47 protein-coding genes (2 of these 47 running past the window's edge) are annotated in these 57,671 nt (G+C 62.4%); 20 read left to right on the plus strand and 27 right to left on the minus strand.

All coding sequences use genetic code 11. The features are described 5' to 3' along the window. Positions 1–1,386, plus strand: the 3' portion of a protein-coding gene (locus BM70_RS0112730) for an aminoacyl-tRNA deacylase and HDOD domain-containing protein (protein ID WP_025856363.1). The gene continues 15 nt to the left of window position 1, outside the view; only the last 1,386 of its 1,401 coding nucleotides appear in the window; its start codon lies beyond the left edge, outside the window; its stop codon occupies positions 1,384–1,386. 90 nt (positions 1,387–1,476) lie between these two features. Here the strand turns inward: BM70_RS0112730 and BM70_RS0112735 are convergent, their stop codons facing one another. From BM70_RS0112735 to tagH, 13 genes are all read right to left on the minus strand, one after another. Then, positions 1,477–1,854, minus strand: coding sequence for a hypothetical protein (locus BM70_RS0112735; protein ID WP_025856364.1), 378 nt, complete (start codon positions 1,852–1,854; stop codon positions 1,477–1,479). A 124-nt stretch (positions 1,855–1,978) separates the two neighbouring features. Then, positions 1,979–2,902: a type VI secretion system-associated lipoprotein TagQ gene (gene tagQ / locus BM70_RS0112740; protein ID WP_025856365.1), complete on the minus strand. Its 924-nt coding sequence runs from the start codon at positions 2,900–2,902 to the stop codon at positions 1,979–1,981. Positions 2,903–2,986: 84 nt separating this feature from the next. Further along, complete coding sequence (locus BM70_RS0112745; protein WP_025856366.1) at positions 2,987–4,696, minus strand: SUMF1/EgtB/PvdO family nonheme iron enzyme; 1,710 nt, start codon at positions 4,694–4,696, stop codon at positions 2,987–2,989. Then, on the minus strand, positions 4,689–5,873 hold the full coding sequence (locus BM70_RS0112750) for an ABC transporter permease (RefSeq protein WP_025856367.1): 1,185 nt from the start codon (positions 5,871–5,873) through the stop codon (positions 4,689–4,691). Before BM70_RS0112750 ends, BM70_RS0112745 begins: the two co-directional genes overlap by 8 nt. Continuing rightward, positions 5,873–6,577 carry an ABC transporter ATP-binding protein gene (locus BM70_RS0112755; protein WP_025856368.1) on the minus strand — a complete coding sequence of 235 codons (705 nt, stop codon included), beginning with the start codon at positions 6,575–6,577 and terminating at the stop codon, positions 5,873–5,875. The genes BM70_RS0112750 and BM70_RS0112755 overlap by 1 nt, the downstream gene beginning before the upstream one ends. Then, positions 6,577–9,552, minus strand: a complete 2,976-nt coding sequence (locus BM70_RS0112760; protein ID WP_025856369.1) for a serine/threonine-protein kinase — start codon at positions 9,550–9,552, stop codon at positions 6,577–6,579. Before BM70_RS0112760 ends, BM70_RS0112755 begins: the two co-directional genes overlap by 1 nt. Further along, positions 9,549–10,268 carry a PP2C family serine/threonine-protein phosphatase gene (locus BM70_RS0112765; RefSeq protein WP_025856370.1) on the minus strand — a complete coding sequence of 240 codons (720 nt, stop codon included), beginning with the start codon at positions 10,266–10,268 and terminating at the stop codon, positions 9,549–9,551. The genes BM70_RS0112760 and BM70_RS0112765 overlap by 4 nt, the downstream gene beginning before the upstream one ends. Beyond that, positions 10,269–10,922, minus strand: a complete 654-nt coding sequence (gene tagF, locus BM70_RS0112770; RefSeq protein WP_025856371.1) for a type VI secretion system-associated protein TagF — start codon at positions 10,920–10,922, stop codon at positions 10,269–10,271. Continuing rightward, on the minus strand, positions 10,919–14,419 hold the full coding sequence (gene tssM / locus BM70_RS0112775) for a type VI secretion system membrane subunit TssM (RefSeq protein ID WP_025856372.1): 3,501 nt from the start codon (positions 14,417–14,419) through the stop codon (positions 10,919–10,921). The genes tagF and tssM overlap by 4 nt, the downstream gene beginning before the upstream one ends. Continuing rightward, positions 14,416–15,705, minus strand: a complete 1,290-nt coding sequence (locus BM70_RS0112780; RefSeq protein WP_025856373.1) for a DotU family type VI secretion system protein — start codon at positions 15,703–15,705, stop codon at positions 14,416–14,418. The genes tssM and BM70_RS0112780 overlap by 4 nt, the downstream gene beginning before the upstream one ends. Before the next feature lie 6 nt (positions 15,706–15,711). Next, positions 15,712–17,046 (minus strand): type VI secretion system baseplate subunit TssK, encoded by a 1,335-nt coding sequence (tssK, locus tag BM70_RS0112785; protein WP_025856374.1) that lies wholly within the window; start codon positions 17,044–17,046, stop codon positions 15,712–15,714. An 18-nt stretch (positions 17,047–17,064) separates the two neighbouring features. Next, entirely contained in the window at positions 17,065–17,574 is a 510-nt protein-coding gene (gene tssJ / locus BM70_RS0112790) for a type VI secretion system lipoprotein TssJ (protein WP_025856375.1), read from the minus strand. 57 nt (positions 17,575–17,631) lie between these two features. Continuing rightward, positions 17,632–18,960 (minus strand): type VI secretion system-associated FHA domain protein TagH, encoded by a 1,329-nt coding sequence (gene tagH / locus BM70_RS0112795; protein WP_025856376.1) that lies wholly within the window; start codon positions 18,958–18,960, stop codon positions 17,632–17,634. 393 nt (positions 18,961–19,353) lie between these two features. Here tagH and tssA point away from each other — a divergent pair, with 393 nt between their 5' ends. From tssA to BM70_RS0112855, 12 genes are all read left to right on the plus strand, one after another. Next, positions 19,354–20,373, plus strand: a complete 1,020-nt coding sequence (gene tssA, locus BM70_RS0112800) for a type VI secretion system protein TssA (protein WP_025856377.1) — start codon at positions 19,354–19,356, stop codon at positions 20,371–20,373. Between the two features lie 54 nt (positions 20,374–20,427). Beyond that, a complete protein-coding gene (gene tssB, locus BM70_RS0112805) occupies positions 20,428–20,934 on the plus strand; it encodes a type VI secretion system contractile sheath small subunit (RefSeq protein ID WP_010207547.1) in 507 nt (168 codons plus the stop codon). A gap of 2 nt (positions 20,935–20,936) precedes the next feature. Then, positions 20,937–22,433 (plus strand): type VI secretion system contractile sheath large subunit, encoded by a 1,497-nt coding sequence (gene tssC / locus BM70_RS0112810; protein WP_010207548.1) that lies wholly within the window; start codon positions 20,937–20,939, stop codon positions 22,431–22,433. A gap of 170 nt (positions 22,434–22,603) precedes the next feature. Beyond that, positions 22,604–23,092, plus strand: a complete 489-nt coding sequence (locus BM70_RS0112815; RefSeq protein WP_005792512.1) for a type VI secretion system tube protein Hcp — start codon at positions 22,604–22,606, stop codon at positions 23,090–23,092. A gap of 78 nt (positions 23,093–23,170) precedes the next feature. After that, positions 23,171–23,686 carry a type VI secretion system baseplate subunit TssE gene (gene tssE / locus BM70_RS0112820; protein WP_005792513.1) on the plus strand — a complete coding sequence of 172 codons (516 nt, stop codon included), beginning with the start codon at positions 23,171–23,173 and terminating at the stop codon, positions 23,684–23,686. Continuing rightward, on the plus strand, positions 23,683–25,542 hold the full coding sequence (gene tssF / locus BM70_RS0112825; protein WP_025856378.1) for a type VI secretion system baseplate subunit TssF: 1,860 nt from the start codon (positions 23,683–23,685) through the stop codon (positions 25,540–25,542). The genes tssE and tssF overlap by 4 nt, the downstream gene beginning before the upstream one ends. Next, positions 25,506–26,549: a type VI secretion system baseplate subunit TssG gene (tssG, locus tag BM70_RS0112830; protein ID WP_025856379.1), complete on the plus strand. Its 1,044-nt coding sequence runs from the start codon at positions 25,506–25,508 to the stop codon at positions 26,547–26,549. Before tssF ends, tssG begins: the two co-directional genes overlap by 37 nt. After that, positions 26,542–29,205, plus strand: a complete 2,664-nt coding sequence (gene tssH, locus BM70_RS0112835) for a type VI secretion system ATPase TssH (RefSeq protein WP_025856380.1) — start codon at positions 26,542–26,544, stop codon at positions 29,203–29,205. Before tssG ends, tssH begins: the two co-directional genes overlap by 8 nt. A 151-nt stretch (positions 29,206–29,356) precedes the next feature. Further along, positions 29,357–31,297, plus strand: a complete 1,941-nt coding sequence (locus tag BM70_RS0112840) for a type VI secretion system Vgr family protein (RefSeq protein WP_025856381.1) — start codon at positions 29,357–29,359, stop codon at positions 31,295–31,297. Between the two features lie 14 nt (positions 31,298–31,311). Then, positions 31,312–31,746 carry a DcrB-related protein gene (locus tag BM70_RS0112845; protein WP_021492582.1) on the plus strand — a complete coding sequence of 145 codons (435 nt, stop codon included), beginning with the start codon at positions 31,312–31,314 and terminating at the stop codon, positions 31,744–31,746. A 12-nt stretch (positions 31,747–31,758) separates the two neighbouring features. Next, positions 31,759–36,183 (plus strand): RHS repeat-associated core domain-containing protein, encoded by a 4,425-nt coding sequence (locus BM70_RS0112850; RefSeq protein ID WP_025856382.1) that lies wholly within the window; start codon positions 31,759–31,761, stop codon positions 36,181–36,183. Then, positions 36,180–36,647, plus strand: a complete 468-nt coding sequence (locus BM70_RS0112855) for a hypothetical protein (protein WP_025856383.1) — start codon at positions 36,180–36,182, stop codon at positions 36,645–36,647. The genes BM70_RS0112850 and BM70_RS0112855 overlap by 4 nt, the downstream gene beginning before the upstream one ends. A 270-nt stretch (positions 36,648–36,917) precedes the next feature. Here the strand turns inward: BM70_RS0112855 and BM70_RS0112860 are convergent, their stop codons facing one another. The 3 genes from BM70_RS0112860 to BM70_RS0112870 all read right to left on the minus strand — a co-directional run bounded on the left by BM70_RS0112860 (position 36,918) and on the right by BM70_RS0112870 (position 38,738). Further along, positions 36,918–37,193: an HU family DNA-binding protein gene (locus BM70_RS0112860; protein WP_003176958.1), complete on the minus strand. Its 276-nt coding sequence runs from the start codon at positions 37,191–37,193 to the stop codon at positions 36,918–36,920. 191 nt (positions 37,194–37,384) lie between these two features. Next, positions 37,385–38,533, minus strand: coding sequence for an NAD(P)/FAD-dependent oxidoreductase (locus BM70_RS0112865; protein WP_025856384.1), 1,149 nt, complete (start codon positions 38,531–38,533; stop codon positions 37,385–37,387). A 37-nt stretch (positions 38,534–38,570) separates the two neighbouring features. After that, positions 38,571–38,738, minus strand: coding sequence for a rubredoxin (locus BM70_RS0112870; RefSeq protein ID WP_015886569.1), 168 nt, complete (start codon positions 38,736–38,738; stop codon positions 38,571–38,573). A gap of 194 nt (positions 38,739–38,932) precedes the next feature. Between BM70_RS0112870 and BM70_RS0112875 the strand changes: the two genes are divergently transcribed. Both BM70_RS0112875 and ubiA read left to right on the plus strand, forming a co-directional pair. Next, on the plus strand, positions 38,933–39,496 hold the full coding sequence (locus BM70_RS0112875; protein WP_025856385.1) for a chorismate lyase: 564 nt from the start codon (positions 38,933–38,935) through the stop codon (positions 39,494–39,496). Beyond that, positions 39,496–40,386 carry a 4-hydroxybenzoate octaprenyltransferase gene (ubiA, locus tag BM70_RS0112880; protein WP_025856386.1) on the plus strand — a complete coding sequence of 297 codons (891 nt, stop codon included), beginning with the start codon at positions 39,496–39,498 and terminating at the stop codon, positions 40,384–40,386. Before BM70_RS0112875 ends, ubiA begins: the two co-directional genes overlap by 1 nt. A 184-nt stretch (positions 40,387–40,570) precedes the next feature. Here the strand turns inward: ubiA and BM70_RS0112885 are convergent, their stop codons facing one another. Next, positions 40,571–40,948, minus strand: a complete 378-nt coding sequence (locus tag BM70_RS0112885; protein WP_025856387.1) for a hypothetical protein — start codon at positions 40,946–40,948, stop codon at positions 40,571–40,573. A gap of 155 nt (positions 40,949–41,103) precedes the next feature. Between BM70_RS0112885 and phoB the strand changes: the two genes are divergently transcribed. The 3 genes from phoB (at position 41,104) to BM70_RS0112905 (ending at position 44,771) form a co-directional block, all read left to right on the plus strand. After that, on the plus strand, positions 41,104–41,793 hold the full coding sequence (gene phoB, locus BM70_RS0112890; RefSeq protein WP_003176964.1) for a phosphate regulon transcriptional regulator PhoB: 690 nt from the start codon (positions 41,104–41,106) through the stop codon (positions 41,791–41,793). 81 nt (positions 41,794–41,874) lie between these two features. Next, entirely contained in the window at positions 41,875–43,161 is a 1,287-nt protein-coding gene (phoR, locus tag BM70_RS0112895) for a phosphate regulon sensor histidine kinase PhoR (protein ID WP_256220902.1), read from the plus strand. A gap of 269 nt (positions 43,162–43,430) precedes the next feature. After that, positions 43,431–44,771, plus strand: coding sequence for a hemolysin family protein (locus BM70_RS0112905; protein WP_010207573.1), 1,341 nt, complete (start codon positions 43,431–43,433; stop codon positions 44,769–44,771). Between the two features lie 241 nt (positions 44,772–45,012). Here the strand turns inward: BM70_RS0112905 and BM70_RS0112910 are convergent, their stop codons facing one another. The 7 genes from BM70_RS0112910 to BM70_RS0112940 all read right to left on the minus strand — a co-directional run bounded on the left by BM70_RS0112910 (position 45,013) and on the right by BM70_RS0112940 (position 54,495). Beyond that, complete coding sequence (locus BM70_RS0112910; protein ID WP_025856389.1) at positions 45,013–45,924, minus strand: response regulator; 912 nt, start codon at positions 45,922–45,924, stop codon at positions 45,013–45,015. Between the two features lie 168 nt (positions 45,925–46,092). Beyond that, on the minus strand, positions 46,093–46,854 hold the full coding sequence (phoU, locus tag BM70_RS0112915; protein WP_025856390.1) for a phosphate signaling complex protein PhoU: 762 nt from the start codon (positions 46,852–46,854) through the stop codon (positions 46,093–46,095). A gap of 70 nt (positions 46,855–46,924) precedes the next feature. Then, complete coding sequence (pstB, locus tag BM70_RS0112920; RefSeq protein ID WP_025856391.1) at positions 46,925–47,758, minus strand: phosphate ABC transporter ATP-binding protein PstB; 834 nt, start codon at positions 47,756–47,758, stop codon at positions 46,925–46,927. Between the two features lie 178 nt (positions 47,759–47,936). After that, complete coding sequence (pstA, locus tag BM70_RS0112925) at positions 47,937–49,607, minus strand: phosphate ABC transporter permease PstA (RefSeq protein ID WP_025856392.1); 1,671 nt, start codon at positions 49,605–49,607, stop codon at positions 47,937–47,939. A gap of 15 nt (positions 49,608–49,622) precedes the next feature. Further along, on the minus strand, positions 49,623–51,656 hold the full coding sequence (locus tag BM70_RS0112930) for an ABC transporter permease subunit (RefSeq protein ID WP_177326554.1): 2,034 nt from the start codon (positions 51,654–51,656) through the stop codon (positions 49,623–49,625). Positions 51,657–52,040: 384 nt separating this feature from the next. Next, positions 52,041–53,027, minus strand: a complete 987-nt coding sequence (locus tag BM70_RS0112935) for a phosphate ABC transporter substrate-binding protein PstS (RefSeq protein WP_016978637.1) — start codon at positions 53,025–53,027, stop codon at positions 52,041–52,043. A gap of 178 nt (positions 53,028–53,205) precedes the next feature. Continuing rightward, positions 53,206–54,495, minus strand: coding sequence for an MFS transporter (locus tag BM70_RS0112940; RefSeq protein ID WP_025856394.1), 1,290 nt, complete (start codon positions 54,493–54,495; stop codon positions 53,206–53,208). 456 nt (positions 54,496–54,951) lie between these two features. Here BM70_RS0112940 and BM70_RS0112945 point away from each other — a divergent pair, with 456 nt between their 5' ends. Both BM70_RS0112945 and BM70_RS0112950 read left to right on the plus strand, forming a co-directional pair. Beyond that, a complete protein-coding gene (locus tag BM70_RS0112945) occupies positions 54,952–55,356 on the plus strand; it encodes an acyl-CoA thioesterase (RefSeq protein ID WP_007896491.1) in 405 nt (134 codons plus the stop codon). Between the two features lie 58 nt (positions 55,357–55,414). Further along, positions 55,415–56,314, plus strand: a complete 900-nt coding sequence (locus BM70_RS0112950) for a D-hexose-6-phosphate mutarotase (protein WP_025856395.1) — start codon at positions 55,415–55,417, stop codon at positions 56,312–56,314. Positions 56,315–56,423: 109 nt separating this feature from the next. On the opposite strand, the gene BM70_RS0112955 is transcribed toward BM70_RS0112950, so the two are convergent. From BM70_RS0112955 to BM70_RS0112965, 3 genes are all read right to left on the minus strand, one after another. Then, positions 56,424–56,960, minus strand: a complete 537-nt coding sequence (locus tag BM70_RS0112955) for a DUF3299 domain-containing protein (RefSeq protein WP_025856396.1) — start codon at positions 56,958–56,960, stop codon at positions 56,424–56,426. Positions 56,961–57,038: 78 nt separating this feature from the next. Next, a complete protein-coding gene (locus BM70_RS0112960) occupies positions 57,039–57,284 on the minus strand; it encodes a GlsB/YeaQ/YmgE family stress response membrane protein (RefSeq protein ID WP_015886585.1) in 246 nt (81 codons plus the stop codon). A 106-nt stretch (positions 57,285–57,390) separates the two neighbouring features. Next, on the minus strand, positions 57,391–57,671 hold the end of the coding sequence (locus tag BM70_RS0112965) for a 5-(carboxyamino)imidazole ribonucleotide synthase (protein ID WP_025856397.1). The gene runs 805 nt beyond the window's last position; the window shows 281 of its 1,086 coding nt (coding positions 806–1,086); the start codon falls outside the window, past its right edge — the gene reads right to left on this strand; it ends in the stop codon at positions 57,391–57,393.

A 57,671-nucleotide genomic window follows, 5' to 3' on the forward strand; every position in this document is an offset into this window, starting at 1 on the left:
CTCGCCACAGCCCCACTGACCGCCCCGCCGGTCATTCGGGCTCTGCTCGCAAAACTCGCCATCCCCTACTCGGAAGTCGTCGATCTACCGGGCCTGAATCCTGCGCGAAAGGTCCAGGCGGTGCTGCTGGAAGACGCGGTGGGCGCACTGATGGTGCTGTTCCCGCAGAACCAGTTGCTCGACCTCAACCGTCTCGCCGAACTCACCGGCCGCCGCCTCACCGCGGTATCGCCGGACCGCGTCGAGCGTATGCTGGGCAAACACGACCTGAGCCTGCTGCCGGGCCTGCCGCCCCTCACCAGTTCGCCATGCCTGTACGAAGGCAGCCTGCTCGATGAGCCGAGCTTGCTGGTGCATTCGGGTGAAGCCGGGCTGCTGCTGGAAATCGCCACCGACGCCTTCAAGACCCTGCTCACCAAGGCCAGCGCCGGCCACTTCGGCGAGCCGCTGAGCAATATCCGCCCCAACCTCGACCGACCCAATGATGACCGTGAGGAAATCACCCAGGCGATGCAGGCGTTCACGGCCCGCCGCATCCAGCAGCGCCTGGAAGCGACCATCGAGATCCCGCCGCTGGCCGACACCGCGCAGAAGATCATCAAGCTGCGCGTCGACCCCAACGCCACCATTGATGACATCACCGGCGTGGTGGAAACCGACCCGGCGCTGGCCGCACAAGTAGTGAGCTGGGCTGCATCGCCTTACTACGCGTCGCCGGGAAAAATCCGCTCCGTTGAAGACGCCATCGTGCGCGTGCTGGGCTTCGACCTGGTGATCAACCTGGCGCTGGGCCTGGCGCTGGGCAAGACCCTGAGCCTCCCCAAGGACCATCCGCATCAGTCCACGCCGTACTGGCACCAGTCGATCTACACCGCCGCCGTGATCGAGGGCCTGACCCGCGCCATGCCCCGTGCCCAGCGCCCGGAAGCCGGACTGACCTACCTGGCCGGCCTGTTGCACAATTTCGGCTACCTGTTGCTGGCCCACGTGTTCCCGCCGCACTTCTCGCTGATCTGCCGCCACCTGGAGGTCAACCCGCACCTGTGCCACAGCTATGTCGAGCAACACTTGCTGGGCATCAGCCGCGAGCAGATCGGTGCCTGGCTGATGCGCTACTGGGACATGCCGGACGAACTGTCCACCGCCCTGCGCTTCCAGCACGATCCGACCTACGATGGGCAATATGCGGAGTATCCAAACCTGGTGTGCCTGGCCGTGCGCTTGTTGCGTAGCCGGGGGATTGGCTCCGGGCCGGACGAGGCGATTCCGGATGCGCTGCTGGAGCGCCTGGGCTTGAGCCGTGACAAGGCTGATGAGGTGGTTGGCAAAGTGCTGGATGCCGAGGTGCTGTTGCGCGAATTGGCGTCACAGTTCAGCCAGGGCTGACCCACCACCTGTTACATCGCCATCGCCGGCAAGCCGGCTCCTACTGAATTTGTGTAGGAGCCGGCTTGCCGGCGATGAATCAACCCGTTTTCAACCCTTCTTTTTCTTCGGCTTCAGATACTTGGTCAACCCCTGGAACCAGATCACCAGCGCCGGGTTGCCCTTGATCTGGATCGACTTGTCCTGAATCCCCGTCATGAACGCCAATTGCTTGTTCTTCGCCTGCATCGTGGCAAAGCCGTAGGCGGCATCTTTAAACGCAATGGCAAACGCCGGCGCCGGGTGAACACCCGAGCGGCTGGTGATGCGTTGGTCTTTGACGATGAAATGACGGGCAACCTTGCCGTCGAGGGTCTGCAGTTGGAAGGCCAGGTCTTTGTCACCCAACTGCTGCTGGAAGGCGGGATTGGTGCGGCTGGCTTTGCCCATCATCAGGCCCAGCACCCACAAGAGAAGACGAAATTTCATGCACACGGCCTCGGTGTAATTATTGAGTGGCCGCAGCAGTTTAACGATTTGCAGAAAGAACGCCACCGATCTCGCGCATTAGCAGGAGATCGGCTGGCGTTTGACGCTTATAGCAGCATGTTACTTAAACGTTTGGGCAAGGTACCGGGGCCCAATCGGCCAGGTTCGGATCGCGGCAGCTGCCTTCGAGCTGTGCCTTGCCGGCGCTGGCGACCTGCTTGCTTTCAGCTTGCTTGGCCTGCACGGTCTGGATGCTCTTCTCGGTGGTGACCGCTTCTTTCGGCACGACTGGCAGAGCCGGCTTTTTCGCAACCTTGACCGGCTTCTTGCCCTTGGCCGGAGCGACCACAGGTGCGGTGTCGGCAGTAGCGACGGTGACGACGTCGTTACGCTGCACGCCCACTTGCTGCAGGTCTTTCTCGTAGGCCTGGGTGTAGTTGTTCAGGTCTTCGCTGGCCTTGCCGTTGACCGCAACGATCAGGTCATTGGATTCCTTCAAGCCCGCCACGATTTCCGCCAGGCGCTTGCGGCCTTCGGTGTCGTTGACGGTCTTGGCCTTGCGGTCGGCCACCAGCTTGGTGAATGCGCTCTGGTAGCACTGCTGCGACGCTTTGGCGTAGGCGGTGCTACGGTCAATGTCGGACGCGCTTTTGTTGAAGTCGGTGGAGTAGGACGCAATGCGCTGGTTGTCATCGCTGATCTGCTTCTGGCGCTCGGTGTAGTAACCCGCCGCGCCGCCAGCCAGGGCACCGCCCGCGGCACCGATGGCGGCGTTGCGGCCGCGCTTGTCGGAGTCGCCGGTCAGAGCGCCCAGCAGTGCACCGCCGGCCGCGCCGAGCGCCGCGCCGGTCACGACCGACTTGGTCATGTCCGAATCGGTCGCACGCAGGTGCTGCACCGGCTCGTAGCAGTTCGGGTAGTACTCGACCTTGGTGCTCGACGCGACCTTGGAGGCCGGCGACGTGGCGCAACCGGTCAGCACGGTGCTGAAACCGGCCGCGATCAGCAGCAAGTGACGCTTGGAAACCGCCTTACGGGAAAAAAGCATAGGTGTGTTCTCTTTTAAGTTTGACTTGCCCAGCACGGCCCACCGCCGCCTGAGTCCCTTCCAAGCTCGCTATACAGCCAGCGCTCATCGCTGACCGCTCGCTGCGAGCAATTCCTTCAAGATCGTCGCCGGGTCGGCCCGCTGTTGCTTGCGGTAGTTGCCGACATGGCGAACGAACAGTGTTGCGCGCGTCACCAGGCTCTTGCCGAGCACCGGCTTGCGATCCAACTCTTCCTTGATCCGTTGAAACTGCGCCTGGATCACCGCATCGGTGTAGCGCGTGCCGGTGGCCAGGTTGTCGATATAGATCGCCACCGCGCCATCGAGGGCGCTGCGACCATTGGTAATGGCCATGTCAAACAGCTGCGCGCTGGCCGCGTCCTTGTTGTCCAGGGCCTGCTGGCGGCTCTTCTGCAGGTTGGCCAGGCGGATGTTGTAGTTGGCGATGGTCTCGGCCACCAACGCGGCCGACTGGATCAGGTTGCCCGCCGCTTCTTCGCGTTGCTGGGCGATCAGCGAGACATTGCGCTTGAGCTCTTCGTTGACCAACCCCAGCTCGGCTTGCAGCTTGGGATCGATACTGGCGGCGATGATGCTGTCCAGGCGCTTGGTCGGGTCCTGAACGTCGTCGATAGCGTCGGTCAGCGACGCCAGGCGGCCCTCTTTCTGCCACTGGGCGAACAGCTCCTTGTAGCGCGAACGCGGTGCCGACAGCGCGCCAATCGCCACGCGGAAACCGGTGGTCTCGTTGCTTTGCTCGGTGCCGTCGGCGGCGAACAGCGGGTACTCGCGGCGCATGCCGGTGAACAGCGTGCCCTCGCCCTCGAGGTAATTGCCGCCCTTGACCACAAAGCCGCCATAGGTGCCCTGGCGGCGCCCGGCGTGCACCAGTTGAAAGGATTCCTGGACCATTTCCGCAGCGTTGCCGATCGCGTCGAACAGGCCGATCGGGTTGGGCAATTTGGTGCCGATGGGCATCAGGCGCGCAGCTTGGCCGGTGCCGCCGGCGACCTGGTTGAACACCGCGTAATCGCCGAGCGGGCCGTCGCTGTCACTGCCCTCGACGCGTCGGGGGAACAGGCGTCCTTCCAGGTCCTGGCGGCTTACCGCATGGCCACCGCGTGCGGCGAACTCCCACTCCACTTCGGTGGGCAGGCGCACAAAACCGAGGCCACCGTCATCCGCCGAAGAACCGCGACCACTGACCGGCAGCAGCTCACGGTGGTATTTCATCAACCAGGCGCTGTACACCGCCGAGAAGCGCTCGGCTTCGAAGCGCGACAGTTTGACCTTGGGCAAGCGCCCGGCCATGCCGGTCGGTGCATCGCATGCCGGCGCAGGTTCGCCACTGGCCAGCGACTGCGCCTGGGACATTACCTGGGCGTACTGGCGCGCGGTCACTTCGTACTTGCCGATGAAGTACAGCATCGGCTTGAGCGGGGTCTTGGCGTCGGTCTTCGGCATCAACGGCGCGATGACTTTGCTCCAGTCCTTCGGCAGATCCTTGAGGGTGAACTGGCCGTTGATGAAATCGCGGCGGTAACCGGAAATAAACGACTGCTGGTAGCCCGCCTCGCCTTCGGCAAAAGGGTAGCCGAGGCTGATTTCGCGGTCGTCCAGGGTGCCTTGGGCCAGCACGTAGGCATAGCGGAACACCATGTTGCCTTCGCACGGCAGCGGCAGGCTGACGTCGCCCTCCAGCGGCTTGGGGTTGTCGAGCTTGTCACTTGCCTCATCGGCCCAGGCCATCGAGGCCAGGGTCAGCGCCACACAGGCGCCCAGTAACTTATACATCTCTGATTCCTTCAGAAGCCTGGATCCGCGCCACTCGCCAACCACCGCAAGCCGCCGCCACGGCGCTGACGCCGAGGACTGCAACCAGGGCCAGGCCGTAATGACGCGCCAGCAGGTGACTGGCGTGTTCGCCCGGCACCTGCACGAATAACTGATTCAACGCTGCCTCGGCCAGGCCATACAGCCCGGCACTGAGCACGGCAGCAAGCCCTGCGCTGTACAGCGCCTGCACCACCACGAACAACAGCAATCCGCCCGTGGAAAACCCCAGCAGACGCAGCACTGACAATTCCCGTCGCTTGCGCGCCACGGCGGCCAGGGCCCCGGCAAAGATCGCCGCAAACGCCCCGGTCAACGCCAGCCCGCAGATCACCCAGAACACGATCGACAGGTTGCGGCTCAACGACTGCACCTGCGCGATGGTCTGTGCCTGGGTCGACACCAAAAAGTTCTGCCCCGCGAAGTACACCCGCAGCGGCTCGACGTCGGCGAGGTCGCGGGCATACAGGCGGAACGCCGGGTAGACCCGCTGCTCATTCGTCCCCACCGCCTCACCACTCCAACCCAACGCTGGCACTGCACGGCCGTCGCGGTAGTCTTCCGCCGCCTCCAGCAATTTCAGATCGGCGAACAAGCCATCACGGGCAAAGGCTTCCAACGGCAATACCGCCAGCACCTGCAAGCGTGTGCGCTGGGCTTCCACGCGCCCCGCCACTTGCCGTGCAAAGCCGGTTTCCAGCCAATCGCCTGGCCGCGCCGCAAGCTTCTCGGCGGCGGTGTGGCTCAGCACGATCTGGTCCAGGCCCTGTGGCACCGGCAGACCGGCCAGCAACGGATCACCCGACGCGGTCGGCAGCATCTCCAGGGCCAGCGAGCCCACCTGCGCCGTCGCCGCAATCTGTCGCGTACGCGGCAGCGCAAACGCCACATCGCTGCGCTGGCCGAGCTGCCCGATAAATGCGCTGCTGAATCGACCACCGCCCAGCGGAATAATTTCACGGGTGGCGGGGTCGGTCTCCAAACGTTCGGTCAAACTGCTAACCAGTCCAAATTTCAGGCCGAATAACACCAGCAGCGGCGCGATCACCGCCACCAGCGCGAGCACCGAACAGGCGGACAGCCAGGCATCGTTGCGATAGTCCTGCCAGGCCAGCGACGCCACCAGGCCGATGCGCATCAGCACGCCTCCCCAAGGGTGGCGGTGACGCCGCCGTCGGTGTCGCGGCGGCAACTGATGCGCCGCACCTGCAAGCCACTGGCGCGGGCCAGGGGTTCGTCATGGGTGGCGATCACACAGGCCGCACGGTGTTCGCGGGCCTGGGCCAGCAATGCCTGCATCACACGCTCGGCATTCAAGGGGTCGAGGGACGCCGTCGGTTCGTCCGCCAGCACCAGTTGCGGTGCATGGGCCAGGGCGCGGGCACAGCTGACACGCTGGCGCTGGCCCACCGAGAGCGCCGCCGGCTTCTTGGCCAACTGGTCGCTGATCTCCAACTGCTCGGCCAGGCGCGCCACGCAGCCATCGTCCTTCAAGCCCAGCAGTTGCCGGGACAAGGCGATATTGCCGCGCACATCGAGAAAGCCCAACAGGCCACCGGTTTGCAGCACATACCCCAGATGCTGGCTACGCAACGCGGCCAGCGCGGACTGCTGATCGCCGCGCCACAGCCCGGCGATGTCGTGCTGATGGAATTCGAACTGCCCGACCTGATCCGGCGCCAACACCAGCGCCAACAGATCCAGCAAGGTGCTCTTGCCGCAACCGCTGGGCCCGACAATCGCCAATTGCTCACCCGCACGCAGCGCCAACGCCGGGATCACCAGGCTATAGCGCTGGCTACCGACGCCCCGGCACTTGTGCACCGCGTTCAGGGTCAGCATCACGGCAACGTCGACAACGGCACGCGGTACAACGCGTCGCCCGGCTCGGCATCGCCGAAACGGACCCAGTTGGCCACGTCATTGTGGAAGGTTTCGTAGAGGCGGATCTTCGAATCCAGCTCGTCGATAAAGTCTTCCTGCTCGGCCACGCTCAACGACAACCACAGGTCCTGTGTCATGTTCAGCGACTTGCTGCGATACGGCAGGCCTTCCAGGTATTCGCCGAGGATGCCGCCATCGGCCAGGTTGCCGCCCTTGCGCAGGGCCTGCGGGTCGCGGCTCATGTAGGCCGACGCGCTGGCGATTTCCTGGAAGAAGTCCTTGGGCGAAGTCTGGGTCTTGCGTGCCGCGTCGACGATCAGTTTCAGCGATTGCTGTAGATCGTTGAGCTGCAGCTTGGTCAGCATCACGCACACCTGGAACGCCGGCAGCGCCGGGTTGGTCAAGTCGCGGTCGGCAGTCCAGGCGCTGACCAGTTGCGGCGCCTGGCTCGCGGTTTTGCGACCGAGGAAATCCATGTGCATGGCATAGCCGACGGCTGCGGATTTATCCGCCAGGCTCGGTGCACTGTTCAGCAACGGCACCGGCTGCGGCGTGTTGCTGCGCACCTGGTGCACGAGGTTGGCGAACACCGTGCCGATCTCATCCACTCGTTCGCCGAGCTTGCGTACATCCCCACCGGGCACCGCCGTGTACAGGTCGCCGATCTGCGGGTTGGCGTCGGCAGTCAGGATGCGGTACTGGCTCTCGGCACCGGCATGGGTTTTCTTGCCGGCGTCGGTGCGCAGGTGCAGGGCGTAGATCTTGATCTGCTTGCCCAGCGCGGCCTGGCGTACTTCGGCTTCGTTCATCTGGGTGGCGGCAAACGGGTCGTTCTTGCGCAGCGCGCCGGCGTCGGTGACCAGCAGGATGATGCGCCCGCCGTAGCCGGACCAATCCATGCCATCCACCGCCTGCATCACCCCGGCGAACGCGTCTTCGTTGAAGGAATGGCTGGACACGGTGGACGCCTTGACCTGGCGCGCCATGTCGAGAAACCGCTGCGGGTCACGGCCCTGGTCGAGGGTGATCAAGGTCTTGGCCACGTATTCCAGGTCGGGGGTTTTCTTGATGCTGCTGCGAAACCCCACCATGCCGAAGCTGACACTGTCCAACTCGCCGCGCTCGGCAATCCGTGTTTGCAGTTCGTGCACCACGTCGCGTACCTGGTCGATATACGGCTGCATCGACACGGTGGTGTCCACCACCAACACCACGGCCGTGCGGAAGGCGTCGGCGTTGGCAGTGATCACCGGCGTCGAGGGCTTGGCGACCGCGCTGCTGCCAGGGTCGATGGACGCCACATTGAGCAACTGCACCGGCTGGCCGTTTTCGTCGAAGCTCTCTTTGGAATCGAAGATCGGCAGCAGGTAGAACTGATTCTGCGGCACCGCGCTGGCGCTCGGTTCCAGGGCCAGGATCTGGGTGTTGTCTTCGCTGTTTTTCTGCGCCTTGGCCAGGACGCCTTTGGCGGCAGCCGGGTCGGCCAGCAGTTTTTCCACTTCGCCGGATTGGCGCAGGAACATCACCGGCGCCCGGCCCGAGCGCTCGGTGAATTTGAGCACCAGGCTCTGTTTCCAGTCGCTGACTTGCGACGCAGGCAACCAACCGTCGCTGCGCCCATCGGTGGCGGCACCCACACGCACCCACGGGCTGCCGTCGACGTCCTTGCGCTGGTAAACGTAGAGCACCGAGAACGCCGGCAGGGCTTTGCCCGGCGCACTGCCGGCCTCGCTCGACAGCTTGGCGCCCGGCTTGCTCAGGACGCGCTGGAACAGGGTCTTCTTGCCCGCCATCAGCAACGGACGCTGGCCGCCATCGACGTCGGGCGCAGGCGGCGCCACTGTAGGCACCACCGCAACCGGCGGCTTGGCAACAGGCTCATCGCTGCCACTCAACCACCAGTAACTGGCACCACCGATAGCCAAGGCAACCGCCACCGCAACCGCCGCCAGCGCCAACACCGGGCCACGGCGCTGTTCGGAGACGGCGTTGTGTTGCGTCGGTGTCACCACGGGCTGGCGCACGACAGGTTGCGGCTGCGGCTTATCGGTCGGAATATCGATGGAGACCGGGGTCATGCCCGCCAGGTCGAAGCTCAGCGGGATAGGCAGCGGCCGCACCAGGGTGGCCTCCGGCGACTCTGCCGGCAGGTTATCCAGCGCCGCCAGCAACGCCGCCGCGTCCGGGAAACGTTCCGCCGGGTCCTTGGCCAACAGCTTGCGCAGCACCTCCTGATAACGGCCGTGGTGCACCGGCAGTTCCGGCAACGGCTCGGTCAGGTGCGCCAGCGCCGTGGACAGCGCATCGGTGCCGCTATACGGCAGTTTGCCGACGAGAATTTCATACAGCACCACGCCCAACGCATACAGGTCGGCACGACCATCAATCTCCTGGCCCCGCGCCTGCTCCGGGCTCATGTAGCTCGGCGTGCCCACGGCAAACCCGGCCTGGGTGAACTGGGTGCGATCATCCAGCGACTTGGCAATACCGAAGTCGGACAGTACCGCCGTGCCATCGGCGCGAAACAGAATGTTCGCCGGTTTCACATCGCGGTGCACCAGCCCTTGGGCATGGGCATAACCGAGCGCCGAGGCGATCTGGCGGATCAGCGTCACGCCCTGCTCCGGCGTCAGCCCGGCAGCGATGCGCTCCTTGAGCGTGCCGTTGGGCAGGTATTCCATGGCCATGTAGTACAGCTCACCGACGTTGCCGATGTCATGGATAGTCACCGTGTGCGGATGCGACAAGCGCGCCAGGGTCTTGCCCTCGCGCAGGAAGCGCTCGCAAAAACTCGGGTCGGCCGCCAGCGCCGCCGCCATCACCTTCAATGCCACCTTGCGCTCCAGCGAGCGCTGGGTCGCCAGGTACACGCTGGCCATGGCGCCTTCGCCGATCTCGCCTTCGATGTCATAGCCGGGGATGACGATGTTCATGGCGATACCTTCACGACGATGGCGGTGATGTTGTCCGGCGCGCCCCGGTTGAGCCCCAGGTGCACCAGGCTGCGCACGATTTCATCGGGCGCGTCGTGGCTGAGGACTTCGCGGATCTCATGGTCTTCGACGGTCTTGTTCAGGCCGTCGCTGCACAGCAGGTAGCTGTCACCGGGGGCGATCAGCAGGTCGACCACCGCCAGGTCCAAGTGGGCTTCCACGCCAATGGCGCGGGTGACGATATTGGCGCGCGGATGCGTGCGGGCGTCGGCTTCGCTGAGCAGGCCGCTGTCTTGCAGGTCTTGCACGTAGCTGTGGTCACGGGAGATACCTTCGAGCACGCCGTCACGCAGGCGGTACAAGCGACTGTCGCCGGCCCACAGGCACACGCCGCGCAGGCCACGGGCGGCCAACAGCACCACGGTGCTGCCCATCATGGTCACGCCACGGTGGGCGGTTTCTTCGCGCACGGCCGTGTTGATGCGCAGCAGGTCGTTGCGCAGCGCCGCCGTGTATTCATCCAGCGAGCGACCCACCGGCACGCTGCGCAGGCTGTCGACGATCAGGCTGCTCACGTAGTCCCCCGCCGCATGCCCGCCCATGCCGTCGGCCACTACCCACAGGCGATTTTCCTGCAGGTCCAGGCAGGCGTCTTCGTTGACCTGGCGGACCATGCCCACATGGCTTTTGCTCGCGGATTTGTACGTCGACCCCATCTACACCACACCTTCTTGTCCGAGCAAAAACTGCGCAAAATCGCGGGTGGCAGGCAGGCCCTGACACCGCAACAAACCAGGGGAAATACGGTGTGAACCACGGCCCCACCAGAGGCTCGCGCCGTCGCAGGCCTGTTCGGCGAGGGCGGTCATGCGCTGGTGCGGCGCGGTGGCGGCCACCCGTTGCAGGCCGGCGAAACGGCTGTCTACCGCGCGCGGCTCAGTCGCCGGGAAGCCCAGGCCATCGAGGCCTGCATTGAAGCCTTCGAAGGTGGCACCGGCATCCAGGGTGCTGAGCAACAGTGCTTCGGCCTGCTCGAACCAAGTGTCCGACCCGCCCACCAGGGAGGCAGGATTGGTGTCGTGATCAAGCAACGCCACCACCGCCAGCGGGAAGTAGCGCCCCACCCTATCGATGCTCGGCATCACCACGCCTGCCGCCGCGTCCGGCCCGCACACGCCCGGCGCCAGCACAAAGCGCCACAGCGGGCTGACCAGGTAGGTGTTGAGCCAGTCGCCGCCGAGGCTGTTCTGACTGGCGAGCAAACCCGCCGCCAGCCAGCTGTCCCACGGACCAATGAAACTCTGGGGCAAGGCGCGGCTGACAAAGTCACCGCGGCTGGCCAACTTGCCGTAGAAGCCCAGGGTCGTCATAGCCGCTCCGGCAGGCTGAAGCCGCTGAGCACGCGGCTCTTGAACGGGTTGAAGGCGCTGTTGGCACGCAGCTCGTAGGCGATGCTCGCACCGTCGACGCGCAGGCGCAGGTTGAAACGGTCCGGCGAATTACCAGCGGTGAGGTCCGACTGTTCCAGCAAGCGGAACCAGGCCCACGGCCCGTCCAGGGTCACACCCGAACGGCCACTGGCCGACGGCGGCATGATGGAGATACGCACCACGCCAATGCTGCCAGGGTTCGGCCACTGCATTGCCACCGGGCGGCTGGGGCCGTGGTCGTAGCTCAATTGCTGGCCGTCCAGGTCCAGCAGGAACTGGGTGATGGTCGGGTCCATCGACACCGGCTTGAGTTCGAACCGCACAATCGGCTGGGTGCCCCCCGCTCTAAAGAACGCGTCACGAATAGCCGCGGCACGCTGGAAGGTCTGCAGCACGCCCGGTGCAATCCCGAGCTTCTGCGCGGCACCCGGCTGCCAGCGCCAGGTCTGCGCGGAGGTGTCCACGTAAGGTTGCAGGTATTTGCGGAAGTAGTTGTCCATCACCCCGCCCACGCCGAAGAACTGACCGAAGTCATCCAGGGTGGCATCCCGCGCGCTGCCCGGCGACATCGGGTAACGCCCGGCCAGCGACTGGCGATACACGTTGACCACTTCGCTGACCCACGCCGCGTTCAACTGGTTACGCACGCCGCCCATCATGCTGTTGGTGGTGGAATTGACCACCGACTTGACCATGCCCTGCACCAACGGTGGCTGACGCTCGGCATTCAGGCTGACCCGCGTGGCCGCAGCCGCCGCCTGGTTCTTCGCCTCACCGAGCAACGCGTCGCCGCTCGCGCCGACCATGGCGCTGACCTGCACATACAGCGCGTTCATGTCGGTGAGCAGGCCATCGATGGCCGCCGGCTCGCCTTCGTTCTTGCTGACAATGCCGTTGAGTTCGGCAAAGTGCGCGGTTACCGGATCGTCCGCCGCAGCGGGCGCATTCGCGGTCGGTTGTTCCTGGCCGAGCAGGCTGCCCAGGCGCTCCTTGAGCTTGTCGACGCCACCTTCTACCGGCACGCCTTTGGCGGCCAGTTGGCGTTCTTCGGCTTGCAGGTCGGTTTCCTTGGCCACCGCCACCAGCAGTTTTTTCAGCGGTGAGGTCGGGCCGGAAATCACCCGCAGTACGTCGGCCGCCTGGGCCACGCTGGTGATCGGCACGAAGTCGATGTCCGCCAGCAAAGCATCCCACTGGCGCTGGTAATCCTGAAAGTACAGACGGCGCACATCGGCAGCCAGGCTCACCACGTTCTGCTGGTCGGCCTGCGCCTGGCCCAGCACCCATTGCTCTTCAGCGAGGGTGCCGGTCTGGTTCAGGCTGCTCAGCAGGAATGCCTGGCGATAGCCCTTGGCGGTGAAGAACCCACTCAGCGGCTCGCCCAGCGGCTTGCCACTCTTGCGGCTGAACACCAGCGCGGCGTCACGACCGGCGGCTTCGTTGATGCGGAAGTCCGGGATGCCTTCGGGCAGTTTCTGGCGCTTGACCCGGTCATACACACGCTGGGCCACCGGCAGTTGTTGCAACTGACGGCGCAGGTCATCGATCAAGCGCGGGTCGAGGCGTGCATTCGGCGGATGGCGCTCGAACAACGACTGCAAGTGCCCGGCCAGTGCCTGGCGCTGATCGGCCGGCAGGTCGCGTGGCAGGTTGCGGTCCCAGTCGAGAGCGATCCAGGCCTTGATGAAGTCCGGGTCGTAATGCTCGGTATCCGCCAGCATCAAGTAAGCCTTGAGGCCTTCGTAGAGGAAGTCGGAATTGCCGCCGCCGTGCAGTTGCTCTTCAATGCGCGTCACCAGGCGTGGCGCGAACACCGCGATCAACAGCTTGCGGTAGACACTCGCCGACTCGGCTTCGAGCATGTCGCCCTGGTACAGCCCCAGGCCCTCGGACCAGCTCGGCGAGTCGCCCGCCAGGTTCTTCACGGCGTTGAGCAACGGCAATACGGCGAGGACTTCACGCTGCGCCGGGCTCAGGTTCTGCACAGTCTGGCCCAGCGGCGCGACCTTCTGGTCGACCTGGGCGATATACGCCTGGTTGGCACGGTAACTCACCCACCATAGGCCGCTGACCACCACGACCAGCGCCACGGTGGCGGCCAGCACCCCGCGCGCAATCCACTTGCGTCGACGCTCGACCTTCGGGTTCACACCGACCAGGCCGCGCTCGGCAAAGGCCACCGCAGTGAAAAGTTTTTCGATGAAGTAACTGCGCCCGGTGCCGCTCTGGCGCGCCAGGTGCTGGCGGTCCAGGTTCATGCTCTGGGCCATCGCACCGATCAGGCGGTCGATCGGGCTGCCTTCCTGGGTGCCGCTGGTGAAATACACACCGCGCAGCAACACGCGCTCTTCAAAGGCATTGGGCTTGAACACGCCTTCGAGGAAGCTTTGCAGGCAATCCTTCAACGCGCCGAACTGCTGTGGGAAGCCGTAGATCAGGTCGCGCCGCGCCGGGTCGCGTTCCTGTTGCAGGCGTTCCACCAGGCGTTCGTTGAGACGCTGTTCCAGGCCGGCGAACTCACTTTGCAGGTGCGCCAGCGGGCTGTCGCTGTTCTTGCCGTCGTCCAGGGTAAAGGTCATGCCCCACACCTGGGCGCGCTCTTCCTTGCTCAGGTTGTCGAAGAACTCCATGAAGCCCGGCACCAGGTCGAGCTTGGTCAGCATCAGGTAGATCGGGAAGCGCACGCCCAGTTGGGTGTACAGCTCCTGGATACGCAGGCGGATGGCCGCGGCATGGGCGGCGCGCTCGGCGTCGGTGCCCAGCAACAGGTCCGACAGGCTGATGGCGATAAAAGCGCCATCGATCGGGCGGCGCGAGCGCTGCTTTTTCAGCAGGTCGAGGAAGCCCAGCCACGCGGCTTTATCCACCGTGGAGTTGCTGTCCTGGGTGGTGTAGCGCCCAGCGGTGTCGAGCAACACAGCCTGATCGGTAAACCACCAATCGCAGTTACGCGTGCCGCCAACACCACGCACGGCGCCGGCGCCCAACTGCGCGGCCAGCGGGAAGTGCAGGCCGGAGTTGACCAGCGCCGTGGTCTTGCCCGAACCCGGTGGGCCGATGATCACGTACCACGGCAACTCGTAGAGGTTGCGGCGTTCATCGCCACCCAGTTTGGCCTTTTTCAGCAGCGCCAGGGCCTCGTCCATGCGCTGGCGCAGGGTGGTGAGTTCTTCGGCGGTGGCGACGCTGTTGGGGTCGGCCGGGGTTTCGGCGGCCAGGCTGCGCATCACTTCGGCGGCCTGGCGACGGGCCTGGATGATGCGGAAAACGCGGTAGGCGAGCCACACCGCGAACACCAGGATGATCAGCGCCCAACGCCGGCCTTCCGGCACCAGCACATCGAGCAACGGCCCGACAAACCAGATGATCAGGCTCAGGGCGATCAGGCCCAGCACGGGGATCACCCAGCGAATCATGAAACTGAAAAACGCCTTCACTCGACGCCCTCCGCCAGTACGGTGATTTCAACCCGACGATTGCGGGCACGGCCTTCGGCGGTGGCGTTGGTCGCCACCGGCTCGGTGTCGCTTCGGCCCTCGGCGCTGAAGCGGTCCGCCTGGCCGGTCTTGGCCGCGAGGATTTCCAGCACCGACTTGGCCCGCGCTTCGGACAGCGCCCAGTTGGACGGGAAGCGCAGCGTGGCAATCGGGCGGTTGTCGCTGTGCCCGGTCACCCGCACCTGGCCCTTGACCTTGCGGATGGCGTCGGCGATGCGCAGCATCAGTGGCTGGTAGTCATCGACGATGCTGGAGCTGGCGGACGCAAACAGTTCATCGCCACGGATGGTGACCACCGAACGGTCGACCGCATCTTCCACGGCGACACGCCCAGCCTTGATGTCTTCCACCAGGAAGCCGGCCAGGCGCGGGCGCTCGATGACTTTGGGCTGCGCCACCGGACGGTCGATGGCCTGCACCGGGATCTCGCCCAGGGCATGGATATTCTTGAACACCGGCTCGGCATCCGACGCCAGCTTCATGCGCAAGCCGAACAGCAACGCCAGCAACAACGCCAAGCCGATGGCCACGGCGATCCACGGCGGCATGAATTGCGCCAGGCGATCACGGGCCACGGTCACCCCACGCCAGTGCGGCGACAGCTCACGCTCATGTTCACCCCGCGCACTGCGAATGGCGGCGGCGGTGCGTTCGCGCAGGGTTTCCAACTGGCTGCGACCGTCGTTCATCACGCGGTAGCGGCCTTCGAAACCCAGGCACATGCACAGGTACAACAGCTCCAGCAGGTACAGGCGTTCCCGCGGGCTTTGCAGGCAGTGGTCGAGCAACTGGAAGACTTTTTCACCGCCCCAGGCTTCGTTATGCACGGTGATCAGCAGGCTCTGCTTGCCCCAATCACTGGTGCTGCCCCAGGGCGTGCTCAACACTGCTTCATCCAGCGCGGTGCACAACGCGTAACGGGCCAGCAGCACTTCGTTGCGCGCAATGCCGGCCGCTTCGGCGCGCTCTTCGAACTGGCGCAGGTAGGCCAATAACTGCGCGCGCAGGCTAGCGGGTGCCGGGTGGGCGATGGTGTTGCGCAGGCGCGTCAGCAATGCCAGCAAGGGGCCGGCGGCACTTTCCAGCGGGTTGAGGCCCTGGCTCTTGCCGGTGAGCATCGGCGCGGCCGGCATGGCCAAAGGCGAAGGTTCGGCACGCACAGGTTCCGGCGCCCGGCCACCCGGACGCGGCATGAACTGGGTGCGGTCATCATCATTGGGATGCATCGCGGATTATCCTCGGATCGCCCAGAAGGCCAGGTTCAAGCCCGGGAACTGCCCGGCGATGTGGAAAGCGAAGCCACCGGAGTTGCCCAGCTGTTGCCAGGCCTCGCTGCCGCGATCCAGCTCGTAATAGGTGGAGCCTGCGTGGTACGGCAGTTGGCGTGGCGCCACCGGCAGAGGCAACAGGCTGATGCCCGGCAGTTGCAGGTTGACCAGGTCGCGGATGTGCTCCACCGAGCCAACCTTGCTCTGCTGGCCGAAGCGCGCGCGCAGGGTTTCGCCGGGGACATCGGCACGCACCACCAGGATGAAACTGGCGTTGTCGAGCAGGGTCTTGTCGGCCAGCATCGCCACGTGCACGCCGTAGGCTTTCTCGACAATCGGGATTGGCGTGGCCTTGCTGTCGATCAGCATCGACAGCGCTTCACGCAGCGCGGCCATCACCGGGGCAAAGCTCAGGGCCAGGTCGTCGTGCTGGTATTGCGGGTATTCCTGGGGGCGACGGCCCGAAGTCGAGAAGGTCGAGAACTCACCGGCCAGGCTCACCAGCTCGCTGAAAAAACGCTCCGGGTGCAGCGGGCTCAACTGGCTCAAATGCTGGATCAGCGGTTGGGCGCGGTTGACCAGTTGCAGCAGCATGAAGTCGGCAATCTCCGACGCGCCACCGGCGCCCGACGCGACCACGCGCCCCGCCAGGGCTTCGCCACGCTGGTGCAGCAGGCCGAACAGTTCGCTGCGAAACGCGGTCAGCGGTTTGCTCGCGGCGACATCCAGCACCGGCGGGATGTACGTATCGTCGAGCACCAGCGCACGGTCGGCGCGCTTTTCCTTGATGCGCACCAGGCCGATGGCGGCGTAATCGCTGATGCCATCCTGGGCGGTCAGCAGGCGCAGGGCACGGGAGCCCACGGCCACCGGGGCGCGGTTTTCGAACGGTGCGTTGTCGTCGCGCACTTCGCGCACCTGGCTCACGTAACGCGCCGCTTCCAGGGCCTCGCCTTCATCCACGGTATCGCGGGCGCCGGCACGCTTGAGCGGCAGCGCCAGGTACACCAGGCCGTCGCGCAGGTTGTCATCGATATTCAGCGGGCTCGGCGCCAGGTCGTCCTGGGGGATGTTGAACGGCGTACCGTCCGGCAGCAGGCCGCGCGCCGACACGATCGCCAGCTTGCCCTGGGCCAGCAGGCCCTGGTCGATCAGCAGCTCGGAAAACCCCCAGGCGCCTGCGGACAACGGGCGGCTGCGGGCGTCGATCAGGTTTTCCAGGTAACGGTCATGCTGCTGGAAGTGCTGCGTTCCGATGAACATGCCTTCCGACCAGACCACGCGATTGTTCCAGGACATGGGGGCTCCGATTGCTTCTTATTGGGCAGGGCTGGATGGGGAAACCACGACGTCGGCGCGCACGGCACGCACATCGAGGCTGATCTGGTATTCGGTGTATTGGCGCGCAGGCACGTTGATCACCGTGCGCCATTGCGCGCGGTCCAACTCGCGATAGCCCACCAGCAAACCGATCTGGCGCGTGGATGGGTCGAGGTCGCGCTGGATGCTCAGTTGCTCGCCGGGCTGCACCATCACTTCGTCCTGGTCCAGCAGGTCCAGGCCCAGGGTCGATTGCGCCCGGTCAGCCAGGGCGAAGTAATCGGAACGGGCGAAGGTGGCGGCGTTTTTCAGTTCGAAGATACGCACCCGCACGGGGGCAGCCTGGCCGTTGGCACCGGGGTTAAGCCCGCTGATCGCATGAAAGTGCAGCTCGACGGCGGCGGTATCCGCGTCGGCCTCGGCGGCTGTTTCGGGTTTGGCGGCATCTTTGGCACACGCCGTCAGCAGCAGCAAGGTGGCGACTGCGAGTAAAAACCTGGGAATCATCCTGCGTCCTCAATGACGTATTTAGCTATCCGTTAATCCATGTGTTGCGGCGCGGTTTTACCGACGCTGTCGTGCGCTGTGTTCTTCGTAGGCCCGGCTGAATTCGCGGCCGAACAGGTCCTGGAAGTCTTCCTGGGCCTCGCGGGAAATATTGCTGTAGAGCTCGGTGAACTGCTGCCAGTACTGGGCCTGGCGCGAGCCATTGAAAAGGCTCGACAGCCCGCCGGGCTTGCCCATGCGTTCTTCCAACTGCGCTGGCTCGAAGCGGCTGAGCAAGTGCTTGATCGCTGCTTCCACCCCGGCCATCACTGCCAACTGGTGGGCGCGCAGATCATTGAAACTGTCGCGTACCGCGAGGTCCGGTGCCATAAACGCCTGGTTGCCGTGGCGAAGCAAAAGCAGTAACGCTTCATCGGCATTCGGGGCGAACTTCAACGGATTGTTTTCCGCCGGCTGGATCATCGTCTGCTGCATGCGGAACTCGCCCTTGAGGCTGGCGCGTGCACGCAACACGTCGATCAGGCCTTCGACCATCAGGCGGTAGCTGCGGCCGATGTTTTCCATCTGGGCCTCTGCCTGGGCCTTGTCCAGGCGCAATTGGTCAAGGCCTGCGCCGCGCAGGAAGGCTTGCAGAAGATCGGGCTGTCGGCTGTCTGCCACGGGGAGCGCCGGCTCGACCGCAGGTGGCGGCTGAATGATCGGCGGTGGGGGTGGTGGCGGCGGCGCACTGGCAACGGGCGCTGACGTGTCGCCAAACAGGTCCCAGTCTTCGGGAATCACCGACCCCGATACGACGGGCGTCTCGGCCACAGGCACGGCGACCGGCGTCGGTGGGCGGAAGTCGTGTTGCTCGGAAGGCACGTGGTCCGGCACGGTCGGCGGCGGCACGGCGGTGGGGCTGAGGAAATCAAACAGGTCCGGCAGCGTGTCCATCGAAGACGCACCCTGAAACTGCGGCGCGATCACGGGCACAGGCGTGGGCTTGTTCACCACGGCGCCCATCAGCGCTTCGAAACTGTTCGGCGAATCGCCGGCAAACGGCTGGCTGTCGACGGCCTGCACGTTGAAGTCGATGCGTGCCTGGATCTCGTAATCGCCGATACGGATCAGTTCACCATCTTGCAGCAGCTCGCTATTACCCCGGCGCATGCGAATACCGGATTTAACCAACTCCACACCATTGGTGCTGTTATCGGTTAAATAATAACGACCCTCTTTGTATTGAATAACGCAATGTTGTGAGGAGACCAGGCGCTCTGGGTCAGGCAATACCCAGTCATTATCCGAGCTGCGGCCGATAGCCATCGCGCCCTGGTTCATGGACTTTTCGGAGCATTGCCCAGGGGTAATCTTGTGATAACTAGTGATAGTCAAACACAGCGACATCTTGCCTCCTTGCTGATACTTCGCGCGCGGTCGATTCCCGGGACAGCGCCTCCCGAGACATCCCCATCAGGTCGAGCAATCGACCGTCCAAAACCTGCCAATGCCAGCATGATCGCTGATCTTAACTGGGCTCTATGACAAAAATCCTGTCCCGGTGCGTCGTTCGACCCACCAGTCGCGCAGGTTGTTAAGCACCGCACATCTGTCACAGAGGGCGAATAGCTTACCTTGACAAGGCATAAGTACTACACCAAAAATGCACAACTTCTTGAATACCAGTGATGGCACATTAGTGGCATCTTACTTATATGACCAAGAAACATGCAAAGTTCCTCGCGCAACTAATGCATGAATTGCCCGCCATCTAACGGGCTGATAGGGAGATCAAATTCAGTGGATGTGCCGTTGCTGCTCACCGCCGTTTCCGCGACTTCGCCCTGTGGCGAAGACATGGAATATGACGCGCAATTTCTGCAATTGGAGCGTGATGCCAAGGGCCAACCCGAGCGCAGCATGGGCGACTCCATCCTGCCCGCTGAACCGCCGGAATGGCGCAGCATCCAGCAGCAAAGCCTCGACTTGCTCGCACGCAGCAAAGACCTGCGCATCACCCATTTCCTGCTGCAAAGCGCCCTCGCTCTCCAGGGTGTGGCCGGCCTTGCAGAAGCGCTGACGCTGATCGACGCCCTGCTGCGCGACTACTGGGCCGACCTGCACCCGCGCCTGGATGCCGACGACGATAACGACCCCACCGTACGCATCAACGCCCTCACCGGCCTGACCTGCGACACCAACATCCGCCTGCTGCGCGAAAGCATCCTCACACGCTCACGTACCTTCGGCCCGGTGACCCTGCGCGCGGCGCTCAACGCCAGCGGCCTGTTGAGCTTCCCCGATGAACAACTCGGCACCCAGCAGCTCAACGCTGCGTTCCTCGACAGCGACCCCGAGCAACTGCAAGCCACTCGCGACGCCCTGATTGCAGCGCGTGCGGCGTGCGAAGCCATCGAACAACAGGTCAACGATCAGGTCGGTTCCGCCCAGGGCGTAGACCTCAGTGCCTTGAAGCAACCGCTCAAGCAAGCGTTGCAGATACTCAATCAAGCGGTGCCAGGCACCGCCGGCAGCAGCGAACCCGAGGCCGTCAGTGAAGACAATGCCCCCTCGGTCGACTTCGCCGCCGCCCCCGCAGCACCGCGCCCCGTTGGCGATATCGCCAGCCGCGACGATGTGCTGCGCAGCCTCGACAAGATCCTTGCGTACTACACCCGGCACGAGCCTTCGAGCCCGCTGCCGGTGCTGTTGAACCGGGCCAAGAATCTGGTGCACGCCGACTTCGCGGCCATCGTGCGCAATCTGATTCCCGACGGCATGTCCCAATTTGAAAACCTGCGTGGGCCGGACGGCGAGTAAGCCGCCCGACTGCGCAGTAACAACACCGTCGCTCAAGCGACCAGGAGCAGCAACGTGGCGAAGCAAAGTTCTCAGAAATTCATCGCGCGCAACCGCGCGCCTCGAGTGCAGATCGAGTACGACGTCGAGCTCTACGGCGCCGAGAAAAAGGTCCAGCTGCCCTTCGTGATGGGTGTGATGGCCGACCTCGCCGGCAAGCCTGCCGAGCCTTTGGCGCCGGTGGCCGACCGCAAGTTCCTTGAAGTGGACGTCGACAACTTCGACTCGCGCCTCAAGGCCATGCAGCCGCGCGTGGCGTTCCACGTACCCAACGAACTGACCGGCGAAGGCAACCTGAGCCTGGACATCACCTTCGAAAGCATGGACGACTTCAGCCCGGCCGCCGTGGCGCGCAAAGTCGACTCGCTGAACCAACTGCTCGAAGCCCGCACCCAGCTGGCCAACCTGCTGACCTACATGGACGGCAAGACCGGCGCTGAAGAAATCATCATGAAGGCGATCAAGGACCCGGCATTGCTCCAGGCACTTGCCAGCGCGCCCAAGCCTGCAGGGGACCAGTAATCATGACTGACAATACCGCCCGCGAAGGCTCCCAGATCCTGGGTGCCACCGAAGAAGCCAGCGAGTTCGCGAACCTGCTGCTGCAAGAGTTCAAGCCCAAGACCGAGCGTGCCCGCGAAGCCGTGGAAACCGCTGTGCGCACCTTGGCCGAACAGGCCCTGGCGCAAACCGACCTGGTATCCAATGACGCGATCAAGTCGATCGAATCGATCATCGCCGCCATCGACGCCAAGCTGACCGCGCAGGTCAACCAGATCATCCATCATCAGGATTTCCAGCAGCTGGAAAGCGCCTGGCGTGGCCTGCACTACCTGGTCAACAACACCGAGAGCGATGAGCAGCTGAAGATCCGCGTGCTCAACATCTCCAAGCCGGACTTGCACAAGACCCTGAAGAAATTCAAGGGCACTGCGTGGGACCAGAGCCCGATCTTCAAGAAGATGTACGAAGAAGAATACGGCCAGTTCGGCGGCGAGCCCTACGGCTGCCTGGTGGGCGACTACTACTTCGATCAGTCGCCACCCGACGTGGAACTGCTGGGCGAGCTGTCGAAAGTCTGCGCCGCCATGCACTCCCCGTTCATCGCTGCGGCGTCGCCGACTGTGATGGGCATGGGCTCGTGGCAGGAACTGTCGAACCCGCGCGACCTGACCAAGATCTTCACCACCCCGGAATACGCGGGCTGGCGTTCGCTGCGTGAATCGGAAGACTCGCGCTACATCGGCCTGACCATGCCGCGCTTCCTGGCGCGCCTGCCGTACGGCGCCAAGACGGATCCGGTGGAAGCGTTCGCCTTCGAAGAAAACACCGACGGTGCCGACAGTTCCAAGTACACCTGGGCCAACGCCGCGTACGCGATGGCGGTGAACATCAACCGCTCGTTCAAGCATTACGGCTGGTGCTCGCGCATCCGTGGCATCGAGTCCGGCGGCGAAGTGGAAAACCTGCCGGCCCACACATTCCCTACCGATGACGGTGGCGTGGACATGAAATGCCCGACCGAAATCGCTATTAGCGACCGCCGTGAAGCGGAGCTGGCGAAGAACGGTTTCATGCCGCTGCTGCACAAGAAAAACACCGACTTCGCCGCGTTCATTGGCGCCCAGTCGTTGCAGAAACCGGCCGAATACGATGACCCGGACGCCACCGCCAACGCCAACCTGGCCGCGCGCCTGCCGTACCTGTTCGCCACCTGCCGTTTCGCCCACTACTTGAAGTGCATCGTGCGCGACAAAATCGGCTCCTTCAAAGAGAAGGACGAGATGCAGCGCTGGTTGCAGGACTGGATCCTCAACTACGTGGACGGTGACCCTGCGCACTCCACCGAAACCACCAAGGCCCAGCACCCATTGGCGGCCGCCGAAGTGATCGTGGAAGAAGTGGAAGGCAACCCGGGTTACTACAACTCCAAGTTCTACCTGCGCCCGCACTACCAGCTTGAAGGGCTGACAGTGTCGCTGCGCCTGGTATCGAAGCTGCCTTCGGCGAAAAGCGCGTAACCACGAATGAGCCGGCTCTTCTGTGGGAGCCGGGCTTGCCCGCGATGCACGCGACGCGGTCTGCCAGTCAGACCGCGGCGACGCAATCGCAGGCAAGCCAGCTCCCACAGAACAGCATTGCCCATTGGGCTTAAACAAATATCGTGGCTGAGTCCACACAGGGAGAAAACATGGCTGTTGATATTTTCATCAAGATCGGCGACATCAAGGGCGAGTCCATGGACAAGGCCCACAAGGACGAAATCGACGTGCTGAACTGGAGCTGGGGCATGGCCCAGTCCGGCAACATGCACGTGGGCGGTGGCGGCGGCGCGGGCAAGGTGAATATCCAGGACCTGTCGCTGACCAAGTACGTCGACAAGGCCTCGCCGAACCTGATGATGCACTGCGCCAGCGGCAAGCACATCGACAAGGTCAAGCTGACCGTGCGCAAGGCCGGCGGCGAAAGCCAGGTCGAGTACATGGTGATCAACCTGGAAGAAGTGCTGGTCACCTCGCTGAGCACGGGTGGTTCGGGCACCGATGACCGCCTGACCGAGAACGTCACCCTGAACTTCGCCCAAGTGATGGTCGACTACCAGCCGCAGAAAGCCGACGGCACCAAAGACGGCGGCGCGATCAAGTTTGGCTGGAACATCCGTTCCAACACCAAGCGCTGATAGCCTTTGTGGCCGTGGCCTGGCGCCACGGCCACACGCACTTTGCCCCCCTCACAACCCGTCCGTGGAGCTGCTTTGGTGGTAACTGAAATCGCTTCCCGCGACCGTCTGCAACCGTCCCTGCTGGACCGGCTGACGGACGATGATCCGACCAATCCCAAGGAAAGCGCCGACAAACGCGTGCTCTCCCTGACCCAATTGAAAGCCTCGGTGCTGCGCGACCTGGCGTGGCTGCTCAACACCACGTCGTTGCTCGATGCCGATGCCACGCTGCACACTCCGGCGGGCACTTCGGTGGTCAACTACGGCCTGCCGGCGCTGGCAGGCAACAGCGTGTCCAGTGTCGACATCAAGGCGCTGGAAGCCTTGATTTACCAGGCCATCGCCACCTTCGAACCGCGCATCCTGCGCCACACCTTGCGCGTCAAGGCACGTGTCGGCCATGGCGAGATGAATCACAACGCCCTGAGTTTCGAGATCGAAGGCGACCTGTGGGCCCAGCCGGTGCCGCTGCGCCTGTTGCTGCAGACCGACCTCGACCTGGAATCCGGCCATGTGCGTGTGGTCAACGCCGACCAGCGGAGACGCCCATGAACCCGCGCCTGCTGGAGCTGTACAACCAGGAGCTGCACCACGTGCGCGAAAGCGCCGCAGAGTTCGCCAAGGAATACCCGAAGATCGCCAGTCGGCTGACCCTGTCCGGTATGGACTGCGCCGACCCGTACGTCGAACGCTTGCTTGAGGGTTTTGCCTACCTCACCGCCCGCGTGCAACTCAAGCTCGACGCCGAGTACCCGACCTTCACCCATAACCTGCTGGAAATCGCCTACCCGCACTACCTGGCGCCGACGCCGTCGATGACCGTGGTGCAATTGCAGACCGATCCCGATGAAGGCTCCCTGACCAGCGGTTTCCCACTGCCCCGCGACACGGTATTGCGTGCCGCCCTGGGCCGTGAAACCCAGACCTGCTGCGAGTACCGCACCGCGCACCCGGTGACGTTGTGGCCACTGCAGGTCAGCAGTGCCGAATACTTTGGCAACCCCGCCGCCGTGTTGGGCCGACTGGCCGCCAGTGAGCCGAAAGCCAAGGCCGGCCTGCGCCTGACCCTGTGCACCGGTGCCGAGCTGCCGTTCAACAGCCTCGACCTGGACAACCTGCCGCTGTACCTCAGCGGGGCCGACGAGCAACCGTTCCGCCTTTACGAGCAACTGCTGGGCAACGCCTGTGCGGTGTTTGCACGCAAGCCGGGTGGCGATTGGGTCGAGCGCCTGCCGCAGGATGCATTGCGTTCCCGTGGTTTTGACGACGCCGACGCCGCCATGCCGGTGGTGGCGCGTGCCTTCCAGGGCTATCGCCTGTTGCAGGAATACTTCGCCCTGCCCCACCGCTACCTGTTCGTCGAGTTTGCCGAACTGAGCCGCGCAGTCAAACGCTGCGATGGCCAGGAACTGGAGCTGATCGTGCTGTTCGATCGCCACGAACCGAGCCTGGAAGGCAGCGTCGGCGCGGCGCAGTTCCTGCCGTTCTGCACCCCGGCGATCAACCTGTTTCCCAAGCGCGTAGACCGTATCCATCTGTCCGACCGGGTCAACGAACACCATGTAATCGCCGACCGCACGCGGCCGATGGATTTCGAGATTCACTCGCTCAGTGGCATCACCGGCCATGGCACCGGGCCGGAACAGCCGTTCTTGCCGTTCTATGCGGTGCGCGACCCGTCGCGCTATGGCCGCGACCAGGCCTATTACACCGTGCGCCGCGAGCCGCGCGTGCTCTCCAGCGACCAGCGCCGCAACGGCCCACGCTCCACGTACGTAGGCAGCGAAACCTTTGTCAGCCTGGTGGACAGCGGGCAAGCCCCCTACCGCCACGACCTGCGCCAACTTGGCGTGACGGCGCTGTGCACCAACCGCGACCTGCCACTGTTCATGAGCGTGGGCAACGGCAAGACCGATTTCACCCTGGCCGACAGCGCGCCGGTACTGGCCGTGCGTTGCGTCGCAGGCCCAAGCCGTCCGCGTGCCAGCCACGCCCATGACGCCAAGGCCTGGCGTCTGATCAGCCAGTTGTCGCTCAACTATCTGTCCCTGAGCGAACAGGGCCAGGGCGCCGCAGCCCTGCGCGAGCTGCTGCGCCTGTATGGCGACAGCAACGACGCCGCGCTGCAACTGCAGATCGAAGGGCTGCGCGACGTCAGCAGCAAAGCGGTGACCCGCCGGCTGCCGATGCCCGGCCCGATCGTGTTTGGGCGCGGGTTGGAGATCACCCTGGAATTCGATGAAAACGCGTTTCGCGGCACCGGCGTGTTCCTGCTCGGTGCGGTGCTGGAGCGCTTCCTGGCACGCTACGTGTCGATCAACAGTTTTACCGAGACGGTGATCCGTACCACCGAACGCGGCGAGATCATGCGATGGAAAGCCAAGCCCGGACGTCGTCCGACCCTGTGAGTACCCTGGATGCGATGCATCAGGAGCCCTGGGAATACGATTTCTTCCAGGCGCTGCGGCGTATCGAGTGCGAATCGCCGGAGCTGCCGCGCCTGGGCCATTCCCTGCGCCTGGCAGATGACCCGCTGCGCCTGGGGCAACAGGCCGATTGCACCTTCGCCCCGGCCACGCTGGCGTCGGTCGACCCCGGTAGCGATGGCAAGCCGGCGCGGCTCGAACAGTTCTTCTTCGGCCTTGGCGGCCCCAACGGCCCGCTGCCGCTGCATATCACCGAATATGTGCGCGAACGCCAGCGCAACAATGCCGACAGCACCAGCAAACACTTCCTGGATGTGTTCCACCATCGCTTGCTGAGCCTGTTCTACCGAGCCTGGGCCGAGGCGCGGCCAACGGTCAGCCACGACCGCCCGGACGATGACTACTGGTCTGCACGCCTCGCCGCGCTGAGTGGCCGTGGCATGCCAAGCCTGCTGAATCAGGGGCTCATCCCGGATACCGCGAAGCTGCACTACAGCGGCCACCTCTCGGCGCAAACCCGCTACCCGGATGGTTTGAAAGCCATTCTCGGCGAGTACTTCGGCCTGCCGGTGGAGATCGAAGAGTACGTCGGCCAATGGTTGGAACTGCCCGAACGCAGCCGTGTGAGCGTGAGCGCCAACCGCCTGGGCGTGGACTTTTGCCTGGGCAGCTTCGTGTGGGACCGCCAGCACAAATTCCGTATCCGCCTGGGTCCGCTCAAGCTGGATGACTACATGGGCATGCTGCCCGGCCGCCAGCCGTTCAACGAACTGGTGGCGTGGGTGGCCGAGTACCTGGGCCACGAACTGGACTGGGACCTGAACCTGGTTCTGCAACAACCCGAAGTCCCGGCGCTGCAACTCAACGGCCAGTTCCGCCTGGGCTTCAACACCTGGCTCGGCAAGCCCGAGCATGACGCCAACGACCTAATCCTGGCCCGGCATTACGCCGACCACGCCACCACCTCAAGGAATCCAGAGCATGGGTGAAATCAGTCGCGCCGCACTGTTCGGCAAACTCAACAGCGTGGCCTACAAGGCCATCGAAGCCGCCACCGTGTTCTGCAAGTTGCGGGGCAACCCGTATGTGGAACTGGCCCACTGGTTTCACCAGTTGCTGCAACTGCAGGACTCGGACCTGCACCGCATCATCCGCCAGTTCAACGTCGAACCGGCGCGCCTGGCCCGCGACCTGACCGAAGCCCTGGACCGCCTGCCGCGCGGCTCGACCTCGATCACTGACCTGTCCTCCCATGTGGAAGAAGCGGTAGAGCGCGGTTGGGTCTACGGCAGCCTGATGTTCGGCGAAAGCCAGGTGCGCACCGGTTATCTGGTGCTCGGCATTCTCAAGACCCCGAGCCTGCGCCATGCGCTGCTGGGTTTGTCTGCCGAGTTCGACAAGATCAAGGCCGAGGCCCTGAGCGAACGCTTTGACGAATACGTCGGTGATTCGCCGGAAAATGCCCTGAGCGCCAGCGATGGTTTCAACGCCGGTGCCGTGCCAGGTGAAGCCAGCGGTGCCATGGCGCCGAGTGCAATGGGCAAGCAGGAAGCGCTCAAGCGTTTCACGGTCGACCTGACCGAACAGGCCCGCAGCGGCAAGCTCGACCCGATTGTTGGCCGTGATGAAGAGATCCGCCAACTGGTCGACATCCTCATGCGTCGTCGCCAGAACAACCCGATCCTCACCGGTGAAGCCGGGGTGGGCAAGACCGCCGTGGTCGAAGGTTTCGCCCTGCGCATCGTCGCCGGTGACGTGCCGCCAGCCTTGAAGGACGTGGAACTGCGCAGCCTCGATGTGGGCCTGCTGCAAGCCGGCGCCAGCATGAAAGGCGAGTTCGAACAGCGCCTGCGCCAGGTCATCGAAGACGTCCAGGCTTCGCCCAAGCCGATCATTCTGTTTATCGACGAAGCCCACACACTGGTGGGTGCCGGTGGCGCCGCCGGCACGGGTGACGCAGCCAACCTGCTCAAGCCTGCCCTGGCACGCGGCACCTTGCGTACCGTGGCCGCCACCACCTGGGCCGAGTACAAGAAGCACATCGAAAAAGACCCGGCCCTGACCCGTCGCTTCCAGGTGGTACAAGTGGCCGAGCCGTCGGAAGACAAGGCGCTGCTGATGATGCGCGGCGTGGCGTCGACCATGGAGAAACACCATCAGGTGCAGATCCTTGACGAAGCCCTGGAAGCGTCGGTGAAGCTGTCTCATCGCTACATCCCGGCGCGTCAGTTGCCGGACAAATCCGTGAGCCTGCTGGACACCGCCTGTGCCCGCGTCGCCATCAGCCTGCACGCGGTGCCGGCCGAAGTGGACGACAGCCGCCGCCGCATCGAAGCGCTGGAAACAGAACTGCAGATCATTGCCCGCGAGCATGCCATCGGCATTGCGATTGGTGCGCGTCAAACCAACACCGAGGCGCTGTTGAGCGCTGAGCGTGAGCGTCTGGCGACCTTGGAAAGCCGTTGGGTTGAAGAGAAAACCCTGGTGGACGAGCTGCTAGCCACCCGTGCAACGCTGCGTGAAAAGGCGGGCGTGGTGGACAGTGGCAACGATGAGCTGCGCGCCCAACTGGTCGACCTGCAACAACGCCTCACCGCCCTGCAAGGCGAAACCCCGCTGATCCTGCCGACCGTGGATTACCAGGCCGTGGCCTCGGTGGTCGCTGACTGGACCGGCATCCCGGTAGGCCGCATGGCGCGCAATGAATTGGAGACGGTGCTCAACCTCGACCAGCACCTGAAGAAACGCATCATCGGCCAGGACCACGCCCTGCAGATGATCGCCAAGCGCATCCAGACGTCCCGCGCCGGCCTCGACAACCCGAGCAAGCCAATTGGCGTGTTCATGCTGGCCGGCACCTCGGGCGTGGGCAAGACCGAAACCGCCCTGGCCCTGGCCGAAGCCATGTACGGCGGCGAGCAGAACGTCATCACCATTAACATGAGCGAATTCCAGGAAGCCCACACGGTGTCGACCCTCAAGGGCGCACCGCCGGGTTATATCGGCTACGGCGAAGGCGGCGTGCTGACCGAAGCCGTACGACGCAAACCCTACAGCGTGGTGCTGCTGGACGAGGTGGAAAAAGCCCACCCGGACGTGCATGAGATCTTCTTCCAGGTGTTCGACAAAGGCGTGATGGAAGACGGCGAAGGCCGTGTGATCGACTTCAAGAACACCCTGATCCTGCTGACCACCAACGCCGGCACCGAGCTGATTTCCCACGTGTGCAAAGACCCGGCGAACGTGCCGGAGCCGGAAGAAATCGCCAAGGCCCTGCGCCAGCCGCTGCTGGAGATCTTCCCGCCGGCATTGCTCGGCCGCCTGGTGACCATTCCGTACTACCCGCTCAGCGACGAGATGCTCAAGGCGATCACCCGCCTGCAACTCAACCGCATCAAGAAGCGCGTGGAGACTACGCACAAGGTGGCTTTCGACTACGACGACGCGGTGGTCGACCTGATCGTCTCGCGCTGCACCGAGACCGAAAGCGGCGGGCGCATGATCGACACCATCCTCACCAACAGCCTGCTGCCGGACATGAGCCGTGAGTTCCTCACGCGCATGCTCGAAGGCAAGGCGCTGGCGGGTGTGCGTATCAGCAGCCGGGATAATGAATTGCACTACGACTTCAGCGACGCCAACTGACGGAACACCATTGAAACTGTAGGAGCCGGCTTGCCGGCGATAGCAGCCTGACATTCAACATTGATGTTGGTTGATACACCGCTATCGCTGGCAAGCCAGCTCCTACAGGGGTTCGGTTTCGTCAGGTACATCGACATTTACGGGTTAACCGATGCTATTCAACCAAGCCTCACGCCTGGCCAAAATCACCAGCCCCCTCGGGCCGGATGTGCTGCTGCTCAATGAAATGGGCGGCGGCGAAGAGCTGGGGCGGCTGTTCAATTACGAGCTGCAACTGACGTCCCTGGACGCCAACATCGACCTCAACCAGTTGCTCGGCAAGCCCATGAGCGTGGGCCTGCAACTGGCGGACGGCGGTGAGCGGCACTTCCACGGCATCGTCGCGCGGTGCAGCCAGAACATCGACCGGGGCCAGTTCGCCAGTTACCAGGTGACGCTGCGCCCTTGGCTATGGTTGCTCAGCAGAACCTCCGATTGCCGGATTTTCCAGAACCTGAGCATTCCGCAGATCATCAAGCAGGTGTTCCGTGACCTGGGGTTTTCCGACTTCGAAGACGCCCTGAGCCGGCCGTACCGCGAGTGGGAATACTGCGTGCAGTACCGCGAGACCAGCTTCGACTTCGTCAGCCGCTTGATGGAACAGGAAGGCATCTACTACTTCTTCCGCCACGAGCAGGACCGCCATGTGCTGGTGCTGGCCGACGCCTACGGTGCCCACACCACCGTGCCCGGCTACGCGTCGATCCCGTACTACCCCAAGGACGAGCAGCAGCGCGAACGCGATCATATGCACAACTGGCACCTGGCCCAGGAGGTGCAGCCAGGTTCGCTGGAGCTCAACGACTACGACTTCCAGCGCCCCAGCGCCAGCATCGACGTGCGCTCGGCCATGCCGCGCCCGCACACCGCCGGCGACTACCCGCTGTACGACTACCCCGGCACCTACGTGCAAAGCGAAGACGGCGAACACTACGCCCGCACCCGCATCGAAGCCCTGCAGACCCTGTATGAACAGATCGAGTTCAGCGGCAACGCCCGTGGCCTGGGATCGGGGCATTTGTTCAGCCTCACCGGCTTCAGCCGCAGGGACCAGAACCGCGAATACCTGATCGTCGGCTGCCGCTACTACATCAATCAGGAAAGCCTGGAAAGCGGCGGCGGCTCGGGCTCGGCACAGTTCGAAAGCAGCCTCACCTGCATCGACGCCCAGCAGAGCTTCCGCCCGTTGGCCAGCACCCACCGCCCGATCGTCAAAGGCCCGCAGACCGCGCTGGTGGTCGGCCCCAAGGGCGAGGAAATCTGGACCGACCAGTACGGCCGCGTGAAGGTGCACTTCTACTGGGACCGTCATGACCAATCCAACGAGAACAGCTCATGCTGGATTCGTGTGTCGCAATCCTGGGCCGGCAAGAACTGGGGCTCGATGCAGATCCCGCGGATCGGCCAGGAGGTGATCGTGAGCTTCCTTGAGGGCGACCCCGACCGGCCGATCATCACCGGGCGGGTCTACAACGCCGAGCAGACCGTGCCTTACGACCTGCCGGAAAACGCGACCCAGAGCGGCATGAAAAGTCGTTCGAGCAAGGGCGGTACACCGGCCAACTTCAATGAAATCCGCATGGAGGACAAGAAGGGGTTGGAGCAGTTGTATATCCATGCCGAGCGGAATCAGGACATTGTCGTCGAAGTCGACGAAAGCCATTCGGTGGGGCATGACCGCAACAAAAGCATCGGCCATAACGAGACGGTGACCATCGGCAACAACCGCCTGCGCATCGTCAAGCAGGAAGACATCCTCTCGGTGGGCCAGAGGAAGACCGACAGCATCAGCCAGAGCTACGTCATCGAAGTCGGTGAAAACCTGCGCCTGGTCTGCGGCGAAAGCATTCTGGAGTTGAACGCCAGCGGGCAGATCAACCTCACGGGCGTGCAGATCAGCTTCTATGCCAGCGGCGATGCCGAGTTCAACACCGGCGGCGTGCTGCACCTGAACAACGGCGGCGGCCCCGGCGCCACGCCCGATGGCCAGGGCCAGAAAGGCGCCATCGACGCCAATATCAAAGCCGCGTTCCCCGCACCTAAAAGCTCCTGACGAGACCTGTTTTCATGACGTATCGAATCAACGAATTCCAGTTCCAACTGCCGGCCAGCGAGCTGCAGGACGCGACGATCAATATCCTCAAGTTCCCGGAACTGGGGACTTCACTGATCGTCAGCCGCAGCCTGCTCGCCGAGGGTGAAACCCTGCACAGCAACTTCAATGACCAACTCCAGCGCCTGGAAAAACAGGTGCAGGATTTACGCTATCAACCCGGTGTCGACGTGCGCTTGGGCGCGGCCCAAGAGGTGGAAGGCATCGAACTGCGCAGCCAATTCAACAAGGGCAATGACAAGGTGTTCCAGTATCAACTGGCGCTGGTGCTACCGGGTACGCGCAAGATGCTCGCGTTGAGCTACGTAAAGGCGGACAAGCTTGGGGACGCCGAGGCGGCGCACTGGGCGTTGATCAAAAATTCGCTGTCGTTCGACGCTGTTTCTTGATGAGCTGCCTGCATGTCTGACGCGTTATGGGCGGCCCGGATGGGCGATGCACTGACCCACACCTCGATGATGGCGGATATCCTGGGTGGGGTGCTGGAGGTGGCGGCCAACGTGGCGATCACGGCACTGGCGACTGCCGCAGTCGCGGCCGCCGTGGGGGTGACGATTGCTACCGCCGGTATCGGCGGCTGCATCCTCGGCGCGGTGGTGGGCATTGTCGTCGGCATGGCCATGAGCAAGACGGGGGCCGACAAGGGCCTCAGTAAGATGTGCGAGAGTTTCGCCAATGCGCTGTTTCCACCGGTGGTGGAAGCCACGATTGCGGTGGGTTCGACCGATACGTTCGTCAACAGTATTCCGGCTGCGCGGGCCGCAGGCTCCATTCCCTCGCACGTGGCGCCCGCTGGTACGGAGCTTGAGCAAGCGCCGCCGGAGCCCGACCCCGAGCCAAAACCCGAGCCTGGCTTCCTGGACATGGCCGAGGGTTTCTTCTCCCAACTATGGCGGCCCACCGTCGCCACGCCTGCACCGGGTGTGGTACCGGCGCTTACCGACATGGTCCTGTGTGCCCGCCATCCGCCGATGCCACCACAGCTTCTGGCCGAAGGGTCTGACAAGGTCACCATCAATGGGCAACCCGCCGTGCGCAGCGGTGACCGCAGCATGTGCGAGGCGACGGTGGTGTCGTCGGGGCTGATCTCGCCAAACGTCACCATTGGTGGTGGGACGGTGGTGGTGCAGGAAATTCGCAGCGGGAAGACCCCCGGCGTTGGCTTGGCGATTGAAGCATTGATGATGCTTAAAGGAGCCAAGGGCAAGACGCTGAGTAATTTGCCGTGCATGTTGTTGGGCGGTGTCAGCTCCTTTGCCGTGAGCCAGGCCATCGGCGCCATGACAAACGCCGCCATGTCTTCACTTAACCCCGTGCATACCGCGACAGGCGCCAAAATACTGGGCGGCACGAATGAGTTGGATTTTGTACTGCCAGGTGCGTTGCCCATGGCCTGGCAGCGCGTCTATAACAGCCACGATATACGCACAGCAGGGCTCTTCGGCGCGGGCTGGAGCGTTGCCTATGAGGTGAGTGTCGAAATCCTGATGCATCCTGAAGGCGGCGAGGAGCTGATCTATACAGATGAGCAAGGGCGGCGTATCAATCTGGGCTCGCTTGTGCCAGGCAGCGCAATGTTCAGCCCTGCAGAAGTACTGAGCTTCAGGCGCCATCACAACGGTCAGTTATTGATCGAGAGCGATGATGGGTTGTATCGCCTCTTCGATCTCACACCAGGTTCGACCACGAACCTTCGGTTGAGTCAGTTGGGGGATCGCAATGACAATCGGATTTTCGTCGGTTACCACGAGAACGGCCGCATTGCGCGCCTGCGGGACACATCGAACCAGGTCCAGGTTGAGCTGGTTTACGACCAGGATCGCCTGGAGCGAATCGAACGCCTGTACGCCGACCAGTCGCGTGAGGTTCTCGTCAGCTACCGCTACAACGCGATAGGTGAATTGGCGCAAGTAAGCAACGCGTCCGGCGAGGTTCAGCGACGCTTTGCCTACGACGCCGGTCGCAGGATGATTGAACACCAACTCCCTACCGGTCTGCGCTGCTTTTATGAGTGGGGACACATCGACAACACTGAATGGCGAGTAGTACGACACTGGACCGACGAGGGCGACGCCTACCAATTCGAGTATGACTTGCAAAAGGGCATCACACGCGTCACAGACAGCCTGCAACGTGTCAGTACTCGTCAGTGGAATGCCCAGCATCAGATAATCGCATTCACCGACAATCTGGATAAAACCTGGCTATTCGAGTGGAACGACGAGCGTCAGTTACTGAGCGCTACGGACCCTCAAGGGGGGCGCTACGAATACAGCTACGATGAGTCCGGCAACCTGACGGCTGAGACGGATCCACTCGGGCGTAGCGTATCCACACTTTGGCTGGAGCATTGGTCGCTGCCACGCACACAAACCGACGCCGCCGGTAACACTTGGCAGTATCGCTATGATCAACGCGGTAATTGTGTCGCCGAGACCGACCCGCTGGGCCATATGACCCGTTATCGCTATAACGCACAAGGCCTGGTGGTGGAGGTCATAGATGCAACCGGCAAAAGCAAACAGTTGAAATGGAACACGCTCGGGCAACTGACCGACCACTTGGATTGCTCGGGATTCCCGACTCGCTTTGGCTACGACCCTCACGGGTACTTGCAGGTGATTACCAATGCAATGGGCGAACGCACGCAGTTCCAGCATGACCGCCAGGGTCGGCTGATCAGCAAGCAATTTCCGGACGGTCGAACCGAATATTTCCAGCGCGACAGTGCCGGCCTACTGCTGGGTCATACAGACCCTGCGGGGCACACGACTCTTTACCAGCACAATCGTAGGGGCCAGGTCTGCCAACGTACGGATGCACAGGGTCGCCAGGTTAGCCTGGGCTATGACACGTTCGGCCGGCTACAGTCGTTGAGCAACGAAAATGGTGAGCGCTATCGGTTCACCTGGGATGCCTGTGATCGGATGATCCAGCAACAAGGCCTCGACGGGGGTACAAAATCCTACGCCTACGATGGGCTGGACAACCTGATCCGCGTGACGTCCACTCCAGCGCCTTATGGCACCGGGCTCGCAATTGTCTCCCAAGCACCTGAAGCACCGATCATTCATCAATTGGAACGCGACGCCGTTGGACGACTGATCGCAAAAGTCACGGATGATGGCCGCACCGAATACCAGTACGATCCACTGAACCAACTCAGCGCCGTCATGTTCAAGGATGCGTCGGGCGCTGAACAGAGCCTTGGCTTTGCCTACAACGCGCTCGGCCAATTGCTTGAGGAACACAGTGCCTCTGGCAGCCTTCACCATCGCTATGATGAACTCGGCAACCTGATACAAACCCAGGTGCCTGATGGCCGCTGGCTCAACCGCCTCTACTACGGGAGCGGTCATTTGCACCAGATCAATCTTGACGGCGACGTGATTAGTGACTTCGAGCGTGACCGACTCCATCGTGAAGTCTTGCGCACTCAGGGCCAGCTTAGTACGCGCAGCGACTACGACCCCGTCGGCCGCCTACGTGCTCGCATACGCCGTCATGACAGCCAGCCCGCCTTGCTGTCACCCGATATGCAAAGACAGTTCGAGTACGACCCGGCTGACAATTTGATCGGAAAGCTGGATCAGCGGCCCTCTGCGCGCCATCAACAACTGTTTCATTACGACGCAACAGACCGCCTTATCGCGAGCCAAGACTCTTTGTACGGCGCTCGTGAGACCTTTGCATATGACGCAGCAGCCAACTTGCTTGACAGCGTCCACCCCAGCCAGGGGAAGGTGCTCCACAACAGGTTGGTCAGCTTTCAAGACAAGCGTTATCGCTATGACGGCTTCGGCCGAGTAATCGAAAAGCGCAGCGGGCGATACGGTGTACAAAGGTTTAGCTATGACGCCGAAAGCCGCCTGGTAGAAGTACGCAATGAAAAGGGCCATGTGGTTCGGATGGTCTACGACGCGCTGGATCGGCGTATCAAAAAGACCGAACAGGATCGCAATGGTTATACCTTGAGCCAGGTCAGCTTCATTTGGGACGGTCTGCGACTGCTCTCAGAGACGCAAAATGAACGCAGCAGCCTCTATGTCTATCTCAATCAAGGACACGAGCCCTTGGCGCGAGTCGATGGATTGGGCGTGCACAAGAAGACCCGTTATTACCACAACGACCTCAATGGCTTGCCCGAGCAATTGACCGAGAGCGATGGGAACATCGTCTGGAAAGCGATCTATCAGGTGTGGGGTAATACCGTTAGTGAAGAACGGGAACCCTACTATCTGGAAGATCAGAATATTCGCTTCCAAGGCCAGTATCTGGACCGAGAAACCGGACTGCACTACAACACGTTCCGCTTTTATGACCCCGATATCGGCAGATTCACTTCAGAAGACCCGGTTGGATTGCTGGGCGGCATTAACCTCTATCAGTACGCCACCAACCCTCTGGGCTGGAGTGACCCACTGGGCTGGTGCTCGACGAAGCTAGGCAAGAACATGGGGGCTCGCAAAGGTGACGGTATGGCCAACCATCACCTGATACCCGAGGAGCTGATCAAACACAAAGAGTTCGGCAAAATGTTCTCCAGGCTGAAAAAGATAGGTTGGGACCCGGATGGCGCCTCCAATGGTGCTTTCCTGCCAGGATCAAAGGACCTTGCCGCTAAAACGCAGCTTCCTGGACATTGGTCGAACCATAACAAGTACACCGATGCTGTCAGGGACAGGCTCAGGAGCTTGAACAAACAACAAGCCGGGTTATCTGATATGGACCTCGCACTGGAAGTCTCGAACATCCAAAAATGGGCGAGCGGCGGGCTGCAGAATGGCCTCTTCAAAACTGATGCAGTTACAGGACGACTTTTATGACCGGCGCCAGCGCTGATTTCTTCATCGTGAACTACCACACCAACGGGACGGATGCGCCCAGCTTCTTTGAGTCGGACTGGACTCCTGGCGTCCCGGAGTTTCATTACCCTTCAGAAACACCGGATGAGAGTCAGTTTGCTAGCGCTTATAAAGTCAAGGCCAAGATCAAGGAGTTGAAAGCGGACCTCATGATTGAGGAGTTGCTGGCGACAGATGCCGTCTTGAACATCTGCGCAACGCTCGAAATTCCTCATATCACGCGTCAGGTCGAGATAGAGTTAAAAGGAAAAAAACACCTGAAAAACGCTACAACCTTTTCATTCCGACCGCCCGACTCAGCCTGCTTGATCTTGAGCATTCGGTATTCACCATCGACCGCGACAAATACACCGGCAAACTCAAGACACCAGAAGAAAGTGATGTACCCGCTATCGTTTTTGAGTCCATCGAATCATTCAAGATAAAACCGGGTATTCATCAACACCTGTTTCTATGCACGGATATTAACGAAACGGTCTGTTCGGCTGAATTCAAGGCGATGTTCGAATCCAAGGCGCTCTTTGGGCTAGCGTTCACACCGTTGGATGCCACTTATAAATTTGATCCTTGGGGGGAGTTGTAACCGGGAGGTTACTACTGGCCTGACATTCTCCAGCCTACAAAAAATGGGCACCCGACCCAGTCGGCGTGCCCATCTCTCCTACCACCCCGCCCCCTTCGAGACGGTAACGCCATTACGCGTTGACAGTGTCTTTCAGCGATTTGCCTGGCTTGAACGCAACCGTGTTGCTGGCCTTGATTTTCACCGGCTCACCGGTTTGTGGGTTTTTGCCGGTGCGGGCGCCGCGATGGCGCTGCAGGAAGGTGCCGAAGCCAACCAGGGTGACGCTGTCCTTGCGGTGCAGGGCGCCGGTGATTTCTTCGAGAACGGCGTTGAGGACGCGGTTGGCCTGTTCTTTGGTGAGATCCGCTTTTTCAGCGATGGCGGCTGCGAGTTCTGGTTTACGCATAAGTGAAGCCTCTTTGACGGTTTTTTGTTGTTATGTCCGTGCTGCTCTCTTCTGGAGCAGCGCCCAAAGCGCCGCAGGCTCTACTCTGCGGCAGACGGGAGTGAGGATGGCATGCCCTCGCACGCTCCGCCAGTCTCGCGGCGACCTTTCTAGGGTGAAAAACGCGGTTATTCCGACAGAACGACCGGTATTTACGCCAGCAACGGCGGAAGTTCTTTGTTGAGGGCGAGTTTTTCCATCACGGCGCTGCCGGTCAGGGCATAGCCCAGCAGGCGGCCGCTGGCATCGCGGCACAGGGCCTTGATATCGGCGCCCTCGCCTTCCACGCTCCAGACGCCTTCGGTGCCGCGCGGCGGCGGCGAAACCACCAGCGGGCAAACCGGCGTCTTGACGGTCACCGGCATCGGGCCATAACTGACGGCGGTGGCGTTGCCCGCCAGGGTCTGGGCCAGGGCGCGGGCGCAGCTCATCAGTGGCATCACGTACAGCAGGTTCAGGCCGTCGACCTCGGCGCAGTCGCCCAGGGCATAAATATTGGCGTGGGAGGTCTTGAGGTGGCGGTCCACCATGATCCCGCGGTTGGTCTGCAGGCCGGCGGCGGCGGCCAGGTCGACACGCGGGCGCAGACCGATGGCGGAGACCACCAGGTCGCAGGCGATCACTTCACCGTCCGACAGATGGGCTTCCAGGCCGTCAGCAGTGCGCTGCAGCCGATTGAGCACCGGGCCCAGGTGGAAACGCGCGCCGAGGCCTTCAAGGCCAGCCTGTACCGCTGCGGCGGCGGCCGGGTGCAGCAAGGTTGGCATGACCTGCTCGCACGGCGCTACCAGGTCTATCTCATAGCCGCCAAGGATCAGGTCGTTGGCGAACTCGCAGCCGATCAGGCCGGCACCGAGCAGCAACACGCGGCGTTTGCCGGCAGCAGCGGCACGAAAGCGTGCGTAGTCTTCGAGGTCGTTGATCGGGAAAATCAGTTCAGCCGCATCGCCCTCAACCGGCACACGCACGGTTTCTGCGCCCCAGGCCAGGATCAGGTCGCGGTAGGCCACCGCCTCCTCGCCGATCCACAGGCGCTTGTGACCGGGGTCGATGCCGCTGATGCGGGTGTGGGTGCGCACCTCAGCCTTGAGTTGCTCGGCCATGGCGCCCGGTTCAGCCATGCTCAGGCCGTCGGCTTCCTTGTTCTTGCCAAAGCCGGTGGAGAGCATGGGCTTGGAGTAGGAACGCCCGTCATCCGCGGTGATCAGCAGCAATGGGGTCTCGCTGTCGAGCTTGCGAAACTCCCGGGCCACGTTGTAACCGGCCAGTCCTGTGCCGATGATCACGACAGGTGCGTTCATTCCTTTCTCCTTGCAGTGCTTTTCTGAAAACTGAGAGTTAGCCGATTTCGATCATTTCGAAATCCATTTTGCCCACGCCGCAGTCCGGGCACAGCCAATCTTCCGGGACGTCTTCCCAACGGGTGCCAGGCAGAATTCCGTCATCCGGCCAGCCGTCTTTCTCGTCATAGATCAGGCCACAGACTACACATTGCCACTTCTTCATCACTTGCTTCCTCAGGGTCAGGCATCTTGGCCGACGGTCGATAGACCCGCGTTGCCGTGCGGCTCAGGGCGTTTTGTACTGATCGGGGCCGGCAGATGCAAGCACGATCGACGCAAACAGCCGGTTCAGTCCGGCAAAAACCCAGGACGTCATGGTAAGCTCGCCGCCTCTTTTGCTGCCAATACTGACTCACCGTGCCGCACTCAATCGTCCCGTCCGATGCTTGCCAATGGCTGATCCAGAGCCTTCTGGCCCCTGCGCCCGCGCCCTTGACCCTCAATTGGCTGTTCAACGAAGACTCGCTGACCCGGCGGCTGACGTGGCTGTCCAACGACGGTTTCAGCGTGACGCCACTGTTCGAGGGCTGGCAGCCGCTGCGCGATGATGAATGTGCAGCCCTCGCGCTGGCGCCGGCGACGGTCGGTTGGGTGCGCGAGGTGTATTTGCGTGGGCATGGCCAGCCGTGGGTATTCGCGCGCAGTGTGGCGGCGCGCGGTGCCTTGCAAGGCGACGGCTTGCATATGGATGAGTTGGGCAGCCGCTCATTGGGCGAGTTGCTGTTCTGCGACCGGGCGTTCACCCGCCAGGCGATCGAGGTGTGCCATTACCCACCGCACTGGTTGCCCATCGCCGATCAGGTCGACGGGCTGTGGGCGCGCCGCTCGCGCTTTGATCGCGGCCCCTTGAGCGTGCTGGTCGCAGAGGTCTTCTTGCCCAGCTTCTGGCACGCGTTGCACGCCCATCCGGAGAATTGCTGATGTACCAACGTCTGCTCAAATCCCTGAACCACCTGAACCCCAGGGCCTGGGATTTCATTCAGCTGACCCGCATGGACAAGCCCATCGGCATCTACCTGCTGCTGTGGCCGACACTGTGGGCGCTGTGGATCGCCGGCAAAGGCTCGCCCTCTTTGAGCAATATCGTGATTTTCGTTTTGGGCGTGGTGCTGACCCGCGCCGGTGGCTGCGTGATCAACGACTGGGCCGACCGCAAGGTCGACGGCCATGTAAAGCGCACCGAACAGCGCCCGCTGGTGAGCGGCAAGATCAGCTCGAAAGAGGCGCTGGTGTTTTTTGCGGTGCTGATGGGCATCAGTTTCCTGTTGGTGCTGCTCACCAACGCCACCACCATCCTGCTGTCCCTCGGTGGTCTGGCCCTGGCGGCGAGCTACCCGTTCATGAAGCGCTACACCTATTACCCGCAAGTGGTGTTGGGGGCGGCGTTTTCGTGGGGCATGCCGATGGCGTTCACCGCCGAGACCGGCAGCCTGCCCGCCACCGCGTGGCTGCTGTACATCGCCAACCTGCTGTGGACGGTGGGCTACGACACGTATTACGCGATGACCGACCGTGACGACGACTTGAGGATCGGCGTGAAATCCACCGCCATTTTGTTCGGCGAAGCCGACCGCGTGATCATCCTGACCCTGCAGGGCCTTTCGCTGGCGTGCCTGCTGCTGGCGGGCGCACGGTTCGAGTTGGGGGGTTGGTTCCACCTGGGGTTGCTGGCGGCGGCGGGCTGTTTCGCCTGGGAGTTCTGGTACACCCGCGACAAGGATCGGATGAAGTGCTTCAAGGCGTTTCTGCACAACCACTGGGCGGGGTTGGCGATATTTGTCGGGATTGTGGCGGACTACGCTTTTCGCTGAGGGCTGGCCCTGGGTTGTTAGGAGCGGGCTTGTTGTGTTGTGGCGAGCGGGCTTGCCCCGCGCTGGGCTGCGAAGCGGCCCCTATCAGGGCCGCTGCGTTACTTCAGGAGAACCGAATTGTCGTGTTTTGGGGCTGCTTTGCAGCCCAACGCGGGGCAAGCCCGCTCACCACAGTACGAGCCAATCAAGGTTTGATGACGTGCCACGCCCCACCCTTGCCATCACCGGTCTTGTCGCCGGCCTTGTGGTCATCCTTGTAGGTGTAGACCGGCTTACCGTCATAAGCCCACTGGCTGGTCTGGTCGTCGCGGGTGATGACGGTCCATTTGCCCATCGACTTGTCGGTGGACTCGGCCTTCAACGGCGGCCAATTGGTCGCACATTGGTCCTTGCACACTGACTTGCCGTCGGCATCCTTGTCGAAGGTGTATAGCGTCATGCCCTTGTGATCGACCAGCATCCCGTCTTTAGTCATCGCTGGCTCCGCCGCGAACGCCAGGGTCGGCAGCGTCAAGGCCGCCGTTACCAGCAGGGCTTTCCAGGAAATCGTGCTGTAAGTCATCGGAACCTTCCTTTTTCGGTTGTCAGGATTCGGACCCAAAGCGTAGTCCAGAGAGGCGTTAATTGCCCAAGCGACTAAATTACTGTCACACGACTGCAATAATTCCGTTATCTAATGCGGCGCAAGACAGTTAAATGACAAGAGGATTTTTGAGCATGGTTGGCAGGAGCATTCTGATTGTTGACGACGAAGCGCCCATCCGCGAGATGATCGCCGTTGCGTTGGAAATGGCCGGCTACGACTGCCTGGAGGCAGAGAACTCCCAGCAGGCCCATGCCATTATCGTCGACCGCAAGCCGGACCTGATCCTGCTGGACTGGATGCTGCCCGGCACCTCCGGCATCGAACTGGCCCGCCGCCTCAAGCGTGACGAACTGACCGGGGACATCCCGATCATCATGCTCACCGCCAAAGGCGAAGAGGACAACAAGATCCAGGGCCTGGAAGTCGGCGCCGATGACTACATCACCAAGCCGTTTTCCCCACGCGAGCTGGTTGCACGCCTGAAGGCTGTACTGCGCCGCGCTGGCCCGACCGATGGCGAAGCGCCGATCGAAGTCGGCGGCCTGCTGCTGGACCCGATCAGCCACCGCGTGACCATCGACGGCAAGCCGGCCGAGATGGGCCCGACCGAATACCGCCTGCTGCAATTCTTCATGACCCACCAGGAACGCGCCTACACCCGTGGCCAATTGCTGGACCAGGTGTGGGGCGGCAATGTGTATGTGGAAGAGCGCACCGTGGACGTGCATATCCGCCGCCTGCGCAAAGCCTTGGGCGATGCCTACGAGAATCTGGTACAAACCGTGCGCGGCACCGGTTATCGGTTTTCCACCAAGGGCTGAGCCCGTCGCCTCAAGACTTAACAGCTGACAAGGACGCATGTTCAAGTGAATCAAAACTGGCATGGCACCCTGATCCGCCACATGCTTTTGCTGATCACCGGCTGCCTGTTGGTGGGCCTGGTCAGTGGTTATTACGGCTGGAGCCTGGCAGTCGGCATTGCCCTTTATCTAGGCTGGACCCTCAAGCAACTGCTGCGCCTGCATGAATGGCTGCGCCAGCACAAACCCGACGAAGCACCGCCCGACGGCTACGGCCTGTGGGGCGAGGTGTTCGACAGCATCTACCACCTGCAACGCCGCGACCAACGCGTGCGTGGGCGCCTGCAAGCGGTGATCGACCGGGTGCAGGAGTCCACCGCCGCGCTCAAGGACGCGGTGATCATGCTCGACAGCGACGGCAACCTCGAATGGTGGAACCGCGCCGCCGAGACCCTGCTGGGCCTCAAGACGCCGCAGGACAGCGGCCAGCCGGTGACCAACCTGGTACGCCACCCGCGCTTCAAGGAGTACTTCGAACAGGAGAACTACGAAGAAGCCCTGGAAATCCCCTCGCCCACCAATGACCGCGTACGCATCCAGCTCTACCTGACGCGCTACGGCAACAATGAACACCTGATGCTGGTGCGCGACGTCACCCGCATCCACCAGCTGGAACAGATGCGCAAAGACTTCGTCGCCAACGTCTCCCACGAGTTGCGCACACCGCTGACGGTGATCTGCGGCTACCTGGAGACGCTGCTCGACAACGTCGACGAGATCAACCCGCGCTGGAGCCGGGCCCTGCAGCAAATGCAGCAGCAAGGCTCACGCATGCAGACGCTGCTCAACGACCTGCTGTTGCTGGCCAAGCTGGAGGCCACCGATTACCCGTCGGACAACCACCCAGTGGCGGTGCAGAGCCTGTTGCAGACCATCAAGAACGACGCCCAGGCCCTCTCCGGCCAACGCGGGCAGCAGATCACCCTGGAAGCCGACCCGGCCGTCCTGCTCAAAGGCAGCGAAGGCGAGTTGCGCAGCGCGTTTTCCAACCTGGTGTTCAACGCGGTGAAATACACCCAGGACAAAGGCAATATCCGCATCCGCTGGTGGGCCGACGACCAGGGCGCGCACTTGAGCGTGCAGGACTCCGGCATCGGCATCGACGCCAAGCACCTGCCGCGCCTGACCGAGCGTTTCTACCGCGTCGACTCCAGCCGCAACTCCAACACCGGCGGCACCGGGCTTGGCCTGGCGATCGTCAAGCACGTGCTGCTGCGCCACCGTGCACGCCTGGAAATCAGCAGCGTGCTGGGCCATGGCAGTACGTTCACCTGCCATTTTCCGCCGACGCAGGTGACCCGTTCGCGAGCCCTCAGCAACGACGAGTAATCCAAATACACCACGGGCCTAAATGTGGGAGGGGGCTTGCCCCCGATGGCGGCGGGTCAGATATGAATGTGCTGCCTGACATACTGCCATCGGGGGCAAGCCCCCTCCCACAGTGGGCCGGTGTTGTTTTTGAGAGGGCACTCCAAGTCCCGCCGGGCAGTGGGCACTAGGCAAGCGCCCGATCAGCCGCTACATTGGCCGACTTGCGCCTGCCTTTCAGGCCCACCTGCCACCCCTTACTGAACATACGGAACCTGCAAAACCCCATCATGGACCCTTCCCCTGGTATCACCCTCGCTACACTCTTCGCCGACTTCGGCATGATTCTTTTTGCACTGATCCTGGTACTGCTCAACGGTTTCTTCGTTGCGGCCGAATTTGCCATGGTCAAACTGCGCGCCACCCGGGTCGAGGCCATCGCCCACAAGAACGGCTGGCGCGGGCAGATCCTGCGCACCGTGCACAGCCAACTCGACGCTTACCTGTCGGCCTGCCAGCTGGGTATCACCCTCGCCTCCCTGGGCCTGGGCTGGGTGGGCGAGCCGGCGTTTGCGCACATCCTCGAGCCGCTGCTGGGCGCCGTGGGCGTCGAGTCGCCGGAGGTGATCAAGGGCGTGTCGTTCTTCGCCGCGTTCTTCGTGATTTCCTACCTGCACATCGTGGTCGGTGAGCTGGCGCCCAAGTCCTGGGCGATTCGCAAGCCCGAGCTGCTGTCGCTGTGGACGGCGGTGCCGCTGTACCTGTTCTACTGGGCCATGTACCCGGCGATCTACCTGCTCAACGCCAGCGCCAACGCCATCCTGCGCATCGCCGGCCAAGGCGAGCCCGGCCCGCACCATGAACACCATTACAGCCGCGAAGAACTCAAGCTGATCCTGCACTCAAGCCGTGGCCAGGACCCGAGCGACCAGGGCATGCGTGTACTGGCTTCTGCCGTGGAAATGGGCGAGCTGGAAGTGGTGGACTGGGCCAACTCCAGGGAAGACCTGGTCACCCTGGATTTCAACGCCCCGCTCAAGGAAATCCTCGCGCTGTTCCGTCGTCACAAATTCAGCCGTTACCCGGTGTATGACGCGGTGCGCAACGAGTTCGTGGGCCTGCTGCACATCAAGGACCTGCTGCTGGAACTGGCAGCCCTGGACCACATTCCCGAGTCGTTCAACCTGGCGGAGCTGACCCGCCCGCTGGAGCGTGTGTCGCGGCACATGCCGTTGTCGCAGTTGCTGGAGCAGTTCCGCAAAGGCGGCGCGCATTTCGCCCTGGTGGAAGAAGCCGACGGCAAGATCATCGGCTACCTCACCATGGAAGACGTGCTGGAAGTGCTGGTGGGCGATATCCAGGACGAACACCGCAAGGCCGAACGCGGCATCCTGGCCTATCAGCCGGGCAAGTTGCTGGTGCGAGGCGATACCCCGCTGTTCAAGGTCGAACGCCTGCTGGGTGTGGACCTGGACCACATCGAAGCCGAAACCCTGGCCGGCCTGATCTACGACACCCTCAAGCGCGTGCCGGAAGAGGAAGAAGTGCTGGAGGTCGAAGGCTTGCGGATCATCATCAAGAAGATGAAAGGGCCAAAGATCGTGTTGGCCAAGGTGCTGTTGCTCGACTGAGCCCCCGAAACCCCGTGCAGGAGCCCATGGCATAGCGGGGGTTTGGCCTCGGTATGGCTGAAGGTGCCGTTGGGGGCATCGGGTCGACACGGCGACCGTTGCCAGCCCGCGGCACAGCGGCAAGCGCTGAACGGCAGGCTGGCAAGGGATCATGACAAGGCTGTGTGCGGCAATGACCCTATGGGCAGCGGGCTTTCCGTGGCGAACCTGCTCCCACACGGGACAGATGTCGCCCTACAGATCAGGCACCCGGCACAAAATGCTTCTGCGCTGTACCACGTGCGATCAGGCGGGAGATGTAATCGAGCTTCTGCGCGTCCTGATCGATGAACCGGAAGGTCAGTTGCAGCCAATCGCTGTCCGGCTTGGGTTCGAAGGCGACGATGGCGTGCAGGTAGCCGTTGAGACGTGCCACTTCGGCGTTCTCACCTTGCTCCAGGTCGAGTACCGCGCTTTCCAGTACCTGAGGCAGGACTTCGCCGCGACGGACCACCAGCAATGCTTCCTTGATGCTCAGCGCCTTGATCACGCACTGCTGGATGCCGCTGGACAGGCGCAATTGGCCCTGGCCACGACCGCCAGCCGGCGCCGCCGTAACCGGAGCTTGCACCGGTGGGCTATTGAGCAGGCCTTTGCTGGGCGCAGGTGCAGGCGTTGCCGCCGGGGCCGCGCGCACGGCTTCGGGCTTGCCGCCGGTCAGGGCGCTGAGGGAATCGTTGCCGAAGGCCGAGTTCATCTTGGTCGGCGCGCTGGCGATCAGGGCGTCGAGACGGCCGATCTTGTGCAGGGCCTGCTTGACCTTGTTCAGCAACTGCTCGTTGGTGAACGGTTTGCTGACGTAGCCGGAAACACCGGCCTGGATGGCCTGGACCACGTTTTCCTTGTCGCCGCGGCTGGTTACCATCACGAACGGCATGGCCTTGAGGTGCGCCTGTTCGCGACACCACGTCAACAGCTCTAGCCCGGACATCTCCGGCATTTCCCAGTCACACAGCACCAGGTCGAACGTCTCGCGCATCAGGATGGCCTGGGCCTTTTTGCCGTTCACCGCATCTTCGATCTTGATACCCGGGAAGTAGTTGCGCAGGCACTTCTTCACCAAGTCGCGGATAAACGAGGCGTCATCCACCACCAACACACTGACTTTACTCATCGACCCTATATCCTATAAAAACCGCGGCACGCAGAACGCCTGACTAATGGCATTTTGCCAAAACTCTGTAGTCACGGCGGGACTTTCTTTCGCCCGGCGTGCAATAAATTCAGCAACCACAAACAAAAACGCCCGGCCAAAGGCCGGGCGTTAATTTCTCGGGCAATCTTACTTATCGTCCGTTTCGCCCGGAACATTAGGGATTAGATCGGCCGAACCTTCAACTTCGGCCTTCATGCGCTTAAGCCCCATGTGCCGTACGTCGGTCCCGCGCACCAGGTAAATCACCAGTTCGGAGATATTGCGCGCGTGGTCGCCGATGCGCTCCAGGGAACGCAGCACCCAGATAATGCTCAAGACCCGCGAGATAGAGCGTGGATCTTCCATCATGTAGGTCGCGAGTTCACGCAGTGCGGTCTTGTATTCGCGGTCGATGATCTTGTCGTACTGGGCCACCGACAACGCCAACTCGGCGTCGAAGCGGGCGAAGGCGTCGAGGGCATCACGCACCATGTTACGCACTTGGTCGCCAATGTGGCGCACTTCCACGTAACCACGCGGCGCCTCGCCTTCTTCGCACAGCTGGATGGCGCGGCGGGCGATCTTGGTGGCTTCGTCGCCGATGCGCTCCAGGTCGATCACCGACTTGGAGATGCTGATGATCAAACGCAGGTCGGACGCCGCCGGCTGGCGACGGGCGAGAATGCGCAGGCATTCTTCGTCGATGTTGCGTTCCATCTGGTTGATCTGGTCGTCGATCTCGCGCACTTGCTGGGCCAGGCCCGAGTCAGCCTCGATCAGCGCGGTGACGGCGTCGTTGACTTGCTTCTCCACCAGCCCGCCCATCGCCAGGAGGTGGCTGCGCACTTCCTCAAGCTCGGCGTTGAACTGCGCGGAGATGTGATGGGTAAGGCCTTCTTTGCTAATCATGTTGGCGTCCTTGGAGCGTCCGGTAAGGTGCGGAGAACCGCAGCGTCAGTGCAATCAGAACCACAGCTTCCTAGCCATAGCGACCGGTGATGTAGTCTTCGGTCTGCTTCTTCGCCGGATTGGTGAACAGGGTGTCGGTGTCGCCAAACTCCACCAGCTTGCCCATGTACATGAACGCGGTGTAGTCGGAAACCCGCGCCGCCTGTTGCATGTTGTGGGTCACGATGACGATGGTGAACTTGGACTTGAGCTCGTAGATCAGTTCTTCGACTTTCAGCGTCGAGATCGGGTCGAGTGCCGAGCAGGGTTCGTCGAGCAGCAGTACTTCCGGCTCAACCGCGATGGTGCGGGCAATGACCAGGCGCTGCTGCTGGCCGCCGGACAGGCCGAGTGCCGAATCATGCAGACGGTCTTTCACTTCATCCCACAGCGCCGCACCCTTGAGGGCCCACTCAACGGCTTCGTCGAGGATGCGTTTCTTGTTGATGCCCTGGATGCGCAGGCCGTAGACCACGTTTTCGTAGATGGTCTTGGGGAACGGGTTGGGCTTCTGGAACACCATGCCCACGCGGCGGCGCAGCTCGGCCACGTCTTCGCCCTTGCGGTAGATGTTGGTGCCGTAGAGGTTGATGGCACCGTCCACGCGGCAGCCGTCCACCAGGTCGTTCATGCGGTTGAAGGTGCGCAGCAGCGTGGACTTGCCGCAGCCCGACGGGCCGATGAAGGCGGTCACGCGCTGCTTGGGGATGTTCATGCTGACGTCGAACAGCGCCTGCTTTTCACCGTAGTACAGGCTCAGGCCCGGCACTTCGATGGCCACGGTTTCCTGGGCCAGGCTCAGGCTCTGTTTGTCGCGACCCAGGGCAGACATGTTGATGCCGTGGGTGTGGGTGTCTTGTTGCATGGGATGCTCCCTGTGCTACCAATTCGTTGTGTTGAACCGCCGGGGCGATCTACTCAAATTTTGTGTCTGACGCTGGCCCCTGTGGGAGCTGGCTTGCCTGCGATGCGGGCGGCGCGGTGTTTCAGTCAAACCGCGGTGATGCCATCGCAGGCAAGGCCAGCTCCCACAGGGGGCCGTGTTAGCTGTCCAACGCTTTGTATTTTTCGCGCAGGTGGTTACGGATCCACACCGCCGACAAGTTGAGCGTGGCGATCACCAGCACCAGCAGCAAAGCGGTGGCGTACACCAGCGGCCGCGCGGCTTCGACGTTGGGGCTCTGGAAGCCGACGTCATAGATATGGAAGCCCAGGTGCATGATCTTCTGGTCCAGGTGCAGGTACGGGTAGTTGCCATCCAGCGGCAGTGACGGCGCCAGTTTCACCACGCCGACCAGCATCAGCGGCGCCACTTCACCGGCGGCGCGGGCCACGGCGAGGATCATGCCGGTCATCATCGCCGGGCTGGCCATCGGCAGCACGATCTTCCACAGCGTTTCCGCCTTGGTCGCGCCGAGTGCCAGGGAGCCTTCACGGACGGTACGAGGAATCCGCGCCAGGCCTTCTTCGGTGGCCACGATCACCACCGGCACCGCCAGCAGCGCCAGGGTCAGCGAGGCCCACAACAGGCCCGGGGTACCGAAGGTCGGGGCCGGCAGGGCTTCGGCGAAGAACAGGCGGTCAACCGAACCGCCCAATACATACACGAAGAAGCCCAGGCCGAACACGCCGTAGACGATGGCCGGTACACCGGCCAGGTTGTTCACGGCGATACGGATGACGCGGGTCAGGGTGTTCTGCTTGGCGTATTCACGCAGGTACACCGCCGCCAGCACGCCAAAAGGAGTGACGATCATCGCCATGATCAGGGTCATCATCACGGTGCCGAAGATAGCCGGGAAGATCCCGCCTTCGGTGTTGGCTTCCCGTGGGTCATCGCTGAGGAATTCCCAGACCTTGCTGAAGTAGAAGCCGACCTTGGTGATCGTACCCATGGCATTCGGCTGGTAGGCGTGCACCACTTTGCCGATGCCGATTTCGACTTCCTTGCCGTTGCCGTCGCGGGCAGTCAGCGCGTCGCGGTTGAACTGGGCGTGCAGGTCGGCCAGGCGGGCTTCGATGTCTTGGTAACGGGCATTCAGCTCGGCGCGGTCAGCATCCATGTCGGCCTGGGCGGCGGCGTCGAGCTTGCCTTCCAGCTCCAGCTTGCGGCCGTGAAGGCGGATGCGCTCCAAACCGGCGTTGATCGCGCCGATGTCGGATTTTTCCAGGGTTTTGAGTTGAGCGGCGAGCTTGTTGACGCGATCCACACGGGCCTGCAGCTCCGGCCATGCGGCTTCGCCTTCGGCGATGACCTTGCCATCCTGCTTGACGTTGACCAGGGTGCCGTAGAAGTTGCCCCACTCACGACGCTCGATGGTCATCAGGTTCGCCGGCGTGGTCTGGTCCTTGAGCCACTCGCCGACGATCCAGGTGAAGTCGTTGCCGTTCAGGTCGCGGTTGCCGACCTTGATCAGCTCGCGGGTCATAAACTCCGGGCCTTGGTCCGGCACCGGCAGGCCTGCGCTTTTCAGGCGCTCGCGGGGGACTTCTTCTTTCTGCACCACTTCGCCGATGACGATATGGTTTGCCTGGCCCGGCACGTTGTAGTTGGCCTGGATCAGGTCGGCCGGCCAGAAGTGGCCCAAGCCACGCACGGCGATCACCGCCAGCAAACCAATGGTCATGATGACCGCGATGGACACCGCGCCACCACTGATCCAGACGCCGGGGGCGCCGCTCTTGAACCATCCATTCAGGGAGTTCTGTTTCACAGACTTCTACCTTTCTTAAAGCGACGAGTATTTCTTGCGCAGACGCTGACGGATCAGCTCGGCGAGGGTGTTCATGATGAAGGTGAACAACAGCAGCACCAGCGCCGAAAGGAACAGCACGCGGTAGTGACTGCCGCCCACTTCCGACTCCGGCATTTCCACCGCGACGTTGGCCGCGAGCGTTCGCAGGCCTTCGAACAGGTTCATCTCCATCACCGGGGTGTTACCGGTGGCCATCAACACGATCATGGTCTCGCCGACCGCACGCCCCATGCCGATCATCAGCGCCGAGAAGATGCCCGGGCTGGCGGTCAGGATGACCACGCGGGTCATGGTCTGCCACGGCGTGGCACCCAGGGCCAACGAGCCCAGGGTCAGGCCGCGTGGCACGCTGAACACGGCGTCTTCGGCGATGGAGTAGATGTTCGGGATCACCGCAAAACCCATGGCCAGGCCGACGACCAGGGCATTGCGCTGGTCGTAGGTGATGCCGAGGTCGTGGGAGATCCACATGCGCATGTCGCCGCCGAAGAACCAGGTTTCCAGGTACGGGCTCATGTACAGCGAGAGCCAGCCCACAAACAGGATCACCGGGATCAGGATCGCGCTTTCCCAGCCATCGGGAACCCGCAGGCGCAGGGATTCAGGCAGGCGACTGAAGACAAAACCCGCCACCAGGATGCCGATCGGCAACAGCATCAACAGACTGAAGATGCCCGGCAGATGCCCTTCCACATACGGCGCCAGGAACAGGCCGGCGAAGAAGCCGAGGATCACCGTCGGCATCGCTTCCATCAGTTCGATCACCGGCTTGACCTTGCGGCGCAGGCTCGGGGCCATGAAGTAGGCGGTGTAGATCGCCGCGGCAACAGCCAGCGGCGCCGCCAGCAGCATGGCGTAGAACGCCGCCTTCAAGGTGCCGAAGGTCAGCGGGGCCAGGCTCATCTTGGGTTCGAAATCGGTGTTGGCGGCGGTCGATTGCCAGACGTATTTAGGCTCGTCGTAGTTTTCGTACCAAACCTTGCTCCACAGTGCACTCCAGGACACTTCCGGGTGCGGGTTGTCGAGCAGCAACGGTTGCAGCTTGCCGCCAGCTTCGACGATCACGCGGTTGGCGCGTGGCGACATGCCGTACACGCCTTGGCCATCGACCACCGGGTCCACCAGCAGTGTGCGGTGCGCGGTGCTGTGGAACACGCCGAATTTGCCGGAAGCGTCGAGGGCGGTGAAGCCTTTGCGGCGCTCTTCGGCGGAGATTTCAACGATAGGCGTCGTGCCCATCTGGAACGTGCGGATCTGCTTGAAGCGCTGCTCGCCATCCGGGTCGCGGGCCATGAACCACTGGGCCAGGCCGCCCTTGGAGTTACCGATGATCAGCGAGATGCCGCCCACCAGTTGCGTGCTGGCGGTGACTTCGGCATTGCCGTCTTCCAGCAGTTTGTAGCGGCCATTGAGGCTCTTGTCGCGCAGGCTGAACACATCGGCGAGGGCACGGCCGTTGATCACATATAGCCATTGCTGGCGTGGGTCGATGAAGATCGCCTTCACCGGCTCGGTCATCTGCGGCAGCTCGATGCGCTTCTGCTCGCTGGTGACTTCGCCGGTCATCATGTTTTCTTCGCGGCTCAGGGACAGCACGTTCAAGTGCGAACCAGCGGAACCTGCAATCACCAAGGACGAGTCCGTGGCATTGAGGGCCACATGCTCCAGCGGGCGACCGGCGTCATCCAGCACGATCGGCGTTTCACCGTAAGGGTATTCGACCGCGGGGGTAATGGTTTTCTTGCCGTCCGGGTAGGACACCTTATAGGTGTGGCGGAATACCAGGGACTGGCCATTGGACAGGCCGAGGATCACCAGCGGGCTACCGGGCTGGTCTTCACCGATAGACGCAACGCTGGTGCCGGCGGGCAGTGGGAGGTCGACACGATTGAGTTCAGCGCCGGTTTCCACATTGAAGAATAGCGCCTGGCCCTTGTCGGAAACCCGCATGGCGACCTGGTTCTGTTCTTCGAGGGAGATCATCAGCGGCTTGCCCGCGTCCTGGATCCAGGCCGGGGTCAGGGCGTCTTCCTTGGTCAATGAGGCACCCTGGAACAGCGGCGCGACGACGTAAGCCAGGAAGAAGAAAATCAGGGTGATCGCGCCGAGGACGGCGAGGCCGCCGACCAGCACATACCAACGGGTCAGGCGATCCTTGAGCGCGCGAATGCGGCGCTTACGTTGCAGCTCAGGCGTATTGAAGTCAATGCGCTTGGGGGGAGAAGTCGTCGTCATGGTGGAATTGGCCAGATCATTCATGCGCACACCCTAGCGATCCTGTATGACAGAAAGATGACAGTGCAGTGACGCAACAAATCCGCCGCGAAGCTAGGCTGGCAGCGGACTAGAAAATTCGGATGCGGAGCCGGCAGGCCGGCCCCGCAGAGGCAATCAGTTGCCTTCTTTCAGACCCAGGTCAGCCAGGGCCTTGGCGGCGACTTTGGCTGGCAGTGGGATGTAGCCGTCTTTCACCACAACTTCCTGGCCCTGCTTGGACAGAACCAGCTTCACGAATTCAGCTTCCAGCGGGGCCAGAGGCTTGTTCGGGGCTTTGTTGACGTACACGTAGAGGAAACGCGACAGCGGGTATTTGCCGTTCAGGGCGTTTTCTTCACTGTCTTCGATGAAGTCAGTGCTGCCTTTCTTGGCCAGGGCCACGGTTTTCACGCTGGCGGTCTTGTAGCCGATGCCCGAGTAACCGATGCCGTTCAGCGAGGAGCTGATCGACTGCACGACCGAAGCCGAGCCTGGTTGTTCGTTCACGTTTGGCTTGTAGTCGCCTTTGCACAGGGCTTCTTCTTTGAAGTAGCCGTAGGTGCCAGATACCGAGTTACGACCGAACAGTTGCACCGGCTTGTTGGCCAGGTCGCCGGTCACACCCAGGTCGCCCCAGGTTTTCACGTCAGCTTTGCCACCGCACAGACGAGTCGAGGAGAAGATCGCGTCGACTTGCTCCATGGTCAGGTGCTGGATCGGGTTGTCCTTGTGCACGAATACAGCCAGGGCATCCACGGCGACCGGGATAGCGGTTGGCTTGTAGCCGTACTTCTGCTCGAAGGCCGCCAGTTCGGTGTCCTTCATCTTGCGGCTCATCGGGCCCAGGTTGGAGGTGCCTTCAGTCAGCGCAGGTGGCGCGGTAGCGGAGCCGGCAGCTTGAATCTGGATGTTGACGTTCGGGTATTCCTTTTTGTAACCCTCAGCCCACAGGGTCATCAGGTTAGCCAGGGTATCGGAACCGACGCTGGACAAGTTGCCCGACACACCAGTGGTCTTGACGTAAGCCGGAATTGCCGGATCAACACCAGCGGCCACCGCGTTGGCGGTCGCAACGCCAGCAGCGACAAAAGTCATTGCCGCCATCAAACGTTTCAGTTTCATGCCTTGCTCCTAGCAGATAGGGATAGTTGGATCGGGGCCAAGTATCGGGAGGCCGTGTGAACACTCTATGTCTGCAATGTGACAGTTAGATGAAAGGCCACTATCGGCAAGGTGAAGGGGCGCAGCGAGGAGTTGCCATCGCTCCCACGCAGGGCGCGGGAGCGAGCATGTCAAGGAATCAGCGTGAACGCTTCCACAGATACCCACCCACCAACATCCCCATCACACACAGGGCAGCCACGTAGTAAGACGGCCCCATCGGGCTTTCCTTCATCAGCAGCGACACCGCCAACGGCGTCAGGCCGCCGAAAATGGCGTAGGCCACGTTGTAGGAGAACGACAACCCGCTGAAACGCACCACCGGCGGGAAGGCCTTGACCATGACGTAAGGCACTACGCCAATGGTGCCTACAAACAGACCGGTCAGCGTGTACAGCGGGAACAGCCAGTCCGGGTGAGCGATGAGGCTGTGATAGAGGGTCCAGGAGGTTGCCAGCAACAGCGCGCAACCGACAATCAGCACGCGGCCAGCACCGAAGCGGTCCGCCAGGGCACCCGAGGCTATGCAGCCCAGGCTCAAGGCGACGATGGCCAGGCTGTTGGCCTGCAGCGCAACCGTGGCGCTGAAGTGATAGACCGTTTGCAGCACGGTCGGGGTCATCAGGATGACAACGACGATACCGGCCGACAGCAGCCAGGTCAGCAGCATCGACAGCACGATGGCACCCCGGTGATCACGCAGTACTGCACGCAATGGCAGCTCGGCGGCCAGGGTCTTGCGTTGCTGCATCTCGGCGAAGATCGGTGTTTCATGCAGCCAGCGGCGCAGGTACACCGACAACAGGCCGAACACGCCGCCGAGCAGGAACGGGATACGCCAGGCGTAATCCGAGACCTGCTCCGGGCTATAAATAGTGTTGATCGCCGTGGCCACCAGCGAGCCCAGCAGGATCCCGGCCGTCAGGCCGCTGGTGAGGGTGCCGCAGGCGTAGCCGATATGGCGTGGCGGTACGTGCTCGGAGACGAACACCCAGGCGCCGGGTACTTCGCCGCCGATGGCCGCGCCCTGGATGATGCGCATCAGCAGCAACAGGACCGGCGCCCACAGGCCGATCTGCGCGTAGGTTGGCAGCAGGCCCATGATCAGGGTCGGCACGGCCATCATGAAGATGCTCAGGGTGAACATCTTCTTGCGGCCCAGCAGGTCACCGAAGTGCGCCATGATGATGCCGCCCAGTGGGCGTGCGAGGTAACCAGCGGCGAAGATGCCGAAGGTCTGCATCATGCGCAGCCATTCAGGCATGTCCACAGGGAAGAACAGTTTCCCGACCACGGTGGCGAAAAACACGAAAATGATGAAGTCATAAAACTCCAGCGCCCCGCCCAAGGCAGACAGCGACAGGGTTTTGTAGTCGTTGCGGGTCAGCGGGCGCGAAGGTTGCGCACTGCTTGCGGGCACGGAGGACATGGCAAGGCTTCTCTTATAGTAATCAGGACGGCAAGCGGGACTTGCGGCAGGTTTGGCAAGATAGCAAATCGCTAGAAAAAGCACAGCGTTGAGCGAATAACAGTTCAAAGCGATGAAATATTCCCCATTCCTGCCCTTTAACGGCGCCCAGAAGCACAGTTGCCGGAAAAAGCCGCGATACAGCCGTTAATTGCCGACCAAATGAGCGCCCAGAGGTCGTCGTGGCGCCAGGGTCTCGATATACTCGGCCCCTGCAAGCGCAAGAACCCCAGTCTTGAGGGGCTGCTGTGCCAAAACGTCGTTGGGTGCCTTCCAGCCGATTTGGCAGAGTTTCCCTTTAGTACGCCTTACGAGAAATGCATCACGCGGTGTATGTTGGTGCTGAAACGTTTTTTTCGAAGACGGCTATCCACTTGAAATACCCATGAAGCGTTACGGGTCAGAGGCACCCTCGGCATGATCGAACTCGAACAAGAAGATCCTATCCCGCAAGGCGATCTCGCCCTGCAAATCACCGCACTCCCACGTGAAACCAACGGTTTCGGCGATATCTTCGGCGGCTGGCTGGTCGCGCAGATGGACCTGGCCGGCACCGCGATGGCCAGCAAGGTTGCGGGCGGGCGCGTTGCAACCGTGGCCATTGATCGCATGGCGTTCCTGGTACCGGTCGCGGTAGGCGCACAACTGTCCTTCTATACCCAGGCCCTGGAAATCGGCCGCAGCTCGATCCAGATGATGGTCGAAGTGTGGAGCGACGACCCGCTGTCCAGCGAGTGGCGCAAGGTTACCGAGGCCGTATTCGTGTTCGTCGCCATCGACGGCAGCGGTCGTACGCGTTCGGTGCCACCACGCGCGCGTTAAACCTCGCGGGGTTTTGACGGTCAATTGCCCCATTGCCTGCCATAAAGAGTGTTTTGTTATGCCGACGCCCCACGTTGAAACCGTGAAAATCGACGAGCTGGACTGCTGGCGCATCCGCCACAACGGTGCCGAACTGATGGTGGCCCAACAGGGCGCGCATATCTTCAGCTACCAGCGCGCCGGCGAGCAGCCGCTGATCTGGCCGAACCCTGAAGCGGTGTTCAAAAAGGGCAAGGGCATCCGTACCGGCGTACCGGTGTGCTGGCCGTGGTTTGGTGTATTCGACCGCAACCCGCAGAGCGTCAAGGCGATGCGCCAGAGCGATCAGCCGGCCGGCGCCCATGGTTTCGTGCGTACAGCGCTGTGGGCGTTGGCCGCGAGCGAGCTCGAAGGTGAAGCGTTGCGGGTGGACCTGGTGCTACCAGTCCCGGCAGGCGGTTTTCCTGGCTGGCCCCATCAGGTCGACCTCAAGCTGAGCCTGTTGCTGGACGACCAGTTGCATATCCGCCTCACCAGCCATAACCGTGGCACTGACACCGTGACCCTCAGCCAGGCGCTGCATACCTACTTTGCGGTGAGCGACGTGCGCAACGTGCAGGTCGAAGGCCTGGACGGGCTGGCGTATATCGATACCGCCGACGGCTGGGCCGAGAAAGCACAATCCGGTCTGCTGCACTTCAACGCCGAGACTGATCGCATCTACCTCGATACGCCGTCCCGGCTGAATATTGTCGACAAAGACTGGCAGCGCCGCATCCAGCTCACCGCTCAGGGCTCGACGTCGACCGTTATCTGGAACCCTTGGACCGAACGCGCCAAGGCGTTTGATGACATGGCCGATGATGGGTGGGCAGGCATGCTGTGCATCGAGACGGCGAATGTGCTGGATGATGTGGTGAGCCTGGCACCCGGCGAAAGCCATACCCTGGGCGTGAGCATCAAAGCGCTAGCCCTGTAAACCCAAACCCCATGTAGGAGCTGGCTTGCCAGCGATGAGGCCCGCAAGATCTCCTTCGATCTCAAGCACCTCATCGCCGGCAAGCCGGCTCCTACGGGTTTCGCGGTGTTTAGAGGTCGGATTCCTTTACGACCCGCACTTTCCCCGCATCCAGCGCATAGGCCGCATCGGCCAGGTCATTGTTGACCTTCTCCACTTTCAGCGTGCCCGTGACCCACAGCGGCGTGTAGATATCATCCAGCTTCAGCCCCTTGGGATAACGCACCAAGACCAGTTGGTTCGGCGGCGGTGGCGGCACGTGGATGCACGCGCCTGGGTAAGGCACGAGGAAGAACAGCGTGCTGCGGCCTTTGGCATCAGTTTCCAACGGCACCGGGTAGCCGCCGATACGGATGTTCTTGCCGTTCATGGCGGCCACGGTCTTGGTCGAATACATCACCGCCGGCAAGCCCTTGCTCTGTTTCAGGCCACCCTTGTCGGTGAACGTGCCTTGGGCTTCGGGGGAGTTGTGGTCGATCTCGGGCATGGCCTCGAGGGCTTTCTGGTCCGACAGCGGCATCAGGTCAAGCCAGTCGGTTTCCGGCAGTTCGCCGGCGTGGGCCAGGGCAGAGCCCAGTAATAAGAGGGTAAACAGAAGACGGCGCATGGAGAGGCTCGACAAGGTTAGCAGTGTCGGCATTCTAGCCCCCTGCGCCTGCGCAGCGCAGAGGGCCGTGACGCTAAATCATTTTTTTCGCAGCAGACCGTAGATCACCAGCAGCACGATGGCGCCGATCAGCGCGCCGAGGAAGCCGGCGCCCTGGCCTGCCTGGTAGATGCCCAGGGCCTGACCACCGTAGGTGGCGACCAGGGAACCCGCGATACCCAGCAGGATGGTCATGATCCAGCCCATGCTGTCATCGCCCGGCTTGAGGAAACGCGCGAGCAGACCGACGATCAAGCCGATGAAGATGGTTCCGATGATACCCATGGCATTTCCCTCTGATTGAATGTGAGTCATGGCAAAGACTAGTCAGGCTTTGCCATCCTGCAATCAGAGAGACGGCGGTAACCAATGGTTCCCGCCAACCCGAGGCTTATTGCTCGGCGATCAGCGCCTCGACCTTCAAGATCTGCGCCTCGAGGGTCGCACGGTCCTTGCAGCGCAGGTTGGCGTGACCGACCTTGCGCCCGGCCTTGAAGGCCTTGCCGTAGTGATGCAGATGGCAGTCGTCGATGGCGATGACCTTTTCCACTGGCGGCACAACACCGATGAAATTGAGCATGGCGCTCTCACCGACCTTGGCGGTGGAACCCAACGGCAAACCCGCAACCGCCCGCAGGTGGTTCTCGAACTGGCTGCACTCGGCGCCTTCGG

The organism is Pseudomonas sp. CHM02 (genome assembly GCF_000612585.1).
GTDB lineage: Bacteria > Pseudomonadota > Gammaproteobacteria > Pseudomonadales > Pseudomonadaceae > Aquipseudomonas.

Coding starts and splice junctions, on each gene's coding strand:
- BM70_RS0112840 (WP_025856381.1), top strand. CDS start 29,357: ATGCTATTCAACCAAGCCTCACGCCTGGCCAAAATCACCAGCCCCCTC.
- phoB (WP_003176964.1), top strand. CDS start 41,104: ATGGTTGGCAGGAGCATTCTGATTGTTGACGACGAAGCGCCCATCCGC.
- BM70_RS0112905 (WP_010207573.1), top strand. CDS start 43,431: ATGGACCCTTCCCCTGGTATCACCCTCGCTACACTCTTCGCCGACTTC.
- BM70_RS0112745 (WP_025856366.1), bottom strand. CDS start 4,696: ATGTATAAGTTACTGGGCGCCTGTGTGGCGCTGACCCTGGCCTCGATG.
- tagH (WP_025856376.1), bottom strand. CDS start 18,960: ATGTCGCTGTGTTTGACTATCACTAGTTATCACAAGATTACCCCTGGG.
- BM70_RS0112855 (WP_025856383.1), top strand. CDS start 36,180: ATGACCGGCGCCAGCGCTGATTTCTTCATCGTGAACTACCACACCAAC.
- tssJ (WP_025856375.1), bottom strand. CDS start 17,574: ATGATTCCCAGGTTTTTACTCGCAGTCGCCACCTTGCTGCTGCTGACG.
- tssF (WP_025856378.1), top strand. CDS start 23,683: ATGAACCCGCGCCTGCTGGAGCTGTACAACCAGGAGCTGCACCACGTG.
- BM70_RS0112815 (WP_005792512.1), top strand. CDS start 22,604: ATGGCTGTTGATATTTTCATCAAGATCGGCGACATCAAGGGCGAGTCC.
- tagF (WP_025856371.1), bottom strand. CDS start 10,922: ATGACGACCCTGGGCTTCTACGGCAAGTTGGCCAGCCGCGGTGACTTT.
- BM70_RS0112960 (WP_015886585.1), bottom strand. CDS start 57,284: ATGGGTATCATCGGAACCATCTTCATCGGCTTGATCGTCGGTCTGCTC.
- BM70_RS0112845 (WP_021492582.1), top strand. CDS start 31,312: ATGACGTATCGAATCAACGAATTCCAGTTCCAACTGCCGGCCAGCGAG.
- BM70_RS0112935 (WP_016978637.1), bottom strand. CDS start 53,027: ATGAAACTGAAACGTTTGATGGCGGCAATGACTTTTGTCGCTGCTGGC.
- BM70_RS0112780 (WP_025856373.1), bottom strand. CDS start 15,705: ATGCATCCCAATGATGATGACCGCACCCAGTTCATGCCGCGTCCGGGT.
- tssK (WP_025856374.1), bottom strand. CDS start 17,046: ATGTCCTGGAACAATCGCGTGGTCTGGTCGGAAGGCATGTTCATCGGA.
- BM70_RS0112885 (WP_025856387.1), bottom strand. CDS start 40,948: ATGACTTACAGCACGATTTCCTGGAAAGCCCTGCTGGTAACGGCGGCC.
- pstB (WP_025856391.1), bottom strand. CDS start 47,758: ATGCAACAAGACACCCACACCCACGGCATCAACATGTCTGCCCTGGGT.
- BM70_RS0112850 (WP_025856382.1), top strand. CDS start 31,759: ATGTCTGACGCGTTATGGGCGGCCCGGATGGGCGATGCACTGACCCAC.
- BM70_RS0112955 (WP_025856396.1), bottom strand. CDS start 56,960: ATGCGCCGTCTTCTGTTTACCCTCTTATTACTGGGCTCTGCCCTGGCC.
- BM70_RS0112735 (WP_025856364.1), bottom strand. CDS start 1,854: ATGAAATTTCGTCTTCTCTTGTGGGTGCTGGGCCTGATGATGGGCAAA.
- BM70_RS0112860 (WP_003176958.1), bottom strand. CDS start 37,193: ATGCGTAAACCAGAACTCGCAGCCGCCATCGCTGAAAAAGCGGATCTC.
- BM70_RS0112865 (WP_025856384.1), bottom strand. CDS start 38,533: ATGAACGCACCTGTCGTGATCATCGGCACAGGACTGGCCGGTTACAAC.
- tssH (WP_025856380.1), top strand. CDS start 26,542: ATGGGTGAAATCAGTCGCGCCGCACTGTTCGGCAAACTCAACAGCGTG.
- BM70_RS0112765 (WP_025856370.1), bottom strand. CDS start 10,268: ATGGGGTCGACGTACAAATCCGCGAGCAAAAGCCATGTGGGCATGGTC.
- BM70_RS0112755 (WP_025856368.1), bottom strand. CDS start 6,577: ATGCTGACCCTGAACGCGGTGCACAAGTGCCGGGGCGTCGGTAGCCAG.
- phoU (WP_025856390.1), bottom strand. CDS start 46,854: ATGATTAGCAAAGAAGGCCTTACCCATCACATCTCCGCGCAGTTCAAC.
- BM70_RS0112940 (WP_025856394.1), bottom strand. CDS start 54,495: ATGTCCTCCGTGCCCGCAAGCAGTGCGCAACCTTCGCGCCCGCTGACC.
- tagQ (WP_025856365.1), bottom strand. CDS start 2,902: ATGCTTTTTTCCCGTAAGGCGGTTTCCAAGCGTCACTTGCTGCTGATC.
- ubiA (WP_025856386.1), top strand. CDS start 39,496: ATGTACCAACGTCTGCTCAAATCCCTGAACCACCTGAACCCCAGGGCC.
- tssG (WP_025856379.1), top strand. CDS start 25,506: ATGGAAAGCCAAGCCCGGACGTCGTCCGACCCTGTGAGTACCCTGGAT.
- BM70_RS0112945 (WP_007896491.1), top strand. CDS start 54,952: ATGATCGAACTCGAACAAGAAGATCCTATCCCGCAAGGCGATCTCGCC.
- tssC (WP_010207548.1), top strand. CDS start 20,937: ATGACTGACAATACCGCCCGCGAAGGCTCCCAGATCCTGGGTGCCACC.
- BM70_RS0112950 (WP_025856395.1), top strand. CDS start 55,415: ATGCCGACGCCCCACGTTGAAACCGTGAAAATCGACGAGCTGGACTGC.
- BM70_RS0112760 (WP_025856369.1), bottom strand. CDS start 9,552: ATGAACATCGTCATCCCCGGCTATGACATCGAAGGCGAGATCGGCGAA.
- BM70_RS0112870 (WP_015886569.1), bottom strand. CDS start 38,738: ATGAAGAAGTGGCAATGTGTAGTCTGTGGCCTGATCTATGACGAGAAA.
- BM70_RS0112750 (WP_025856367.1), bottom strand. CDS start 5,873: ATGCGCATCGGCCTGGTGGCGTCGCTGGCCTGGCAGGACTATCGCAAC.
- phoR (WP_256220902.1), top strand. CDS start 41,875: ATGCTTTTGCTGATCACCGGCTGCCTGTTGGTGGGCCTGGTCAGTGGT.
- BM70_RS0112910 (WP_025856389.1), bottom strand. CDS start 45,924: ATGAGTAAAGTCAGTGTGTTGGTGGTGGATGACGCCTCGTTTATCCGC.